The organism is Verrucomicrobium sp. BvORR106, assembly GCF_000739655.1.
Lineage (GTDB): Bacteria > Verrucomicrobiota > Verrucomicrobiia > Verrucomicrobiales > Verrucomicrobiaceae > Verrucomicrobium.
The window spans coordinates 1-55347 of the sequence record NZ_BATR01000016.1 but is presented as its reverse complement, the minus strand read 5'-3'; the positions used below and the strand labels follow the sequence as shown (position 1 = coordinate 55347).

Annotated in this window: 56 protein-coding genes and 2 pseudogenes (1 of these 58 only partly in view); 32 read left to right on the top strand and 26 right to left on the bottom strand. The window is 56.5% G+C overall.

Annotated elements, in window-relative coordinates; translation table 11 throughout:
- Together BV106_RS02755 and BV106_RS39215 are read right to left on the bottom strand one after the other, a co-directional pair.
- A protein-coding gene (locus BV106_RS02755; RefSeq protein WP_038160212.1) for a cysteine desulfurase family protein crosses the window boundary here: on the bottom strand, positions 1-611 show its 5' portion. It extends 517 nt beyond the left edge of the window; 611 of the gene's 1128 nt are visible here — the first part of the coding sequence; its start codon is at positions 609-611; its stop codon lies beyond the left edge, outside the window.
- 155 nt (positions 612-766) lie between these two features.
- Positions 767-1021 carry a helix-turn-helix transcriptional regulator gene (locus tag BV106_RS39215; protein WP_051944860.1) on the bottom strand — a complete coding sequence of 85 codons (255 nt, stop codon included), beginning with the start codon at positions 1019-1021 and terminating at the stop codon, positions 767-769.
- 77 nt (positions 1022-1098) lie between these two features.
- Here BV106_RS39215 and BV106_RS38045 point away from each other — a divergent pair, with 77 nt between their 5' ends.
- From BV106_RS38045 to BV106_RS02710, 9 genes are all read left to right on the top strand, one after another.
- Positions 1099-1302 (top strand): hypothetical protein, encoded by a 204-nt coding sequence (locus BV106_RS38045; RefSeq protein WP_265595276.1) that lies wholly within the window; start codon positions 1099-1101, stop codon positions 1300-1302.
- 57 nt (positions 1303-1359) lie between these two features.
- Positions 1360-2208, top strand: a complete 849-nt coding sequence (locus tag BV106_RS02745; RefSeq protein ID WP_038160112.1) for a hypothetical protein — start codon at positions 1360-1362, stop codon at positions 2206-2208.
- Between the two features lie 33 nt (positions 2209-2241).
- A complete protein-coding gene (locus tag BV106_RS02740) occupies positions 2242-2517 on the top strand; it encodes a hypothetical protein (RefSeq protein WP_038160110.1) in 276 nt (91 codons plus the stop codon).
- An 821-nt stretch (positions 2518-3338) separates the two neighbouring features.
- The gene (locus BV106_RS02735; RefSeq protein ID WP_038160108.1) at positions 3339-4001 is read left to right on the top strand and encodes a hypothetical protein; all 663 of its coding nucleotides are present in this window, start codon (positions 3339-3341) and stop codon (positions 3999-4001) included.
- 474 nt (positions 4002-4475) lie between these two features.
- Entirely contained in the window at positions 4476-5366 is an 891-nt protein-coding gene (locus BV106_RS38040) for a hypothetical protein (protein ID WP_265595275.1), read from the top strand.
- Positions 5363-6034 (top strand): hypothetical protein, encoded by a 672-nt coding sequence (locus tag BV106_RS02725; RefSeq protein WP_265595274.1) that lies wholly within the window; start codon positions 5363-5365, stop codon positions 6032-6034. The genes BV106_RS38040 and BV106_RS02725 overlap by 4 nt, the downstream gene beginning before the upstream one ends.
- A gap of 544 nt (positions 6035-6578) precedes the next feature.
- Positions 6579-7199: a hypothetical protein gene (locus tag BV106_RS38035; RefSeq protein ID WP_265595273.1), complete on the top strand. Its 621-nt coding sequence runs from the start codon at positions 6579-6581 to the stop codon at positions 7197-7199.
- A gap of 73 nt (positions 7200-7272) precedes the next feature.
- Entirely contained in the window at positions 7273-8445 is a 1173-nt protein-coding gene (locus BV106_RS38030) for a glycosyltransferase domain-containing protein (protein WP_265595272.1), read from the top strand.
- Positions 8446-8510: 65 nt separating this feature from the next.
- Positions 8511-10061 (top strand): sulfotransferase, encoded by a 1551-nt coding sequence (locus BV106_RS02710; RefSeq protein ID WP_265595271.1) that lies wholly within the window; start codon positions 8511-8513, stop codon positions 10059-10061.
- Positions 10062-10295: 234 nt separating this feature from the next.
- On the opposite strand, the gene BV106_RS02705 is transcribed toward BV106_RS02710, so the two are convergent.
- From BV106_RS02705 to BV106_RS02695, 4 genes are all read right to left on the bottom strand, one after another.
- Positions 10296-10670 carry a hypothetical protein gene (locus tag BV106_RS02705; protein ID WP_038160095.1) on the bottom strand — a complete coding sequence of 125 codons (375 nt, stop codon included), beginning with the start codon at positions 10668-10670 and terminating at the stop codon, positions 10296-10298.
- A gap of 847 nt (positions 10671-11517) precedes the next feature.
- Entirely contained in the window at positions 11518-12315 is a 798-nt protein-coding gene (locus BV106_RS02700; RefSeq protein ID WP_265595270.1) for a hypothetical protein, read from the bottom strand.
- A gap of 108 nt (positions 12316-12423) precedes the next feature.
- The gene (locus BV106_RS38025; protein ID WP_265595269.1) at positions 12424-12600 is read right to left on the bottom strand and encodes a hypothetical protein; all 177 of its coding nucleotides are present in this window, start codon (positions 12598-12600) and stop codon (positions 12424-12426) included.
- Positions 12601-12698: 98 nt separating this feature from the next.
- The gene (locus BV106_RS02695) at positions 12699-13145 is read right to left on the bottom strand and encodes an Hsp20/alpha crystallin family protein (RefSeq protein WP_038160091.1); all 447 of its coding nucleotides are present in this window, start codon (positions 13143-13145) and stop codon (positions 12699-12701) included.
- 406 nt (positions 13146-13551) lie between these two features.
- Between BV106_RS02695 and BV106_RS38020 the strand changes: the two genes are divergently transcribed.
- Positions 13552-13692 (top strand): hypothetical protein, encoded by a 141-nt coding sequence (locus BV106_RS38020; RefSeq protein ID WP_265593707.1) that lies wholly within the window; start codon positions 13552-13554, stop codon positions 13690-13692.
- Between the two features lie 586 nt (positions 13693-14278).
- Positions 14279-15865, top strand: coding sequence for a PAS domain S-box protein (locus BV106_RS02690; RefSeq protein ID WP_051944858.1), 1587 nt, complete (start codon positions 14279-14281; stop codon positions 15863-15865).
- Positions 15866-15907: 42 nt separating this feature from the next.
- On the opposite strand, the gene BV106_RS02685 is transcribed toward BV106_RS02690, so the two are convergent.
- Positions 15908-17077, bottom strand: coding sequence for a sensor histidine kinase (locus BV106_RS02685; RefSeq protein ID WP_038160089.1), 1170 nt, complete (start codon positions 17075-17077; stop codon positions 15908-15910).
- 192 nt (positions 17078-17269) lie between these two features.
- Between BV106_RS02685 and BV106_RS38015 the strand changes: the two genes are divergently transcribed.
- Complete coding sequence (locus tag BV106_RS38015) at positions 17270-17431, top strand: hypothetical protein (RefSeq protein ID WP_265595268.1); 162 nt, start codon at positions 17270-17272, stop codon at positions 17429-17431.
- Positions 17432-18101: 670 nt separating this feature from the next.
- Here BV106_RS38015 and xth read toward each other — a convergent pair.
- The 9 genes from xth to BV106_RS02630 form a co-directional block, all read right to left on the bottom strand.
- Positions 18102-18878, bottom strand: a complete 777-nt coding sequence (gene xth, locus BV106_RS02675; RefSeq protein ID WP_038160083.1) for an exodeoxyribonuclease III — start codon at positions 18876-18878, stop codon at positions 18102-18104.
- A 575-nt stretch (positions 18879-19453) separates the two neighbouring features.
- A complete protein-coding gene (locus BV106_RS02665; protein WP_038160078.1) occupies positions 19454-20047 on the bottom strand; it encodes a nucleotidyltransferase family protein in 594 nt (197 codons plus the stop codon).
- Positions 20048-20054: 7 nt separating this feature from the next.
- Positions 20055-21002 (bottom strand): XdhC family protein, encoded by a 948-nt coding sequence (locus tag BV106_RS34970; RefSeq protein ID WP_081891476.1) that lies wholly within the window; start codon positions 21000-21002, stop codon positions 20055-20057.
- Entirely contained in the window at positions 20999-23278 is a 2280-nt protein-coding gene (locus BV106_RS02655; protein ID WP_038160069.1) for a xanthine dehydrogenase family protein molybdopterin-binding subunit, read from the bottom strand. Before BV106_RS02655 ends, BV106_RS34970 begins: the two co-directional genes overlap by 4 nt.
- Before the next feature lie 28 nt (positions 23279-23306).
- Positions 23307-24311: a xanthine dehydrogenase family protein subunit M gene (locus BV106_RS02650; protein WP_038160066.1), complete on the bottom strand. Its 1005-nt coding sequence runs from the start codon at positions 24309-24311 to the stop codon at positions 23307-23309.
- Between the two features lie 5 nt (positions 24312-24316).
- On the bottom strand, positions 24317-24868 hold the full coding sequence (locus BV106_RS02645) for a (2Fe-2S)-binding protein (protein WP_265595267.1): 552 nt from the start codon (positions 24866-24868) through the stop codon (positions 24317-24319).
- Between the two features lie 314 nt (positions 24869-25182).
- The gene (locus tag BV106_RS02640; protein WP_038160060.1) at positions 25183-26289 is read right to left on the bottom strand and encodes an aldo/keto reductase; all 1107 of its coding nucleotides are present in this window, start codon (positions 26287-26289) and stop codon (positions 25183-25185) included.
- Between the two features lie 109 nt (positions 26290-26398).
- Positions 26399-26920: a hypothetical protein gene (locus BV106_RS02635; protein WP_038160057.1), complete on the bottom strand. Its 522-nt coding sequence runs from the start codon at positions 26918-26920 to the stop codon at positions 26399-26401.
- 46 nt (positions 26921-26966) lie between these two features.
- Entirely contained in the window at positions 26967-27224 is a 258-nt protein-coding gene (locus BV106_RS02630; RefSeq protein WP_038160054.1) for a GlsB/YeaQ/YmgE family stress response membrane protein, read from the bottom strand.
- A gap of 638 nt (positions 27225-27862) precedes the next feature.
- Between BV106_RS02630 and BV106_RS38010 the strand changes: the two genes are divergently transcribed.
- The 4 genes from BV106_RS38010 (at position 27863) to BV106_RS02605 (ending at position 30332) form a co-directional block, all read left to right on the top strand.
- On the top strand, positions 27863-28036 hold the full coding sequence (locus BV106_RS38010; RefSeq protein WP_265593702.1) for a hypothetical protein: 174 nt from the start codon (positions 27863-27865) through the stop codon (positions 28034-28036).
- 14 nt (positions 28037-28050) lie between these two features.
- Positions 28051-28368 carry a hypothetical protein gene (locus BV106_RS02620; RefSeq protein WP_038160050.1) on the top strand — a complete coding sequence of 106 codons (318 nt, stop codon included), beginning with the start codon at positions 28051-28053 and terminating at the stop codon, positions 28366-28368.
- A 47-nt stretch (positions 28369-28415) separates the two neighbouring features.
- Positions 28416-28781, top strand: a complete 366-nt coding sequence (locus tag BV106_RS02615; RefSeq protein WP_051944853.1) for a YhjD/YihY/BrkB family envelope integrity protein — start codon at positions 28416-28418, stop codon at positions 28779-28781.
- A 936-nt stretch (positions 28782-29717) separates the two neighbouring features.
- Entirely contained in the window at positions 29718-30332 is a 615-nt protein-coding gene (locus BV106_RS02605) for an isochorismatase family cysteine hydrolase (RefSeq protein ID WP_038160048.1), read from the top strand.
- A gap of 660 nt (positions 30333-30992) precedes the next feature.
- On the opposite strand, the gene BV106_RS02600 is transcribed toward BV106_RS02605, so the two are convergent.
- Positions 30993-32528: an FAD-dependent oxidoreductase gene (locus BV106_RS02600; RefSeq protein WP_051944847.1), complete on the bottom strand. Its 1536-nt coding sequence runs from the start codon at positions 32526-32528 to the stop codon at positions 30993-30995.
- Between the two features lie 156 nt (positions 32529-32684).
- Here BV106_RS02600 and BV106_RS02595 point away from each other — a divergent pair, with 156 nt between their 5' ends.
- Both BV106_RS02595 and BV106_RS02590 read left to right on the top strand, forming a co-directional pair.
- Positions 32685-33308: a hypothetical protein gene (locus BV106_RS02595; RefSeq protein WP_038160047.1), complete on the top strand. Its 624-nt coding sequence runs from the start codon at positions 32685-32687 to the stop codon at positions 33306-33308.
- A gap of 169 nt (positions 33309-33477) precedes the next feature.
- Positions 33478-34341, top strand: coding sequence for a glucose 1-dehydrogenase (locus BV106_RS02590; RefSeq protein WP_038160194.1), 864 nt, complete (start codon positions 33478-33480; stop codon positions 34339-34341).
- A gap of 553 nt (positions 34342-34894) precedes the next feature.
- On the opposite strand, the gene BV106_RS02580 is transcribed toward BV106_RS02590, so the two are convergent.
- Both BV106_RS02580 and BV106_RS02575 read right to left on the bottom strand, forming a co-directional pair.
- The gene (locus tag BV106_RS02580) at positions 34895-36424 is read right to left on the bottom strand and encodes a hypothetical protein (RefSeq protein WP_051944845.1); all 1530 of its coding nucleotides are present in this window, start codon (positions 36422-36424) and stop codon (positions 34895-34897) included.
- A 38-nt stretch (positions 36425-36462) separates the two neighbouring features.
- The gene (locus BV106_RS02575) at positions 36463-36789 is read right to left on the bottom strand and encodes a hypothetical protein (RefSeq protein ID WP_265595265.1); all 327 of its coding nucleotides are present in this window, start codon (positions 36787-36789) and stop codon (positions 36463-36465) included.
- A gap of 191 nt (positions 36790-36980) precedes the next feature.
- On the opposite strand from BV106_RS02575, the gene BV106_RS02570 reads away from it, so the two are divergent.
- From BV106_RS02570 to BV106_RS37020, 5 genes are all read left to right on the top strand, one after another.
- A complete protein-coding gene (locus tag BV106_RS02570) occupies positions 36981-37646 on the top strand; it encodes a DUF6766 family protein (RefSeq protein WP_038160040.1) in 666 nt (221 codons plus the stop codon).
- 95 nt (positions 37647-37741) lie between these two features.
- Entirely contained in the window at positions 37742-39571 is a 1830-nt protein-coding gene (locus tag BV106_RS02565; protein WP_051944842.1) for an alpha-amylase family glycosyl hydrolase, read from the top strand.
- A 63-nt stretch (positions 39572-39634) separates the two neighbouring features.
- The gene (locus BV106_RS02560; RefSeq protein ID WP_038160038.1) at positions 39635-40126 is read left to right on the top strand and encodes a ferritin-like domain-containing protein; all 492 of its coding nucleotides are present in this window, start codon (positions 39635-39637) and stop codon (positions 40124-40126) included.
- A gap of 38 nt (positions 40127-40164) precedes the next feature.
- The gene (locus tag BV106_RS02555; RefSeq protein ID WP_038160186.1) at positions 40165-41121 is read left to right on the top strand and encodes a TIGR03885 family FMN-dependent LLM class oxidoreductase; all 957 of its coding nucleotides are present in this window, start codon (positions 40165-40167) and stop codon (positions 41119-41121) included.
- A 211-nt stretch (positions 41122-41332) separates the two neighbouring features.
- A complete protein-coding gene (locus tag BV106_RS37020) occupies positions 41333-41731 on the top strand; it encodes a response regulator (RefSeq protein WP_081891482.1) in 399 nt (132 codons plus the stop codon).
- 46 nt (positions 41732-41777) lie between these two features.
- On the opposite strand, the pseudogene BV106_RS39210 reads toward BV106_RS37020, so the two are convergent.
- A pseudogene (locus BV106_RS39210) lies at positions 41778-41909 on the bottom strand (cyclase); the annotation flags it as partial.
- 242 nt (positions 41910-42151) lie between these two features.
- Between BV106_RS39210 and BV106_RS02545 the strand changes: the two are divergent.
- Positions 42152-43324 carry a zinc-dependent alcohol dehydrogenase gene (locus BV106_RS02545; RefSeq protein WP_038160037.1) on the top strand — a complete coding sequence of 391 codons (1173 nt, stop codon included), beginning with the start codon at positions 42152-42154 and terminating at the stop codon, positions 43322-43324.
- A gap of 103 nt (positions 43325-43427) precedes the next feature.
- Here the strand turns inward: BV106_RS02545 and BV106_RS02540 are convergent, their stop codons facing one another.
- Positions 43428-44150, bottom strand: a complete 723-nt coding sequence (locus BV106_RS02540; protein ID WP_038160036.1) for a hypothetical protein — start codon at positions 44148-44150, stop codon at positions 43428-43430.
- Positions 44151-44452: 302 nt separating this feature from the next.
- Here BV106_RS02540 and BV106_RS02535 point away from each other — a divergent pair, with 302 nt between their 5' ends.
- Complete coding sequence (locus BV106_RS02535; protein ID WP_038160035.1) at positions 44453-44902, top strand: hypothetical protein; 450 nt, start codon at positions 44453-44455, stop codon at positions 44900-44902.
- 41 nt (positions 44903-44943) lie between these two features.
- Here the strand turns inward: BV106_RS02535 and BV106_RS38005 are convergent, their stop codons facing one another.
- The 3 genes from BV106_RS38005 to BV106_RS02520 form a co-directional block, all read right to left on the bottom strand.
- Positions 44944-45084, bottom strand: a complete 141-nt coding sequence (locus BV106_RS38005; protein WP_265595263.1) for a hypothetical protein — start codon at positions 45082-45084, stop codon at positions 44944-44946.
- A gap of 240 nt (positions 45085-45324) precedes the next feature.
- Complete coding sequence (locus BV106_RS02525; protein WP_265595262.1) at positions 45325-45876, bottom strand: hypothetical protein; 552 nt, start codon at positions 45874-45876, stop codon at positions 45325-45327.
- Complete coding sequence (locus tag BV106_RS02520) at positions 45873-46901, bottom strand: site-specific integrase (RefSeq protein WP_265595261.1); 1029 nt, start codon at positions 46899-46901, stop codon at positions 45873-45875. Before BV106_RS02520 ends, BV106_RS02525 begins: the two co-directional genes overlap by 4 nt.
- A gap of 177 nt (positions 46902-47078) precedes the next feature.
- On the opposite strand from BV106_RS02520, the gene BV106_RS37010 reads away from it, so the two are divergent.
- Together BV106_RS37010 and BV106_RS02510 are read left to right on the top strand one after the other, a co-directional pair.
- Positions 47079-47780 (top strand): ATP-binding protein, encoded by a 702-nt coding sequence (locus BV106_RS37010; RefSeq protein WP_265595260.1) that lies wholly within the window; start codon positions 47079-47081, stop codon positions 47778-47780.
- The gene (locus BV106_RS02510) at positions 47698-48462 is read left to right on the top strand and encodes a hypothetical protein (RefSeq protein ID WP_265595259.1); all 765 of its coding nucleotides are present in this window, start codon (positions 47698-47700) and stop codon (positions 48460-48462) included. Before BV106_RS37010 ends, BV106_RS02510 begins: the two co-directional genes overlap by 83 nt.
- A gap of 56 nt (positions 48463-48518) precedes the next feature.
- Here BV106_RS02510 and BV106_RS39205 read toward each other — a convergent pair whose 3' ends face one another.
- Positions 48519-49160: an HNH endonuclease gene (locus BV106_RS39205; RefSeq protein WP_081891471.1), complete on the bottom strand. Its 642-nt coding sequence runs from the start codon at positions 49158-49160 to the stop codon at positions 48519-48521.
- A gap of 438 nt (positions 49161-49598) precedes the next feature.
- On the opposite strand from BV106_RS39205, the gene BV106_RS02500 reads away from it, so the two are divergent.
- Both BV106_RS02500 and BV106_RS02495 read left to right on the top strand, forming a co-directional pair.
- A complete protein-coding gene (locus BV106_RS02500; protein WP_265595258.1) occupies positions 49599-49874 on the top strand; it encodes a hypothetical protein in 276 nt (91 codons plus the stop codon).
- Positions 49875-50028: 154 nt separating this feature from the next.
- Positions 50029-50385 (top strand): hypothetical protein, encoded by a 357-nt coding sequence (locus BV106_RS02495; RefSeq protein WP_038160021.1) that lies wholly within the window; start codon positions 50029-50031, stop codon positions 50383-50385.
- Between the two features lie 1261 nt (positions 50386-51646).
- Here the strand turns inward: BV106_RS02495 and BV106_RS02485 are convergent.
- Complete coding sequence (locus BV106_RS02485; protein ID WP_038160011.1) at positions 51647-52012, bottom strand: hypothetical protein; 366 nt, start codon at positions 52010-52012, stop codon at positions 51647-51649.
- Here BV106_RS02485 and BV106_RS02480 point away from each other — a divergent pair.
- The 3 genes and pseudogenes from BV106_RS02480 to BV106_RS02470 form a co-directional block, all read left to right on the top strand.
- The gene (locus BV106_RS02480) at positions 52011-52928 is read left to right on the top strand and encodes a hypothetical protein (protein ID WP_038160009.1); all 918 of its coding nucleotides are present in this window, start codon (positions 52011-52013) and stop codon (positions 52926-52928) included. The genes BV106_RS02485 and BV106_RS02480 overlap by 2 nt on opposite strands.
- A 471-nt stretch (positions 52929-53399) precedes the next feature.
- On the top strand, positions 53400-54305 hold the full coding sequence (locus BV106_RS02475; protein WP_265595257.1) for a hypothetical protein: 906 nt from the start codon (positions 53400-53402) through the stop codon (positions 54303-54305).
- 492 nt (positions 54306-54797) lie between these two features.
- A pseudogene (locus tag BV106_RS02470) lies at positions 54798-55347 on the top strand (hypothetical protein); the annotation flags it as partial.

Sequence of the window (55347 nt, the reverse complement as noted above, 5' to 3'; positions counted from 1 at the left end):
TTGGGGGCACCGAACTTGTGTCCACTGAGGGAGAGGTAGTTGGCGCCGCATGTCGCAAACTGTACCGGCACCTTGCCGACTGCCTGCACAGCGTCCGTGTGGAATGGTACTCCCGCTTCGACGCAGACTTTAGTAAACTCGCTGATGGGCCACATAACGCCCGTCTCATTGTTCGCCCACATCAGGGACACTAGGGCGGTGTCATCGCGGAGGGCATTGCGGAGCGCGTCCATAGGGAGGCTTCCATCAATGCCTACGGGAAGGCGAGTGACCTCGACGCCGTGATGCTGCTCCAAGTAATCGCAGTAGGCCAATACAGCAGAATGCTCAACGGAGGACGTGATCAGATGGCGTTTTGAGGGCTGCCGCAGCAGCGCCGAATGAATAGCGGTGTTGTTAGCTTCAGTGGCCCCGCTGGTGAAGATGACCTGTTGCGCCTCTGCTCCTAGGTACTCCGCAACGCTGTGACGAGCGGCTTCCACCGCACGCCTAGCTTCCCTTCCTGTAGCATGGATACTTGATGGATTGCCGCAGTGATGGAGCCAGGGCAGCATCGCATCAATCGCCTCAGGAAATGGGAGGGTTGTGGCGTTGTGGTCGAGGTAGATCACAGTGCACTCTAAGATCACTTTAGGAGCTTGCCATCCGATTCTGTGAGATTGGAGTCCGGTTGCTTTAGTGCAAGCAGGTCGACCAGTCGACCGATCAGTCACTCCTCGGGTCTGCCTTGTGCCACGCGACCGGTAACGGTAGGTGAACAAGTGGTTTATGTACCTAGAGCAGAGAACTTCCGCATTATTGTGGCAGCCTCGGCTTCAGGATCGGCCTTTAGCGCTTTGAAAAGCTCGAAGGCTTCTACCAAATCTACGCGTCGTTCACCAAGTTCAATCCGCGCCACCATTCCATGCTCGCGGCCCAAGGCTACAGCCAGGTCTCGCTGCGTCATGCCAGCCTTTTCCCTCAAACTGCGGATGTGATCGCAGAAGATCTTCGAGAGGGTGCTGTGGACGGCTTTTCGCACGCTGTGATTTTGAGAGTAAATGCGCTTGCCTCCAAAATGAGAGCAAGTATCCTGATCTTGAGTTTTACTTCAGGACTATGAAACCCCTCCATCTCCTCCTACTTCTTTTGGCTCTTGGTATTTCCACAGGGCTACTCGTCGCCCGGGTGCCGTCCGAGCCTCCCGTCACCGCTCAGAACCCGGTCCCAGCCTGGGAATGTCGATTCTGCGGCTATTCCACCACGGCCTACTTTCAACCCAAATGCCCGAAGTGCGGCATCGGCATGTCCCGGAAGTTCTGACTTCAGCCCTTATCGATTCCGCCGGTTCTCGCTCTAGTACCTAAATCCCTCACTTCGATGAAAGCCCTCCTGACTGCCCTTTGCGTCGCGGTTTCACTTCTCGGGGCCGCTCCTGTCGCCGTTGCCGACGAGACCCTCCTGTTTTCCGGGACTTGCCGGAATGTCACCCATGGCCTTGATGGACTGCTGAAGCTCTTCATCTTCGAAAAGGCTGACGGCTCGCTACAGGGGTACATGTCCATCAGCGGATGGCTGGTGGGAAGCGGCCCCATCGCCGGCAAGAAAGATGGGAACCGTTACCAGTTCACAACCCGGGATGTCCACTGGGGGCTGTCCATCAACTGGGACGGGACTCAGCGCAATGGGAAGCTGTCCGGAGAGTACTATGCCTCACCCAATGCCAATCTGGGCACCGGCAAGCAGGTAGGGGAGTGGACCGTGACCCTCCAGGACTCGACCAATGACTCGGCAACTCTCACGGAGCAGGCATTCAAGAACCGCTTCTTGCTCATGGTGGAAGCCGATCTCAACGCGGAGGTGCAGCTTGCAGACGGTTCCACTCAGACGGGAGCCCAGGCTCTCTTCTCGTCAGTCCACCCCATTGGGACGGGCGTGAGTGTCTCGGTCAATGATGTCTCTATCGAGTGGAAGGACGGGGCGTCCAAGACTTCTGCGGCGGACATTCACCGCTACACCGTAGACTACACCCTCTATTGGCATGGGATCATCCAGGCCAACGGTCACACCAAACTCAGGCTGACCTACAACAACGCTTTGCAGGCCGTGACGGCCCATGAAGTGATCGAAACGACCGGTACCACGAAGTCGGAAGTAGGGGAGATCGCCTTTGGTATCGGCGTCCTGCTCGGCAAGGCAGCGGTTGAGTCGATGTTGAACTCGAAGTGAGCCGCCCCTCCTGCCAACTCGTTCTTCTGATTCATGTCGGGCAACACTCTCAACTCAAACGGCCAGGCTAGTCTGGGATGTCTCGCGACCGGACTCGCATTCGTGTTGGTCTGGCTTCCTGGGGCAATCCTGTTCTATGCCACCGTGAGCTCCGAAGCGGTCATGTGGTGGTTCATCGGCCGATTCCAGGGTGTGATGGCCCTCGCTGTGGGAGTGGCGGTGGTGCTTGGCTACTTTTGGGGACTGGTAGGGGTTTTCAAGATCGTTAAAGCCGGGCTGCGAGCGGTGCTGGGAGGTGAGATGAAATGAGTTCCACCGCGAAGAGTGCTAAGTGAGAGCCGCACATTTGCGCTGTTACCCTAGCTAGTTTGTCCGGCGTTGTTTGTCAGGCAAGGCGACCAGATGCCAACGACAGGCCGCGCATTTTTGGCTAGAGACTTGCATTTTGCGAGCGCAGTTAGTGTTGAAAATAGGCCCAAGTGTGCCCGCTTCACCCTTCATACTGAACGAGTTATGATGCGATTTGTGCTAGCGTTCTGACGTGAGATTAGAAGTTTAACTTGTTGGTGTTGAGTGGTTTACATGTGAAATCTGCACACGAAGTATGCTCGCTGGTGACTGATATTGGGAAAGAGAGTTTGAGGGGTCCATGTGTCATAGGTCCAAGCTTGGGAGGAAGTGCAAAAACGGCTGCGGGGGCAGGTTCCGGGAATACACCACCCGTAAGTGCAACATGATCTGCCGGACTGTCGGTGCCATGGTGGTCACCCAGTGCTCCGGCATCACTTGTTGCCACTGCTCTGCCGCCACATTGAGTTGGCTGCTTGATGACCCGCCCAACGGTGTAAACCGCGCACACTCCGCCCGGGGGCGCAATCAGTTTACCAATCTCGCACACCGGGCTCTCCCTGGGGGCTGTCCATCAATTGGGACGGAGCCCTGCGAAATGGAAGGCACTCTGGCGAATGCTTCACTTTTCCCAATGCCGAGCTGGATGCGTTTGCTGTGTCCCGCCGAAGATCGCGAGCTTCTTCGGGCACTCAATGTGAGAGGTGAGATTGATCGAACCACTGCTGGCTACTGGGTGTCATTAGTCGCAAAGGTATGGAAACCTCACAACTCCAACTACGATGGCTGTGACGAACGAAAAATTGCTGATGGCCTGCCTCCTGGTGACGGCAAGCTGGGTACAAGCTGCAGACGGCAGGCGTGAGGTATCTGTGCCCATGCCGCTAGACGCGGGATCGTATGCATCTGTCGCAAAGAGTGCCGGAATGATGGTGTTTGTCGAAGCATACAAGACAGAGGCGAGTCCGCTCTTCTTGAGTGAGGACACCATTCGGCTGGGGTATCTCTTGGAGTTGCTTGCAACGAGAGCCAAGATCGATGTTCCCATTGCGGTGGACATAGCATTGCGCGGTGCACGAGTTGACGCTGATCAGAAGTCGGGTGTCCTGACCATTATTCAGTCTTTCCCCATTACGTTTACGAAGGGGGGCGCTATGGAGCAGTCGATTGCAGTGCCTGAATTCCGGGGGAAATTCAAAGAACTCAATGCTTTATTGAAAAGAAAAGGTGTCGACATCGGGATCGTCCTGGAGAGGAGTGCTGAACACATCGCCATCGGCGAAAGTGCCATCAACATCACAGGTTTCACTGGTACGGCTAAAGAGCTTCTTCGGGACTGCTTGCGACAGGCAAATGGCATCCTTGGCTGCATTTGTGTGAGTACTATTGAGGGGCGTAAAGTCGAAGTATTTCCGATTCTCGGCAGTTCAGTGAGAAAACTCTAGTCGGCAATGGCTGGGTGGCCTGGACGATTTGACTCAAGTTGAATGCGGAGCTGCATGTAGTGAAAATATGTTTCTACCTTAGTCCTGAAGCGTGCGTCGCAAGTTCCTTTCGATAGGCTGGCCGTCAGACGTGGGTACGCAAGGATATGACAGAGTTGAAAAAAGTTGTGGAGGCTTGCCGTGAACTCGAGGTGTTAGCACACTCTAAGCAGAGTGGGTAGTGGCTCTGAACAAAGCGAGTAGTGAAGTGACTGATTTTGACGATGAAAAATTAAACTGAAGAGGCATTTTTGTCTTTATTGTTTAAAAGTTTGCTGGCACTATCCAACCGAAATTGCTTTTCCATCCGACCGATAATGCGAGTTGAATCTGAGCTCGATTTTGGATCGGAATTTGAGGGAAATATAGCATCCGCGAAGGTCGCGGTTGAGCTTAACACGGTTGGAAGCTAGAAAATTCACCCCCGTCAATTTTATGCAGGATGACAGTTCAAGCACATCAGGAAATGATGTCTTAATAGAAGGGCCGAGGCGTATTGGCATTACAACGGATTCGAAAAATCGTGAAGTAGAATGGAAAGCTACCTTCACTCCAGCTTCGGGGGTGACCAATGCGGCTCCCGGTATTCCGGTGGGCAGTACTCGAGCGGAAATCGTGGCCGGTTCAATCCAGAAGAATCCCGCCACAGGCGTGATGACTTTCAAAATAAAAGGCAAATCCAAAAGTATCGGTGAAGATGACGTTACAGTTAAGATCGTCACTCCACCGGGATGGCCGCCGGCGCAACGCACCCTAACGGTGACGTTGCCAAAGAAAGTTGGCTCACCAAGGCCAGTTACTACCTACCAGCCCGTGGCAGGAGCCGTGGCGAAAAACCTGTCTTTGAACGCGGGGACGGTGCCAGGCGATCCCGATACACCAGTGGGCAAATGGAACATGGTGAGCGCTGTCTCTGGAACTCTGAGTGTTCAAATTATGGATCATTTGGACAAGCCGTTGGAGGGGTATGATGGAGAGACTGTTTACGAAACGAAGGGCAATGCGACAGGGTGGAGTCCATTTTACTCTTTGAATGTTCAGATCGCCAATAAGGGGATCTACACCGATTCAGTAGGCATTCGGTACTTCACCAGGCCAGCAGGGACGCCAAATCCGACCACCGTCGAACAAGACGCAATCGATTGGACAAATGCTGCTACTACTGGCCCCAACAGCGCCACTGTAGAAAGCAAGTCCATCGGGCTTCTGCCAAGCAATGATCAAGATTTGAAAGCTCTGATTGATCCTGCCAGCGATCGAGGAATTGACGGGGGATCGCGGAGCCAGATCATCGAGGGCGGAGTTCTAAAATATGTCTGGCCATGAATACTTACAGTTTTTCTCGTTTTATTCTGTGCATGGTGACGGCTGTCACTGTGGTTAGAGGCCAAGAGATTGCTCTTGAGAATGTTTCGTCTGCCTATGAGACGATTGCAAAAAAGTCCCGGTACCAAATAGTGGTCGAGACATCACTAGAAGCCAATTCTGAAAATGCCCGGGTATCGGCGGATACGGACAGGCTTCGATTCCTTGCGGAGCTTTGCAGCGGAAACAATACGCCACCCAATGTGGTTGCCGCCTTGTCAGGCGCAATCAAATTGGGAACAGTGTCCGAATACATAAAGGATGAAACCATTGTGATCGTCGACAGGGCACCTGGTTCGTTAAAGGGAGATCTTCCGTTTGATCAGATTGTGGATCTGCCAAAGTTCAGCGGGACAATGAAGCAACTCTGTGTCGAACTGAAAAAGCAGAATGTAGACCTTTCTGCTGGATTTGGAGAGCTTGGCAGCAATGACAGGGCACTCTACCCAGATGAGCATCACTTGGATCTTCCTCCTTTCAAGGGCACGCTCAGAGATTTGCTGATCAAGTGCTCGCGGACTGGTGCCAAAACTTATGGATATTACGCACTGTACTTCCCTAAGAACAAGAGCATAGCAGTAAACTGGATAGTGCCTAGCACGCGTGTGGCGCCTGATGCCGCCAAATGAGTGAGGAATTTCGAGGAGAAAGCAAGTTCTCCAAGATCGCCAAAAGGAAGAAAGTTCACATGATGCCAATTGGTGCTTAGAGAATATGGTTCATCTCACTCACCATTTTGAGCGCATCTGCGTTCTCAACCTTAGGGACCGGCCGGATCGGAGACAGCGTCTGAAGACTCATTTGGAGTCATATGGCGTACGAGAAAGCGAAGTTGAGTGGGCGCGGGCTTATTCGGGACATGCAGTGCCACATCCTTCATGGTGGAATGCAGGAAAAGGAGCATGGGGATGCTTTTTGTCCCATTCCCGCGTCCTGGCAGAGGCACTCGAAGACGAAGTGGACAGTGTGCTTATCTTGGAGGATGACGTGGTTTTCCGTGACGATATAGTTGAGTTGCTTGAGGCATTCATGAGACAGCTTCCCGATGACTGGGGACAGCTATACCTTGGCGGGCAACACTGGCGCGAACCCAAGCCAGTTGCCAGTTGCCCGTTTGTGCACAAGGCGACTGGAGTATATCGAACGCATGCGTACGCAGTCCACCGTCGTGCCATGAAGGAAGTGTTTGAGCATATTTGGAATGTGGACGACTATCGTGACGGCCGCAGCGGGTGGCATATCGACCATCAATTCGGACTGGGGCACTCCCGTGAATTGTGGCAGGCCTACTCGCCAATCTATTGGCTTGCGGGCCAGGAGGCCGAATGGAGCAACATTAGTGGTGCGACAAATCCTAGACTTTGGTGGCATCCTGTCTCTTGGGCGAAGCGTTTGCCATTCATCTGGATCTCAAGCGCCTGCCCTGTTGATCTGGAATTTGCGGAGCAACCAATTCTTGTCGGTGATCTTGGCCAGGTATGCGCTGCGAGCGTGGATGCCGGCGAAGATGACATAAGCCAGAGGCTGACGAAGATTGCGAAACTTGCGTTGTCGCAAGAAAAGCTGCCAGCACTACGCTGGAACAGCATCTCATGTGCTCAGCTCGCTAAACGCTGGAGCGGCCCTGTCATCGAGTGGAGTCCTCAAAGCATCAAAGCAACGTGGCAGTCTGCCTACCAAGGTATAGTGGCGGAGATGAGGGAGGCCGCAAGGTTGAGGCCGACGTCATTCCCCGTTAGATCTGGTGCAATGCAGCGTGATAAAGAGGGGCTTCTCCGCGCTGAAAGGATCTGATGACGCAGGGGGTGCAGTTTCAAACAGGAGTAGTTGCCGCGACAGTATCTATAGGGTTCATCGGAGATAACGTATGGAGGAAGCGGTGGAAATTCTCGAAGCTGATACGGAATGGGGCAGTGTCGGAAGAGGTGGGAGTCTCGGATATCGATGCTCAATTTCTCACAATCGTATTGTATGTCCGGGCACGGTCGATGAGGCGTGGACAATATCCGCCCATGCCAACTCGAGGCTTGTCATCGAGTTGAAGGTGGCTGCTACGATTCGAGGCTTCATGTCGGGTACCAGCACTTGGGAGCCTGGCAACCCTACGCTGTTCGCTCTTAATCATGGGACCCTTGGAGTTCTTTATGGGCCAATGGAATGCACTTCGGAGCTGCTCTTGCCCCCTGGAAGATATGTACTTCAGTGCCTCATCCGCAAACAACCTCACAGCAGGCATTCAGCCTGGGAAATCAAACCACAAGCGCGCGTGCCAGGCCCCAAACTGGGAATTCTCACGGTTGGCAGATACCCTTTGGTAGACCTGCCATGGAAACTGAAGAACTTCACGAGGTCCGCATTTCGTTGCAATCTGATTCCAACAGTACTTGGGGCAGGAAAAAAGCCGCAAAGCTGGGTCCATGACAAGATCATCGACGTGCTGGAAGTACTCGACAGCCTGGAAAAGACAGTGACTCATGTTTTGTTTTCTGACGGCAGTGACAGCGTGCTGCTGAACGGTGAAGATCATCTTCTTGCTGAATTTGAGAAGTTGCGCACGCCATTTGCAATCTCGATGGAGAGAGGCTGCTGGCCTGTGCATGATCCGGAATGGAGAGAAAGTTTTCCAGACGTTCTGGACAACAGGCGCTGGCCCAATGCGGGTGGGTGGATGGGTACCTGTGAGGGTGTGCGGGCTGTCTTGACAGAATGCATGATCCTCTATGAGCAAGCCACCCGTGGAGGTTTGCAGGGGAGGTTGAGCAAGTGGCAGCAGCATGCGGCCTATGCGCATGATGACCAATGGATCTTCCAGCTTGCCTATCAGAACAAGAGGGTCCCAATCATGGGGGACATAGAGCAAAGGATCTTCACGAATGTGGGTACTGCCTCCAGGCTCCTGAGCGGGAATCCCGACTATGAGTTTGAAGCCGGCAAGTTGAGATCCATCGCCAGCGATTCGTATCCATCCGTGATTCACTTCAGTGGAGGAGCCTGGCGAGACTGTCAGGACCAGTGGATGGCAAAGCTCGGACTAGTCTAAAACAATCAAGCACAATGCATCTGTACGGAGTCTTCAGTTCGTGGAGTTCAAACATTGGGGATGACGTGCAGACCTTTGCGGTGGAGCAAATGGTGGGGAAACTCGACGGCTATTTGGATCGAGAACGGATTTCTCATCAATCCGCATCGGGAATATTGATTGCGAACGGTTGGTGGAAACACAGAGCCTGGGATTTTCCGCCCAAGCCTGGCCTTGTGACAGCTTATGTAGGCGCCCATTTTGCGCTGAGTGAAAGCGCAATACGAGGATTCAAGGATCATTTTGTTGAATCGGCGCCAGTCGGTTGCCGTGATCTTGCAACGCTGGAGTTGATGAAGTCGGTTGGAGTGCCCTGCTATTTGAGCAATTGTTTGACGCTTGGATTGAAGCGCTGGCTAGCGCAGGTTGAAAATGGGCCGGTGCTGGCGGTTGATGTTCCAAAGGGAACAAAGCTTCCCGAGGGCTGCCAGTTGCTGTCTCACCATGGACCCATGAGCAGCCATCCAGTCCATATGAGACCGCTCACGATTTCTCGATTGGAGGCGTATCAAGCTGCGAGTTTGGTGGTGACTAGCCGCTTGCACGTCGCACTGCCGTGTCTCGCGTTCGGAACGCCCCTGATGTTCGTAGTTCCCCAACCCGACGATCCAAGGCTGGGGTGTTTAAAGGAGTTGATTCCTTTTATTGATGTTTCTGAAGGACTACCGGATCAGGGGATTCGCTTGAGTGTGCAAACACGAGATGAGTTGCGCAAAGCTGCTTCCAGTCATCTTTCGTTTGCGGTGAAGGAGGCGGAAGCGCGATTCGCGAAGCTAGGGAGTCGTTCGAGGTTGGCTCGCTCGAACACCACGAAGTGTGACACTTTCCACTCTCCGAGGATTTTTGGCGTCGGGCCAGCCAAGAGTGGAACCCATTCACTTGCGGCTATGTTCGGCAATCCAGTCAGGTCCGAACACGAGTCCAGAGCCGACAAATTGATCCCACTGATCTTGAAGAAATTGACAGGAGAATACGATGCCGGACAACTAAAGCGGTTCCTGCTCAAGACAACCCAGGTACGACTGCTGGATGTCGATTCGTCTCAATTGAATTTCTTTGTTCTAGAGGAACTATTGGAGTCTTTCTCCGGAGCTCGCTTCGTTCTCACCATGAGGGACTGCTACTCATGGCTTGATTCCTTTATCAACGACAGCTTGCGGCGTGATGTCAATGCCAACTGGTTGCGACTCAGGGAGGCGCGATTTAGGCCGGATCTTTTCCCTCTTGAAGGAAATGATGATGAGTTGCTTGCAAACTATGGGCTGTATTCGCTGCGCGGTTATTTGACGTATTGGGAACATCATTACCGGCACGTGTTGGAGACAGTTCCCGCAGACAAACTGTTGGTGGTGAGGACCAGTGATTTGACCGACAGGGCAATGGAGATCGCCGACTTTGCTGAGTTGCCACGCTGGGCCGTGAAATTGGAAGAATGCCACCAATTCAAAAACCCCACGAAGCATGGCGTACTTGCCAAGCTATCGAGAGAGCACGTTGATGCAGTTGTGACCGAATGCTGCCCCTCAATGAAGGCCTATTTTCCGGAGATTGCTTCGATGAAGGATGTAAAGTTGTGAAAGCGCCTCCGGGCGGCTGGACTTAACACACAGTCACACCAGAATGCGGTTGTCGGATATCAACCTCCTACAGACCGTGACGACCCATGAGGTTCTTGAGACGCCCGTCACGCCGAAGTCGGAGGTAGGGGAGAGCGCCTTCGGTATCGGCGTCCCATTTGGGAAGGTGGCCGTCGATTCGATATTGAACTCGAAGTGAGATCGTCACCCCATTTTGAGATTGGCGGTAGGAGTTTAATACCTTGGCATCACTCCGCTAGGAAAGCCCCTTCTGGGCAGCTGACTTTGAAATTTGTCTGCTTCTACATTCTGATTGAGGAGCTTCGTCTCCACCCAATAGGGAGTAATTTCAGAGTAGCGAGGAATGACGGACATCATCTGCGCCATTTGGGGAGGAAACTCCACTTCATGGGAAATGGCGGGTTCAGCTTCAGCATAGCGATGCCGAAGGAGATGTTCCAGGTAGGTGATCCGCATCAAGCGCATGAGATTGGCTTGGTTCTCGAGAACGCGTTGGGATTGGGTCTCCATCTGTTTCATTCCCCCATCCATCAGCTCAATGGCTGATGGCAGGGCCATGAGATACTCCTGCAAATCGGGATCTGTCACAACGGTAGTCTGGAAGTGATCGATGTGATGTTTCCTCGGTTCGTATACCGCTGCGAAGCTTCGCGACCGGAGAGCCTGGTATTTCAACTGGTCATTGATGTTGGCAACCTGTAAGCGTGACGCCCAGTGCCTTATGAGCTCGCTGGCATCATAGATGTCGAGGTTCGAAAGGCTATGACGTCTATGAGTACGACGTCATTGGTTTTGAAACTGGACGGGCTGGGGCGTGTGCGCACCCCGGTGACACGACGAGAGGAATTGCTCGCGGAGTTCGCCCGCAGCGGCCTGAGCGGGGCACGCTTTGCGACCCTGGCTGGCGTGAACTATCAAACCTTCATGAGCTGGGTGCACAAGCAAAACCGCCGCTCGGGCAGAACAGTGTCAGCCCGGCCTTGTGCCGGCGGATGCTGGGGCAAAAGCGTACGAACCGCGCGAAGCTCCACCTTCCTGCATAGGCCCTCTGGTAGTGTACTGCATCGCGGAGCACATGACGCACAAGAAGTACGAGTTAGGAACCCAAGCCCCGTGGCCATGACCTTGAAGACCGAAGGAATGTCGCAAAAGCAGTTCGTGCCTCGGGATGCGCGAATTTTCTCGGACCGTTTTCGCTGTGAGCCATATTTACAACACTTTGAGATGCCCTTTTTGCCACAGGCGCTTGGCTTGGCATGGAGCCGCTGAAGTGGGGCAGTGGTCTTGCGTCAGTCCTGAGTTGCGGCGGGGGTTTTATCAGCCGGACACGAAAGTGCGAGGACGAACACTGTGCAAACTCCGCCAAGTACGACGGATGCGTGTTTAAAAGGCCGTCCGATAAAGCCTGTTTGGCTTTCCGGGCAAAGAATCGCCGTCATGACGTTGTTGACTCCGGGTTTCTGTTGGTCGAACTCCCTTTAATCTCACTGTCCTCCTCGTCTGAGACACCTTCCGCTTCCATGACCAAAGACGTCCCCTTTTCGCGGGAAGCTTGCCGGTTCTCGTTTGATAGTTTTAAGTGCCAGAGGATGCCCTCTGCTAGTTCGACCGGAATCCCCTCCTTCCCATACTCGGATATAACTGCATCTGTCAGTGCAGGAATTTGCTCGCTCCCGTGGACAATCATGTGATTGGTCAAGAGCCGGAAAATTGAATTGGATTGTTCTGCAGCGGGTATGGAGGCCCAAGCGCGCGCTTCTCCGATGCTTCCAAGCTCGTGCTCAGTTGGAGGGAGAATGCCGACGTTGGCTTCCCGCAAAAACTCTCCAATGGGTGCACGAGCCAGCTTCTTTCTGACTTCGGATTTCGAATCGCCGGAGAGGCTTTCCCAAACGCGGCTTTCGCCAATTCGCTCCAGGGCCTCGGCGGTAGGAGGCGGACTATTGTTGAATGCCTCATACGCTGCATTTTTTATCCTGTTTGCACTGGCGGCTATGGCCAGGGCGGCAGACGCATGGTCGTCGCCGTTTGTTCTGGCACTCAATGCTTCCGAGCATAGTTCAAGGAATACCAGAGTTCCTTCAATGGCTCTCTGCATCGCAGACTGAGGTTGGTTTTCGGGTGCGGGAGAGGATGAAGTTGTCACAATCCCCGCGGCGACCAGGTTTGCCGCAAGGCCTGCGAATTCCACTGGGGAAATTCCCGCCCTGATAACACAATTTTCAGTTGTCATGCGCATAGAGTTTGTATGTATGCGAGCGGATGGTTCTGCGCCGCAGCTCCAGGGTTCTCTCCGCGTATTTACCGAGCCACCGGGCAGGGGGGAGACACTCCCGCACCTTCATGCTGTCCTGCTCCCGGCTTCGTCTTTTGGAAACTCCATTCGTTGGTTGTCTGAGCTTCCTTTGAACTCACGCAAAAGAGCGGAGAATACAATGTGGCCCACAATCACCGGCGAGAAGATTATTGTTGCCGCCAACATCACAATTCCGATGATCGGCTTTGGCACGGATTTCATAAGATGGTCAGAATTGGTTTGCCAGTAGGTTTCCAAGTGTTATGCGCGCTCCGCTTCCAGCGCTCGCGGCGGCTGGAAGCGGTCGCAGAGCAAATGGCTCAGTTGACTTTCACTTCGATTTGACGAGGAAGTGCTTTTTCATGTTTGGACACGGTGATGTGCAGCACTCCCTCACTGAATGCGGCACTCACCCTGCCCGGATCCGCGTCTTCAGGGAGGGCGAAAGTTCGGAAGAACGGTCCGTAAGGCCTTTCAAGTCGATGGATCTTCCGACCGTCCTTTTCTTCTTTGGGTTTCCGTTCGCCACTGACGGTGAGCCTCCCGTTCTCCAGAGTAATCTTCACGTCTTCCTTGCGCACCTGCGGCAGTTCGGTGGTGATCAGGTATTCTGAGGGGTCTTCCACGATGTCCACAAGTGGGGCCCACGGTGGGCTTTCCATATCAGGGCCTCCGTTGTTGGCCATGCTTGGAGCGAGGGCGTTGAAGACTCGATTCTGAAGGTTTTCGATCTCCCGAAGAGGGTTCCATCGCATAACTGCATTCATGTCGGTAGCTGAATTAGGTTAGCGGGCTTAGTGGATTACAGACCGCGGCCCGCACCGCGTCTCTGTCTATGCGTTTTGCGCACGAAATGTCCCCAACAGAATTCATGCCAGTGTTGAGCATTTGCAACCACCTCGTTTTGTGGGCTTTATGCATATGGGATGGAGGTGGCTCGGAGTGAAAAATTGTCTCAATCTTGAAACTTTGACTCAATTCGCTTGGGTCATTTTTGCGCGAAGTCTCTCGGGCCGATCTCGGGCCTACCAACGAGACAGGCCAAGGTGCAGGCCTGGGGTTATCAACCACTTTGGCGATCGTGAAAAACCACGCAGATTTCCCAAAGTCTATAGCGAAAGAGGCTTGGGGAACCGGTTCCAGGTTTGCCTTCCCGTCCAAACGCATGCCGAGATGCCGCTGAGTGAAAACTTCACGGCGGATCTGCCAAGGGGAAATGGCGAGCTCGTCCTGGTGGTGGACGATGAAGTCTCGGTTCGGGAGATCACTCATCAGACCCTTGAGGCATTCGACAACAAGGCTACACTCGCATGAGCTGGAGCCGAGGGCCGCCGCCACCTATGCTCTGCATCGCCAAGAGATAGATGTCGTGCTCACTGACATGATGATGCCTCTGATGGACGGGCCAACGATGATTCAGGTGCTTGTGCGCATCAATCCAAAAGTAAAAGTGCTTGCTGCCAGCGGTCTCAACGCTGACGGCGTGGTAGCACGTGAGTCAAACGCAGGGCTCGCATTTTCTGCCCAAGTGGTACATCGCGGGAGCGCTGCTTCGAGCGCTCCGGCAGATTATCTATGGCACTTCCTCCGAATAGGAGGGCTGGCTTAAGTCCCGCGCAGCACTTGGGCGAGAACTGCATTCCGCGAACCCTCTTTGCCCGCTCTCACGCTGTGCTGATCAGGTGTTTTGGTGAGCGGCAAGAATCAATGGAAGTGGAACGGCGGAACTTTTCTGATGGGATCCGCTGGCATGGTTTGACGTGTGCTGCGTTTGCGCAAGCCACGCCCAAGCCCGTTGATGCATCCAGCACTATGTTCTCGCGCGATCTTGCAATGAACGCTCGCTCGTAGGTTGGATTGCACTTGCAACGGGTTCGTCAGCAACCCCAAGTGGATTTTTATGAGCGACAATACTGGGTTATTTATTAAGGGGTTTGGCAGCCCGGAGCACCTGCTACAGGCGATCGTGGACTCATCCGACGATGCCATTGTTTCAAAGGACCTCAACGGTATTGTGACCAGCTGGAACCGGGGGGCGGAACGCATTTTCGGTTATTCTGCCCCTGAAATCATTGGCAAACACATCTCATTGCTGATTCCTAAAGAGAGGCTGGAAGAAGAGCCCCTGATACTCGAACAGCTACGCCGCGGTGAGCGTGTGGACCATTTCGAAACCCAACGCGTCCGCAAGGATGGAGAGATCCGCGAAATCTCCCTCACAATTTCACCCGTTAGAGATAGCACGGGCCGGATTGTTGGTGCGTCCAAGATTGCACGAGACATTACAGCCCAGAAAAAGGCGGCGCTAGCCATTGCTGAAGCAAACGAGCAGACGGAGCGTCAAGGCCGGATGAAAGATGAGTTCCTTGCCACACTGTCCCATGAACTGCGAACCCCTTTGCAATCGATCTTGGGGTGGGTGCAGCTCCTGCTTGCAGGCGATATGGATGAGGTGGAGGTGAGAGAGGGGTTAAATGTGATCAAGCGAAACGCTCAATCCCAGCAGCGAATCATTGAAGATCTTCTGGATATGAACCGGATCCTCTCAGGCAAGGTCCGTCTTGAGGTGGAGCGTGTCGAGCTTGGCCCCATTCTGGAGGCTGCCATGGAAACCGTGAAGCCCGCCGCTGATGCGAAAAACATCCGCATGCATGCTGTTCTTGATGGGCTCCCGAAACTGGTACACGGAGATCCCCAACGCCTCCATCAGGTATTTTGGAATTTGCTCAACAATGCCATAAAGTTCACACCCCGGGCGGGGCGAATTGAGATCCTGCTTCAAAGAGTGAATTCACATTTTGAAACCGCGGTCTCTGATAACGGCGTGGGTATCACGGAGGACTTTCTCCCTTATGTTTTTGACAGGTTTCGTCAGGCGGACGCTTCTTCCACCAGGACCCACGGTGGCTTGGGCCTGGGATTGGCTATCGTAAAACACCTGGTTGAGCTTCATGGCGGAACGGTAGTTGCTAAGAGCGCCGGGCCAGGACGAGGGTCAACCTTCGCGGTCATGCTGCCGATTGCCGCCCTGAAGGAGGGCGAAGGCACGCATGGTCGCGCTCCAGCCCCATCAACAGAGATTCCCCAAAGGTCGTTGCCTCAGCTCTCAGGACTCTCCGTGCTAGTGGTTGAGGACGACGAGGACTCTCGGCATCTTCTCGCGCGGACTCTGAAAAACGCGGGAGCAACGGTGACAACGGCGTGCTCGGCAGATGAAGCGCTTCTGAAGTTCGGGACCTCGGCAACCGATGTGATAGTCAGCGATATCGGCATGCCCGAGAAGGACGGCTATACGTTTATTGAAGCCATCCGTTCCAAGTCTGCTAAAGACGGGGGGAAGGTGCCAGCGGTGGCACTAACCGCATATAGCCGCGTGGAAGACCGAGTCAGAGCACTCTGTGCAGGATTCCAAATCCTCTTGCCCAAGCCCGCGGACTCGTCAGAGCTTGTGGTTACCGTTGCAGCGTTGGCCAAGCAGTTCAAGTGACTTGCCGAAGATCTACCGTTCCTCACCATGCGCGGCGGGGAGTTATTGGGCACGGAGGTCTAGCACTCCGTGAATTCGGGGAAGTACTACCCTGAAAACACTGCCTCGGTTCGTTTCAGATTCGAGTGAAATAGATCCCTTGAGCAAATCTACAAGCCCCGAAACAATGGACAACCCCAGGCCCGATCCGCGAAGTGGCGATGCTGAGGCTACCTGGTAATACTCAGAAAAGATATGTTGGCGGTCCGCCTCAGAAATGCCCAAGCCGGTATCTTCCACAACAATGGCCCAGTCGTTGGTGCTAACGCCCTCGAAGCGGAGATGAACCTCTCCGGTAGGGGTGTACTTGATGGCGTTGGACACGAGATTCTCCGCGATCTGCCTTACACGGAGCTCGTCTGTGTAAATTGTGCCGAGTTCGCCTATGATGGAGGATCTAAAAATTACTCCATTGGCCTCCGCCACCGGGCGGTGTGCAGCTTCGAGGAGCTTGAGAAGCGACCGAGGATCGAACCACGCGGGTTTGGCTACGTTCTGACGTGAAAAGATGAGAGACAGATCAAGCAGGTCGTCAAGAACCTGCTTCATGTGACCGCAGTTGCGGTCGAGGTTTCCCCTCATAAACTCGATCGACTCCGGGTCGTCGCTCGACAGAAGCGCGGATGCCAGACCTACGGAGTTTAGCAAATTGCGAAGCTCATGCGACACAGTGCGGATGAGACGAAGTCGGGCCTCATTCGAGAGCCGGACAGTAGTCTCGCTTTCTTCGGCATACTTTTCGACCGAACGACATTCCAGTTCGTTCAGAAAAGAGTCTGCCGAGCTGCATGCGAGAGAAAATACATCCAGTTCGTTTGGTTTGCCACGTGCAAACTCCCTGACGTTGTCAAACAATACCCTGCGGAGCCTGTAGATTTCCCAAACGAGTTCTTTGTAACTGTATCCTTGGCCCCATCTCTCAGCACCGTGTTTCACGGCATTCCACTTTGCACCGATTCCAGTTTCTTCGTCCCCTGAGCGTAGAACCTGAATGAAGTCCTCCAGAAGCAGGGGAATATGATCTTCAAGGAGATGATCAGAGAGACGGTCCGCGGTCGTGAGGCGGGGGTCTTTCTTAACCTCGTCCACCCACGACCGGACAATGTCACCCGTCCTTTCGGCTAAGAAGGCACCGAGCTGAGAGCGTAGTTGGACTGCATCTATGATCTCCATGCTGTTTATGCGCAGGATCGGGGGCTACTGCCTATATGGCTGTTTCGCAATGTTCTGGCGCCCACGGAGGCGGGGCGTGAGAGGACCTGCTCCTGATACATGTGACATGTTTTATACCAGCAGGACTCGTAGGCTGACGGCTTACTTGGCCATTTGATAGTCAGGTATGGTTCCGGTCTAGTGAGCAGAGATATGAAACGATGCGTCGAAGTCTCCCACGAACAGCATGGCGTACGGGGCAACAACATCTGGCTCAACCCCCGCGAGGAGGCCGCCGGGGTGGCAGGCGCAGGGGGCTTCGGGAGACACCTGGAATGGAGTGATCTCCATTTGGGCGTGTTCGCAGCCCGTTGAGAGGAAAAAATCAGACGTTTGGTCTGTGTGAGGGGCGTTGCCGGATGTCGGGCCGGAGGACCAGGTGGTCTGGTGGATAGCTCCCCTCCCATAGGGGCCTGTGGTTTAGCTGGAGCGAATTCCGGAACATTTCAGCACCTGGAAGCCACGCCACCGCCTGGAGGAGCAACCAGTGGGCCTGCCTGCATGAAAGGCTTACCCCGTTGCCTGCTGGGATGCGCCACTTTCCCAGAAGTGTTCCCGGCATTCCGATTCAAATCTTGGACAAAGCTCGTCGGACCTCACGCTTTCGATTATCGTGTACATCCAGAGCTCTGGCCAACATGCCGCTGAGGGGTAGGGACACTACAAGGAATTCCAAACCCCACAAAGAACCGATAGCCGTCACCAGAAGGGCTATCAGCGACAGCCTCACTGCTCGCTTCGTATTCAAAGGCGCTTCGAAGAAGAGGTCGCGCATGTACATTGCTCCACTAAACTCCAAGCCGGGAGATTTTCAAGGTGGCTGAGCCAGCTCTCACCGCCGCACTACCTCACACACGGAATTAAACCTGGGTCAGATCTCTCCGCAGGACATGACACGGCGGTGAGCTTGACGATCATCGAGAACTGCCGCCGCGGCGAATAGTCCGGATCTATTAGCACGAGAGCCTGAGCAGGGTAAATTGGATCACCGCTCCTTTAGCTGCATCCAGACCGGAGCATGATCGCTGGTTTTTTCCCAGCCGCGGACATGCTTGTCGACTCCCGCCTTCTTCAGACGATTCTCCAGATGACGGTTTAGCAGGAAATGGTCAATGCGCAGGCCCGCGTTCCGAGCATAGGCATTGCGAAAATAGTCCCAGAATGTGTAAATTCTCTCCTGTGGGTGGAGCTTTCGAATGGCATCAGTCCATCCCAGATCGGTAAGACGTTTGAACGCCCTGCGGACCTCAGGACGAAAGAGTGCGTCCTCCTGCCAGCTCTCAGGCTTGTACACATCGATGTCCGCTGGCATGACGTTGAAATCGCCGATGAGCATCACAGGTACATCGTATTTGAGGAGCGCTTTGGAGTGGGTGATGAGCCGTTTGAACCAGGCGAGCTTGTAGTCAAATTTCGGTCCCGGTGCGGGGTTTCCGTTGGGGAGGTAAAGGCATCCAATGACCATGTTGCTGACAATGCCTTCGATGTAGCGGCTGTGACTGTCTTGGGGATCCCCAGGTAACTGTCGCCGCACCTCTTGAATCTTACCGACGCGCGACAGAATGGCGACGCCGTTCCAACTCTTCTGGCCATGCCAGATCGCCTCATAGCCGGCTCTTTGAATGGGCGGGAGGGGGAACTTTTCATGGGGTGCCTTCAGTTCTTGCAGGCAAACAATATCCGGCTCCGCCTCCTTGAGCCAGCGGAGGAGGACGGGGAGCCGACCGTTGATGCCATTCACATTGTAGCTGGCGATCTTCATGAAAGAGATGGCTGGATGCACTACCAGTCCTGTGACTACCAAGGCACCCCAGCTATGATCGGCACTGGTCCACTTCCTGAATGTGGGGAATACATTCCCATGAGACCCCACTCAGAGGGCGGGTAATTGGGAGGAAATGAGGCCGTTCCGCCTTTGAACCACTTCAACCACACGGCACGCGTGGCGAAGCGTCAGAATTACGGCTTGAGATCAGGGGTAGGCCCAACTAAGAGGTAAAATGGCCCGATCACCTTCATCGAATTTAGACAATCTCAGGAAAGCCATCGCTCTAGCCGAACAGATCCAGCAGCTTGAAGGCGATCTGGCAAGAATTCTCGATGGGTCCAGCCTTGCCGCCGAGCCCATCAAGCGTCGCGGTAGGCCGCCAAAGGTGACTGGGGTAAGGGAGGAGAAGCCGAAGCCAACGAGGAAGCGGGTAATGTCTGAGGCGGGCCGGCGACGGATCATCGAAGCCCAAAAGAGAAGATGGGCCGCCAGGAGAAAAGTCAGCTGACAGCAGGTCTGCCATTTGGCCTCTAGAGCTTAGTGCGTCTGAAGGACGCTCAAGTACCTACTCAACGATGATTAAGGGCAGCGACATCCTGTTCTGTATCCACGTCGAAAGCTGCTTCGGGGCACGGAACGAAACCCAACTCCTCAGCAGGTCGCTGACGAATGATCGCTTTTGCGCCGTCGTGACCCTTTAGTAGACGAAGCTGAGCAAAATGTTGTGCGGTAAACAGAACAGGTGGATCAACGATCCTGTTATCGCCATGTCGTGAGGCCACAATGGAACATCCGGCGTCGTGTGGATGGCGGACTAGAGCCCGGAGCATGCACGCCGTGATGGCTGGCTGATCACAGAGTGTAATGATCACAGCATCATGCTCTGCCTCCCGGACGCACTGCATCCCAGTTGCGATGGAGGTGCCCATGCCTTCATCCCATTGGAGATTGAGGACCATAGTGATCGGGAGGCCGAGCAGTGCCTCGCGACACTCAGGCTCCCCAGAGCCCAGAACGACAATCACCGGGCCAAGCGCGGCAGCGAGAGCCGTTTGCGCTGCATGGCGTAGGAGGGTGCCATCCCTATAGCGGAGCAGCTGTTTGGGCCTGCCAAGACGGCTGGAGCTGCCTGCAGCAAGGAGAAGAATGGCTGTGGCGGGCATGGAGACCTCAGGCAGCTTCGCTTTTCGTGAACGCCGTGTCCGCAAGATGAATGGGAATGGCGCGGTCGCGCAAGTGACCACCGTGACGCTGGGCGAGGACGGCGGCCACTTCGGATACAATGGAGAGTGCAATCTCCTCTGGGGATTCACTCCCTAAATCGAGGCCCGCTGGTGCATGCAACGAGGCCAGGCTGTCGGCGAAGCTTGCGCCAAGGCTGAGCAATTCGCCAATGAGCTGTTGATGGCGCCTGCGAGGGCCGAGCAAGCCCACATAAGGCAATTGAAAGGGAACGAGCCGATGGAGAACCGCAAGGTCCCGGCCGAAGTTGTGCGTCATGACCAGGGCGACGGTCTGGGCATCGGGCGTGAAATCTTCTGCGAGATCGGTGGCGTGGGTGAATTGCAGTGTCAGCCAGCCCAGTGTCTGGGCGAGGTGCAGCAGAGGCGATATCTCTGGGCCCGCCCCAAAGAGCAGCAAGCGTACGGGGAGCGGCACGCAGTGTAGAAACGTGCCGTTGCGCTCGGGAACCAGCTCATCGGGAGCGAGCAACGTGGTGCCCAGTTCCTCCCCTTCGTAGCGGGAGCTGAGACGACAGAGGCCTCGATGATCCACTCGATGGCCGAGTTCTGTCAGGAGATTGCCCCTCTCTGCAGCGGGGGGGATGAACTCCACCAGGATGCGCACCGCACCATCGCATCCATACAGGCGGCGGGTATCAAACTCAATTACCCGTGCTGCGGCGCCATCAATGAGCTCCAGGCCGTGCCGCGCGATTTCCTCCTCCAAGCAGCCGCCGCTCAGCACCCCCAGTGTGGTGCCTTGCTCATCCACCAGCATGCGCGCCCCCGGCTTGCGATAGGTGGATCCTCGGGTTTCCACCAGGGTGGCCAGTGCCCATGCCTGCCCGGGGCACTCGCGCACCCGCTCAATGATCTGTCGGAGTTCTTTCATCATGCCTGAGCGGGTGCTCCCAACAGATCTTCAATGGTCACCGGCAGTTTGCGCGCGCGAAAACCCGTGGCGTGGTGAATGGCACTCGTGATAGCGGCGGAGATGCCCGCGAGTCCGATCTCACCGATGCCGCGTGCTCCGAATTCATTCAAGTGGAGGTCGGGGTAGTCGAGGAAAATGACGTCCAGTTTCGGCACATCGGCATTCACCGCCATGATGTAGTCCGCGAGGTTCGAGTTAATGGGGGCGCCGGTGCCGTGCTCGTACTGCGTCTGTTCAAAGAGGGTCATTCCGACGCCCATCACAACGGCCCCTTCGATCTGGTTGCGACCGGCAAGCGGGTTCACAATCCTGCCGGCATCGATGACGGTGAGCACGCGGTTGATCCTGAGGCGCACCGTTTCCGGCTGCCAGGTGACTTCCACAAAATGCGCCCCAAAGGAGTGCGAGGAAAACTGAGGCTTGGGATCCAAGAAATTACCATCAGACGAACCCTGGCCTGAAACGCCCCGCATCTTCGCTTTCTTCAGGATTTCGCCAAAGGGCACGCCCTCTCCGCCGCCCTTGGCCTGCACCTTCCCGTCCTGAAAGGCCAGGCCATCCGGCTTGCTTCCCGCAAACGGGGAACCGGGTGCCTTGGCCGCCACGCCGAGGAGGGATTCGGCCGCCTTTCCCGCCGCAGCCATCACGGCGGGGATGACCGAGGCCGTGGCCATGGAGCCGCCGGAGACCGGTCCCTCCGGCAGGTTGCTGTCCCCCAGGATGACCTCGATCTTCTCAACCGGGATCTGCAGCTTCTCTGCCGTGATCTGGGCCAGCACGGTGTAGGTGCCGGTGCCGATGTCCTGGGTGGCGGTGCTGACGGCGGCAGTGCCATCATCGCGCAGCTCCACACGGGCTGTGCACCCGAAGCGCTTGGCTATCCAGGTGCAGCTCGCCATGCCCCAGCCGAGCGTCAGACCGTCCTGTTTCATTGAACCCACGGCTGGTGTGCGCCGTGCCCAGCCGAACTTCTCCGCACCCGTCGTCAGGCACTCGCGGAGATGCCGGGAGGAGAAGGGCAGCTTGGTGCCCTCGTCGATCTCCGGTTCGTTGGCGAGCCGGAGCTGCACCGGGTCCATCTTCAGCAGATCCGCCAGTTCATTCATCGCAGACTCTGTGGCATAGAGGCCGGGAACGGCACCAGGCCCGCGCATGGAGGTGGGGGTGCCCACATTCCGTCGCGCCAGGGCGGAGGTCACCCGCAGGTTCGGCACGCTGTACATGTGTGGCGTGCCTTCTCCGCAGCTCTCCTCGTAGTCATCGAGCATGGAGGTGTGATTGACATACTCGTGCCGTAGGGAGGTCAGCTTTCCCTCCTGCGTGGCGCTGAGCCTCACGCGCTGCTGGATGAGCGGCCGGTGCCCCACGCACTGGAACATGGAGCGGCGGTTGATCACCAGCTTCACCGGCAGGTTGAGCTGGCGCGCCGCCGCCGCAGCCAGGGCGCAGTGGGTCCACGGCCACAGCTTGCCTCCGAACCCGGAGCCGAGGAACTTGGAAATAACGCGCATGTTCTCCTTCGGCACGCCCAGCATCTGGGCCAGGACGTTGCGCGCATTTACCACGGCCTGGGTGGTGTCATACAAGGTGAAGCCGGTGCCATCCCACACAGCCACCGTGGCGTGGAGCTCGATGGGGTTGTGCGTTTCTGCCGGGAGGAGGTAGGTGGCATCCAGGGTCACTGCGGCCTTTTCAAAGGCGGGCTCCGGATCTCCGCGCTCGCTTTGCACCTTGGGGGATTCCAGATGCTCGGGCTTGGACCCGCCCTTCTTGCGAACCCCGGCGAGACGTTCTACCCCGAGCTCGCGCTCGACATTGGGCTCCTCCCGCCGGTAAGTCACCTTCACCGCATCTGCGGCAGCGCCCGCCTGCTCAAAGGTGTCTGCCACTGCGAGCGCCACATACTGGCCGTAGTAGCGGATGACATCGTCCTCAAAGGGCGGACGCGTCTCATCGATCATGGACAAGTCACCAAAGCTAACCGACACGCGGAAGAGCTTGCCGATGTTCCCCTGGTGATAGATGGCGCGGACACCGGGCATCTTCTCAGCCGTCGCGGTGTCGATCTTCTCAATCTTCCCGTTCGCGATGGTGGCGGACACCGGCACCGCATAGAGCATGCCGGGGAAGTGGTGGTCAGAGCTGTACATCGCCCGGCCGGTGACCTTGAGCGGGCCGTCCACTCTGGGCCGGGCCTTGCCGACGATCTTGGGGGAGGTGAGGGGTTCAGCAGCCATGGCGTGGTTCTCCAAATCATCGAGTGGATCAGGCAGGTTGAGCGGCGAGTTTCAGCGCGTGAATGAGGCAGCGCTTTGCCAGCTCGATCTTGAAGGCGTTCTCGCTCTGCGGGCGTGCGCCCTGCACGGCCATCTCCGCTGCCCGCTGGTAGGTCGTCTCCGTGGCAGGCTGCTCCTCCAGCGCAGCTTCCACCTCCCTGGTGCGCCAGGGTTTCACACCTATGCCGCCCATCGCCACCCGCGCCCGGGTGATCCTGCCCCCGGCCACCGTGAGCACCACGGCGGCGGAGGCCAGGGCGAACTCGTACGACGCACGGTCGCGCAGCTTCAGGTACAGCGATTTGTTTCCTGGTACCGGGGGCGGCAGGGTGACATGCGTGATGAGATCGCCGGGCTGGATCACCGTTTCCTGATGCGGGGTCTCCCCAGGCAGCAGGTGAAACTCGGCAAAGGGAATGGCGCGGACGCCCTTGGGGCCCGTGACATGGATGACGGCCTCCAGCGCGGCCATGGCCACGCACATGTCTGAGGGGTTGTTCGCAATGCAGTGCTCGCTGGTGCCGAGGATGGCCAGATTGCGGTTGTGCCCGTGGATCGCCGCACAGCCGGTGCCGGGCTCACGCTTGTTGCACGGCATGGCGGTATCGCGGAAATAGATGCAACGTGTGCGTTGCAGGAGATTGCCCGCGGTGGTGGCGCGATTCCGCAACTGCGCGGAGGCCCCCTGCAGAATCGCCTGTGAAAGCACAGGATAGTCCCGCAGCACGGCGGGATGATTGGCGAGCGCGGAGTTCCGCACCGTGGCACCAATCTTCAGGCAGCCATCGGGCAGGCTTTCGATTTGATCGAGCGGGAGCCGGTTGATATCGACGACCTTGTCCGGGCCTTCGACATTCAGCTTCATCAGATCCACCAGCGTGGTGCCGCCCGCGAGAAAGCGGACGCTGGCTCCCTGCTGGGCGGTGGGTGACTCAGCCTGCGCGGCGATGGCCACGGCAGAGTCCGGCGGACGGATGAAAGCGAAGGATTTCATGCGCATCAAGCGCTCGGGGCGCGGGCGGGATCGGCATGTTGCCGGGTTTTCTGGATGGCTTCGACAATGTTCGGGTAGGCCCCGCAGCGGCAGATGTTACCGCTCATGGCCTCCTTCACATCGGCGTCAGCAGGACCACAGGATTCTTTCATCAGCGCGACGGCGGACATGATTTGGCCGGAGGTGCAGTATCCGCACTGGTAGCCATCGCAGGAGAGAAATGCGGCCTGCATGGGGTGCAGGCGGCCGGGTTCACCCAGACCTTCTATGGTGGAGATCTGGTCCCCCTCCACCGAGAGCGCAAGACAGAGGCAGGCGTTGGCGCGTTCGCCATTCACATGCACCGTGCACGCACCGCACTGGCCATGATCGCATCCTTTCTTAGTGCCCGTGAGATGCAGCGTCTCACGGAGGGTATCCAGCAGGGTGCTGCGTGGATCGATCTGCACCGTGTGCTTCTTGCCGTTCACCGTGAGATTGACCTCCATAAACCCTTCGGGGGGATTTCCAGCGGCAGGTTTCACTTCGGCGGCCTCTGCGAGTGGGGAAGTCAACATCACGGAACTCGCGGCAATGCCTGACGTTCCAAAGTGTGAGATGAAATCCCGACGCGAAAATTTGCTAGCACCCTCAGGGTGTTCATTCCTCGCTTGAGGACTGGGCTCCTTGTCCGCTTTCATGGCAGGCTCCTTGAGACCATGATACGGTGCCTGTGAGGCGTGTGCGTGTATGACGAATCTGAATTGCACATATTGTCGCCTCATCGAGTTTTCTAGAGGCGTGGTTGGGATAGTTATTGCGAGAGAGTCGCACCAGCGGTCTCGGACAACGTTGGTGATGCTGCCCGCGTCACTTCCTTTTGTCGTTGCGTCTATTGCTTGATACTAGGCGTGGGTGCGGTCTTGGCAATGAGCCCTTCATTCTTCAGTTCTGTCCAAAACGCGGCAGGGATCTGCGCTTTCATCGAGGTCGCGTTCTCTGTCACTTGCTGGGCGCTGCGTGCCCCGGGGATGGTGGCGGATACGGTGGGTGGAGCGGCCGTAAACTGCAGGGCAGCGGTGCGCAGGTCGGTACCATGTTTGTTGGCAAGGGTGCTGATGCGGGCACGTTTCTCCTTGAAGCTCTCGGGCATCTTTCCGCTATAGTCATAGCGATCCAAGCCAGCCAGGAAGCCCGCGTTTAACGGTGCTCCCACTACGATGGAAACTCCGCGGTCATCACAGGCAGGGAAAAGCCGATTTAGGGCATCCTCGTGATGCATCAGCGAGTATTGTGTGGCGGAGAGGAAGATGTCGGGATCGGCCACCTTCAGCGTTGCCAGCGCGGGCTCGATCGTGTTGACGCCCAAGCCCCATGCTTTGATGAGACCCTCCTCGCGCATCTTGGTTAATGCAGGCATCGCGCCTTTCGCGGCGATGTTGAATTGCTCTGTCCAGCGTTCTCCCAGATCGCCATTGTCAGGAGATAGGTCGTGAATGAAGACGATGTCGATGCTCTCTACGCCGAGCCGTTGCAGACTGTCCTCGATGGAACGGCGGACTCCGTCGGCGGTGTAGTCATAGGTGTGGACGAACGGGGAGGGTTCCTTCCACAACAACTTGTCGCGTGGCTTCCCGGCTTTCAGCAGGCGGCCCACCTTGGTCGATATCACGTAGTCTTCACGCTTTTGGTTGTGCAGGAAGTGGCCGAAGCGGCGTTCGCTCAGGCCGAGACCATACCATGGGGAGGTGTCGAAGTAGCGCACGCCACTGGCCCATGCTGCTGCCAAAGTTTCTTCTGCTTGCGAGTCAGAGGTGGGCTTGAATCCGTTGCCAATCGCGACCCCACCAAGGCCAAAACGATGGGGTGGCCGATAATGTGTGCTCTGGGTGGACGCAGCGCCAGAGGCTGCTTGAGCACTGGCTGTGGCCACCATGGCAGCGGAGCCGAGGGCCGTGGCGGCAAGGAAATTACGTCGGGTGGTGTTCTGTGATTTCATGATGGGGATCAGTGCCTCGGAGAGGGTTTATCTCGGTCATCCGGCTATACGCTCTGAAAAAGATGAAAACCCGCAGTGCAAACTGCGGGTTTTGTAGTGCGAGTGTGACTTATTTGCCGTCACGATCTGCATCACCTGGCAGGGCCCGTTCCACTCTGTCCCAGGCGGCTCGTGAGGCGTGTCTGGCTTTGTCCCAGGCGAGCCGGGACTTTCCTTTCACGGAGTCCCAGTTTCGTTCGAGATCGGTCTCCGCCTCGTTGTATGACGTATACTTGCCCGAGCGATAGCTTTCGTATCCGGTCCGGTAAGCTGGTCCCAGATCATCGTAGGTGGCATCGGCGTCCACATAGTCCTGACTGCGGTAGTTCTCGGTCCAGTAGGCGTCTTCAACAGTGGGATCCACCGCTTCTGCGACCCCTTTGCCTGCGAGGCCACCTGCCACGGCGCCGATCACGCCACCCACGGCCACGCCCACCGGGCCCGCGGCTGAGCCAATGGCAGCGCCGGCTGCCGCACCTCCTGCCGCTCCGACGCCCGTGCCGATGGGATGGGCGCCAGGCTCACCCGTGATGGGATCTTCGTTGCGGTCGCGGTCGAACTGATTCTGGCTTTGTGATTGTGAAGTGCTCATAGGATTTTTTTCCAGTAGATGGTTAGTTCTGATTTTTCCTCCGGGGCTACGCAACCCGGCTGCGGCCGGTAATCAGCCGGTAGATGATCAACAGGAGAATAGAACCGATTACGGAGGCGATGAACCCCACGGGTTCCCCTTCATTGTACCAGCCGAGCGAGCGGCCCAGGAAGCCAGCGACGAGTGCGCCCACGACACCGATCACCATGGTGACAAAGATGCCGCCGGGATCTTTTCCAGGCATCAGGAGCTTGGCGACTGCTCCGACGATAAGGCCGATGATCAACATCCAGATGAATGACATATTTTTGAGTGTTTGAATTTGGGCTGGATTGGGTCCAGTGCCATGAGATCGGGGTGTTATGGTGCCCCGCGCCTACATTATTTTTTACGCGGGATGAATCTGGAGTAGGCTCATTGAACCGCCATTGTGTTTCGGTGGCGCAGTTTCGAATCGTCGCCCACGGGGGTTGGTTGCAGATCAGGCAGAGAGGGGGGGCACACGAAGCACGCCGTTCTCAAGAATCTTCGCCCTCAATCCGCCGCGGAACTGCGCTTTCATAAAGGTTTCAGTCCCGGGGGCTACGGCGCGGTCCATCCAATGACAGGGTTTGCACTCCTGGCTTCCCTCGAAGAGGACTCCTTGAAAGATAAAGCGTCTGCCAAGGCAGGCCCGGAGATCGAGTCCTTCAACAATCAGGTTTCGCCGGAAGACGGAGGCTGGCAACTTGGGGAGCTTGAAGAGGTCCCGTATCTCCTGCAGGGTGCACCTGCCTGCCACAGGTGAATGAGTATCGGCACCATGGTTTGGCCTGATGGCCAGTTCAGGGAATGCGCGGAGGGCTTGCAGCGAGGGGGGGGCGATGCAATGGTCATGGAGTGGTCCGTTGACCTGATGGTAACTCCATACGCCCGCCGTGAATCGATGTGCGAACTCTGAGTATGAACTCGAAACGTCACCTCATTGAACCCCACAGCGGCGACAAGCGGTATGTGCGCCGGAACTCGCAAGGACAGTTCTCCGAATCAGACGACGTGGGCCGGTCCCTGTCGTCGGACCGCCGGCGAAAGGCCCGGACAAAAGCGGACAAGGGCCAGGGAGACAAAGGTGACTGATGAGGCACATTCCCATGAACCCCTTTGTCGTTCCAAGCAGGGAAGTGGAGGCTGTTCAACTGATGCTCGCCGAGGTGGCACCGGATACCGGAGTGCTGCTTAAGGATGCCCGGACATCGGTCTCGATTGAATCGCCCGCAGACGGGCCGCCTTCCGACGTCTTGCTGAAGTGCTCCGATCAGTTTCTGGAGGTAGTCTGGATGGCGCTGAAAGACCATTCCGCAGATGTCTCTCCCGAAGCTTCCTACAACGGGATCTTGGTCGCGGACCTTGTGGAGTGTGTGGAGACCTGGATGAGCAAATGGAGTGATTCGAATCATGCCACGCCCTGAGAGTGAAACAGGGTCGTGGGAACTCTGAGCGAGGCTGCGCACAATGTATGGACACCATCCCATCCACCATGGCTCCGGCGGGAATAAAAGGCTGGGCCGGGCTGTTGAAAGCCACGGTCAACGACTGGAGTAAAGACAACGCCCTGCGCCTGAGTGCGGCCCTGGCTTACTACTCCGTGTTCTCCATCGCCCCTTTGCTCATCATCGCCCTGGCGATCGCGGGACTGGTGCTGGACGATGAAGCGGCGACGGGCGAGCTCTACAGGACCATTGAGGGATACGTGGGGAAGCAGGCCGCGGCAGGTGTGCAAACCATGGTGGAGAGTGCCTCCAAGCCCTCGAGTGGGGTGGTGGCTGCGCTCGTGGGAGCGGCCACCCTGCTGATGGGTGCCTCCGGGGTACTTGGTCAGTGAAAGATGCTCTTAACACCATCTGGGATGTCACCGGATGAAGGAGAGCAGATCTTAAATCACCGTCGGGAGAGCGTAAAGAGAGGTATGCCTCAGGTGCGGGCAGAGGATTCTGCGAAACCCAAGGTAGGCATGGTCTCCTATTTGGCCGGAGTGGCCCCTCAAAACGGCGACTCCGTTTTTCATTCAGTCTGTGCTGAAGTTCGCTGAGCAGCATCTCATGCCCCGCCCGATAGACGAAGCCCCAGGTCCCAACGTGGGAAATCGAAACCGTCCGCTACTCTGAATCAGCCTGATGGGCAGATCCGGGATATTGCGGCGAAAAGCCAAGTGGGAAGGATCGTCGCGAGGGATCAGGATGGGCGCGTTGGTTTGTTGTTTGTGTCTCACGGATGCTGCGGGCCGCGTCGTATAGAAGTGCGACGTGGGTGCGATTTTTTGCTGAAGCCACTCCGCTCCATTTGTAGCCGCCAAGCCTGATTGTTGGAGCAGTGCAGACCTTGAGAAGGGAATATTTCCTGCTTCCCAAGATGGTCGCCCACCTGTTGCACGCTCTGGAACATGCTGAGTGTCATGCCGGCTTTGATCGGGAACATCTTTCTGGCCTCACCCATCGTGAGATGGAGGTGTTCCAATGGCCATCGAGAGGATATGCCACGAAGCAAATAGCGGAGCGACTCGGGCTTGGCATCAAGACTATGGAGACCCACCGTGCCAACATCATGACGAGGCTGGATCTCCGCTCGGCTGAGGAGCTTGTTAACTTCGCTGTGGAAGGGCGGGAGCGAGTCTTGGCCTCTTGAGGCCTGCCCAGGTGGAGGGTCGTCTCAGCGCACCGAGTGCTCGTTTGCACCAACGCTCCTGCCCGGGCAGCTCCGATTTCGTGGAAGAGGGTGGCGTGAGAGCACGATCCCGCGCACTCCTCGATTTTTCCTTCCTATGAAGACCACCCGGGCCGAGGCTCACCTCACTTCCAGAAAGGCGCGAGGCTGGGCGCTTGTGCTCATCGATGTGATCAATGACATGGCCTTTCCCGGAGGGCGGAGCTTGGTGAAAACTGCGCTGCCGGCGGCCAAACACATTGCTTTGCTGAAAGCTAGGGCGCTAAAGAAAAAAGTGCCTGTGATCTATGTGAACGACAATTTTGGCATGTGGCAGTCAGACTTCCGGCGGCAGGTGGAGCATTGCCAGCGCAAGTCCGCTCCGGGAGCGTCGATTGTCCGTCTTCTCACCCCGGGGGACCACGACTATTTTGTGCTCAAGCCCAAGCACTCTGGCTTTTACTCCACTACCTTGCACGTCTTGCTGGTGCATCTGGGCGTAACGCGGCTCGTGCTCACAGGATTTGCAGCGAATCTCTGTGTTCTTTACACTGCCAATGACGCCTACATGAGGGACTATAAAATAGTGGTGCCACCGGACTGCGTGGCCTCTGAGAAGCGCTCTGACACCCGTCTGGCGTTGGAACACATGAAACGGTTTCTGAAAGCAGAGCTGGTTCCTGGTGAAAAAGTGGAATTTTCATCGCGCAGAGGGCGGCGAGCCAGCATATGACGTCACATGCGTAGCACTCGGGGCGTCTTAACCTCGCTGGAGACCTGTGAGTGTCACTGGGGGATGTGGTGACGAGTCCATCTGAAATTCAGTATGAACAGCTTCGGCTCTATCCCGGGTCTGGCATTCCTCCCCAAAGTTGACTTCGTGGCGTCGAAACACGCGGCATTCTTGCTGATTGGTAAAGCTGATTTTTCCACCCCTGGTTTCCATGTGTTCGGCTTCTACAATTTGCATTCCCTCTGTTGCGCTGGATGAAAGTAGAGTGGCTGGCAGCTGACGAAGACTTCTTGCGTGGCAGGATCTCGGAGCCGCGGCGAGGGTGACCGTGTCTCGCAAGTTGTCTGATCACGTTATCCAGTGTCAGAGCGGATGGACTTCATGGCGGTCTGTGGATCGGTCTGAAGAGATGACAAGTGATACTTCCGCCTTCAGGACTACCGGGCCATGAAGCCCAAAGGTGATTAGTAAAGGTTCAGTATGACATCGACTTTGATCTACGAATAGTCAGGATCGTGCCGGATCGGTATCAGAGTACAGAGAGCAGGGGTACCCATGTGGTAGGAAAAATGGCGAGCCATCCCGCTCTCCAGAGCTCTGGTGGACGAAGAAAAAACGCCACGACCTTTCCCGGTGGCGCTCGCCCGGGCAAAACCAGCGCTAGTGGGTCTGGCCTGTGTCGCTGGCTGCGATTGCGTCCAAACCCTTTTCTGCGGGCCCTGCCAGAAGGCTGCCGTCTTTGTGAAACCGCGACCCGTGGCAGGGGCAGTCCCACGTCTGGTCTGCAGCATTCCAGCCCACAATACAGCCAAGGTGCGGACAGACGGCGGATACAGTGTGCACTTGCCCTTGTTGATCGCAGCACATGGCGATTCGTTTGCCACCCCGGCGAGAAACTTTGCCTTCTCCTTTGCCCATTGGTTGGTTGGATGAGCCTCCAATGGAGGCAGCGAAGCCCTTCAGCAGATAGTAGGGGTAGTCCGCATTCTCTTTGAGATAGTCCCATGCGCCGGAGAGTTTCTTACGTGCAGGGGAGAAGAGATCCGCCCAGGGGTTCTTGGTTTCCGTGATGGCGTCATGAATGATGGCCCCAGCCAGTGTGCCAAAGGTGTAGCCGTTCCCGGAAAAGCCGGTGGCCACATACTGATGTTCATCCACGGTCCCTATGTAGGGCAATCCGTCGGGCGTCTCGATGACTTGGCCGGACCACCGATAGGTTGACACGGCATCGGGCATCCATCGCGACAGGGTATCCTCAAGGCGGCGGTAGCAGGCGTCCGTGTCCAATTTCTGGCCCGTCTTGTGATCTTGACCTCCCAGCACAACCACGTCCGCTTCTGCTCCCTTATCCACACGTACGTAGTTAAAGGGATCCGCCGTATCAGACCAGATGAATTCAGGAAATGCGCCTGAGGGGATCGTGGCGGCGATCGCATAGGTGGAGTAAGCGTACAACTTGGTCTGGAAGAACAGTGCCCCCAGCGTTCCCGTGTTTCCTTGAAGAGGCATGTGGGTGGCAATCACCACCTTGTCGTAGCGAATGGTATGGCCGTTGGTCAGTACCGCCTTCCGGGGATCCTCTTTAAAGGACGCCACTTCCGTATGTTCATAGATTCCCACTCCCAGCGCCGCGGCCTGGTGGGCTAGAGCCCGGAGATACTTCACGGGATGAAACTTCATCTGGTTGCCCATCCGGATGCCGCAATTCCCTGTGACGGGGACCCGTTCCTCAAAGGAGGCTTCGAATCCATGTTCGATCATCATGGTGGCTTCATCCCGCAATGTCTTCCTCTCGTCATCTCTGGAGGCATCCTCGGCGAGCGCCAGAAAGCCCGGAACCACCCGGAATTCGCAGGATAGGCGATATTCCTGCACTAGATCATGAATGATCTGCATGGCATGGGCCCCCGCATCCCATGACGCCAGCGCGTGATCCTTTCCTACCCTGGTCACCAACTCAGAGAGCCGGGTGTCTGTCATGTAGGTGAGATGCGCAGTGGTGTGACCACTGTCACCGCTGCCGATGGTTTGACGTTCCACCACGGCAATGTGCAGTCCCGACTTGGCGAGAAGAAGCGCCGTAGTCAGGCCAGTGACTCCTCCGCCGATCACCAGCACGTCCACTTCCTTGTCGCCGTCTAAAGGGGTGGCATGCGTGCGGGGAGGGAGGGACAGCCAGTAGGATTTGGTTTTCATGAGGAGGGGGCAATGGGGGGTGCAGATGTGTTCACTCACTGGATCGTGGAAGGGCAAGACACGGAGGGAGCCGTAAGTGGCCCGATGCTGGGTTAAGGGGCAGCCGCAGTGAGATGATGGGTTCCGATTCCCTTTTCGGCAGAAGGCCGTTACCAAATGAACATTGTCAGATTCACGGAGGTGGTGAAAGATGCAGGCAAGCCGGAGGTGTATCTCCCATGGAAGACCCCCTCCAGGGACGCGGCCCTGCGCAAGCTCGTCGCCCAGCATCGCGTGATGACGCTCATGCAACCCCGCACGGGCACCAAGAAAGATTGGGGTGAGGTGGGCTTGGGCAAGAACCTCGATGGGCAAATCCTGGTGTTTCCGAAGAGTCTGAAGAATGTCGCGGGGAAGCGAGTGGTGGGAATCGACTACCGCTTGCTGAAAGAGTTGCCTCTGGCCCCCCGCCGACGCCTCAAAAAGGTGGCCCCCGCATTGGTGAAAACTCGACAGGTCCAATCTTTCAAGACCGTCACCGAACGGAAGGGGAGTGAGGAACTGCTGCCGCAAAATATCATTCACCTGCCTCCCCAGGCGAGGTCTGCCAAAAAGGAAACTAAGGCCGAATCACCCAGAGTCCGCAAGAAGGTGGCATCAGAGCCTGCGAAGAGAAAGAAGGTAGCACCCATGCAGGATACCCTGCTGCGGAGAAAGGCGAGGACGGCCCTATCTGCATGGAAAAACGGCAATCAACTCCCCGCTTACGGGCTGATCCAGCAACTGGCTGAGAAGACGTAGGCCCTGGTGTCTGAAGTGACCGGGTTTCTGCGTTTCCATTCCATGAGCCCGCCTGAACCGGCCATCAGGCAGTCTTGTTCTCCACGACTATCAAGCCCTGGTACGATCCAGGAATGGCGCGCTTTTGCACACTGATTCCACCCTCGAACCCTTCTCTCTTATGGCGCAGATGCAACAGGATGAAAAGCCGCTTCGCCCCGCGCAGCATCAAGATCAACAACCCGGTGTGGAGTCTGAAATGAAGCCCTTTCCGAAGGCCGACCCCGTAGCAGAAGCCTGTGTGCCAAAACTTCACCACAAGGTCGCCATCATCACGGGAGGGGATAGCGGGATCGGACGGGCTGTGGCGCTCGCCTTCGCGGCAGAGGGGGCCAGTCTGGTGATCAGCTACCTGAATGAGGAAAAAGATGCCCAGACTACTGCAGAGAAGGTACGTGAACTGGGGCAACGAGTCCATCTCATGGCGGGCGATATCGGCGATGAGCACGTGTGCCAACGCTTGGTGGAAGAGACCCTCAACCATTATGGGCACCTGGACATTGTGGTGAACAACGCGGGTGAACAGCATCCCCAGAAGTCCCTTGCCGACATCAGCACTGAGCAGTTGCAGCGCACCTTTCGCACCAACATCTTTTCCATGTTTCATCTGTGCAAAGCCGCGTTGCCGCATCTGAAGTCTGGCGCAGCCATTATCAACACGACTTCAGTCACGGCATACCGGGGCAGCCCGACGCTGCTGGACTATTCTGCCACCAAAGGGGCCATTGTGACCTTCACCAGATCTCTGGCGCATGCCTTGGTCAAACAAGGCATCCGGGTGAACGCGGTGGCTCCGGGGCCGATCTGGACACCCCTCATCCCTTCGACCTTTGAGGCGGAGAAGGTAGCATCCTTTGGCTCCGATGTCCCTCTGGGAAGGGCAGGGGAGCCCAATGAGGTGGCGCCGTGCTATGTCTTTCTCGCATCAAAAGACTCATCCTACATGACCGGGCAAGTGCTTCACCCCAATGGCGGAGAAATCGTAAATGGATGAGGGGGTGCGAATACGTTTTGGGTGCGAACCACTACTTCGCCACTTGTTGGCGACGAGGTGGAGCAGCCTCACCCAATCGCTGACATTCACCTTTGGAGCTGAAGCCCATCTGGAGCCGGAAGTAAAACGCGTGAACAATTCGAAAGGTTGGAAAAGGAACAAACTCCTAATTCGCCTCAGCGGGCAACGTCGTCTCCAGGGACACCTCCTCCCAACAGCAGACTGTCTTCTTGTCATACACGGACTCGGATCCATCGAGTGCCATCAAGACCAAGGATCGTGGGGTTTCGCACACTCTTTCACCGAAGCATCTGATCCTCGTGCCGTCAACGTACGTCAATTCAAACGCCTTCATCGGGGCATTTTAGCAAAACAGTTGTGAGGGGCAATTCTTATAGTTGATCAGTCTGACGACTCTGTGTTGCTTCAGAGACACTCAATACGTTTAACTCCGGATGCAGGCAACTTGCTGGATGCAATATCTTCGGTTGCTGAACAATCAGATTGAAGCCTGTTTAGCCGCTCAACAATGGACGGGCCGGAAGCCTCCCTGTTATAGCGCCTTCATAAACGCGGAAAGGTCTGCTTTCTCACTCGAGTTTAACTTTAGCTGTAGCACAAGATTAAAGAACTCCACCGTGTCCTCTAGAGTCAGGCAGCGGCCATCATGCAGATAAGGTGGGCTGTCCTTGATTCCGCGAAGAGTAAAGGTCTTGATGGGGCCAAGGGCAGGGCTGTCGGTAAACCGTTCAACCATGAGATCATGGTATTGATGATCCAGGTAGGAGGGAGGCGTGTGGCAGGTGGCGCATTTGGCCTTGCCAAAAAACAAGTCTTCACCACGTGACTCACTCTCTGTGGCCTTGGAACGATCCAACCTACCCGTGGCGGGGTCCAGCTTCGGAGCGGGCGGGAAGTCGAACATGTTTTGCATCTGCGCCATGTGACTCACCTGGACTCGATCCAGAATCATCGCCCCCTTTTTGAAAGCATGGATGGGGTCCCCATTAAAGTAAGCGGTGCGCTGCTCAAACTCGGTGAAGTCTTCAACGGAACGGAGACTCCTCTTGGAGCCATGGACCTGCTGGTTGAACAGGCCTCGCAGACTGACGGTATCAAGTCGGGGCCTTCTCTGCTGAGGCCGGATGTCTGGGCTGAGGTGAAACTGGGCCGTGGTATGTCCGTTCACATGGCAGTCCAGACAGGTTACCCCCAAGCTGGGTTGCTCTGTCTTGCGGTCATCGGTGGGATTGAACTCTTCTTGAGGAAGTGGCGTCAGCAAGAGGCGGAGGCCATCCAGTTGCACGGGGGTGAGCAAGTCTTTGAAGAGCTTGTAGTAGTTGTTGATGGAGACCACCTCTCCCCGTGACACATCTCCCAGTTCCGGTCGGTTCTGCAGGAAGATGGCGGGAGGAAACTCCGGCAGAAACGCATCCGGCAGATCGAAATCCACGTCAAACCGCTGCAATCGTGGAAAAATGACTGTCTGCATGGCCGGGAACACCTGCCCGCCTGCCACATGCTTCGGGTGGGGCAGGGCGGGGTAAGGGAACGTCCCTGCCTTCCGGATGTCCCCGGGTGCAGCCTCGTTCAATTTGTCCCAACTCACTCCCTCAGCCAGGCGGGCGGTGGGGCCCAGGGGCACAGGTTTGCCCCGGGACATCTTGGCGACAGGATCGAACTTGGGATTCAAGTCATATCTCTTGGCCAGAAGCTTCGCCTGAGCTTCCATCACCGCAGACTTGGCTGCTTTGTCAGCCTGCATGATCTCGCCAAAGGTCTGCTGGGGAACTTTTGCATTCAGAGGGTCTCTGTAAAAGTCGAATCCCAGAATTTGCCCCCCATCAGGTTGCGTCGCGATGGCGGAGGAAGCAGGCGCTGCTTTGTCCGCCTTGAATTTGTCATCGGCATCGTGAGCGGTTTTCTTCTGCTCCACTCTTGTCTTGTCTGCCTGACGGGGCGTCTGTGCGTCCTCAACAGCATCCGGAGGATGAGAGTCAGTCTTTTTCTGAGCCCAGATGACGGCCGGCAGGGCGAGGGTAATGAAGGTCACAAAGGTGGCCTGGACCAAAAGGGTTTTCATGAGCTTTCAAGATGTAGGTTATTTTATGCAGATGGGTTCTAGGAATCTTCCGTGGGAATGCCCAGAGGGTCGATCACTTTTTGACCGGGGCTCTGGCCATGATCCCCGCACATGCCTGTGGCGAGACAGCTTGTCAGTGCGGCACTGAAGCCGGGACGGTCTCGGGACTCCAGCACGCATCGCAACCTGCGGAGCCAGAGAGCGGCGATCTTGTCGGGGTCGGCCTTGTCCTCCTCGCGAAGGGTGTCTACATCGTAGCTCTCCTGATAGACGGGGAGCCCCCCGACTTCGACACTGAACTTGATGATCACGGGAGTGTCGCTCGAAACAGGTTCCGTGGCGGTGAAGAGTCCTACGTCAGGCATGGTGATGGGATGGGGCGAAATGGTTTCTGAGACGGCTGGAGCCGCCGTCATATCACACCAGGATCGCGAAATGCTGCTCAGAGGGTGGACCGTAGTGCTCCACGATGCCTCAATCAGGGAGTTCAGCTAACAGGCTGCTGCTTCCGAAGAATGGTTGCAGCCGCTGTGACTACTTTGGGCGAACTGCTGGCATGAAGCGCTTTCTCAAGGAAAACGGTCTGTCGCTTGCTCTGTTCCTGCTCTTCGCCGCGACCTTGGCTGCAGGTCAGGTGTTGACGGGTTACCGCGAGTCAAACAAAGACAAAGTTCGTCACGGAGAGAGCGCCGAATCGATGGGTGAGTATTTGACGGGATCTCATTTTCTGGAGGCTACATCGGAAAACTGGGAGTCCGAATTCCTGCAAATGGCCGTCTATGTGTTTGTCACCGTCTTCCTGTTTCAAAAGGGGTCTTCTGAGTCCAAGGACCCAGACAGGGTGGAGGAAGTGGATCGGGATCCCCGGCTTTCCAAACACAAGGCCAATGCGCCCTGGCCGGTGCGGCAGGGCGGATGGATCCTGAAAGTGTATGAGCACTCCCTTACGCTCGCATTCGTGGTGCTGTTCCTGTTTTGCTTCGCCCTGCACGCGGTAAGCGGGTGCGCGAACTACAATGAGGAACTCAGCCAGCATGGGGAGCCTGAGATGCGGGTGGCGGAGTATCTGCGCAGCAGCAGGTTTTGGTTTGAATCCTTCCAGAACTGGCAAAGCGAGTTCCTCGCCATCCTCAGCATGGTCTGCCTGAGCATCTATCTGAGGCAACGTGGTTCTCCCGAGTCCAAGCCGGTGGATGCGCCGCACTCGGACACCGGGGAGTGAGGGCCAAGGTCTCTGGTGGATGCGATCAGAACACGCAGGCTTCTGACGGGAAAGGGCCTGCCCCATTGGGGACCACGCGAAGGTAAACTCTTATTATGAACACGCCGGAACTTGACGCAGCGCAGCTAACGCCACTCACCCCGGAGGAAATTGATTTTCGTGGGGAGGTGATTTATTTCATCGTCGTTGACCGCTTCTACGACGGGAATCCCAGTAATTTAGCTGGTAATCACGAGCTCAACGATCCCTCCCACCAAGACTGGGACAAGTATTGGGGTGGGGATCTTCAGGGGGTGCTCGACAAGCTGGACTACCTTCAGAAAACGGGCGTGACGGCCATCTGGCTCACCCCGCTCTTTGAGCAGGTGGAAGCCTTGGAGTGCGGGAAGCTCCGCGCGCCCATTCACGGTTATTGGACCCGTGACTTTAAACGCATCAATGCCCGCTGGCTCAATGATCCCGACGAATGCTCCCTCTTCCAATGCAAACACACCCTTTTTGACCGCCTGCTGGCAGAACTGCACGAAAGAGGGATGAAGTTCGTGCTCGACATCGTCTGCAATCACAGTTCACCATCAACGACGGAAGGGAAAGGCAAGCTATATGATGACGGCAGGCTTGTTGCCGATCACGAAAATGACGTGGATCATTGGTACCATCACTATGGGGATGTGACGGACTGGCAGGACGAATGGCAGATTCAAAACAAAGATGTCGCGGGGCTGGCGACCTTCAACGAGAACAACATCCGGTATCGCCGCTACATCAAGGAGGCGATCAAACTATGGCTCAGCCGCGGAGTGGATGCGCTGAGGATCGATACTGTCAAACACATGCCGCTGTGGTTCTGGCAGGAGTTCGTCACCGACATGCACACGTTCAAGCCCGATGTCTTCGTGTTTGGTGAGTGGATTGACAGCCATCCGGACAATGCGATGGCCATGGAGTATGCCAACGAGGATGGAATGTGCCTGCTGGATTTCGCCCTGTGCCACGCGATTCGAGACTGTTTGGGAAAGCGCAATGAAGAGGGTTTTCACCTGGTGCAGGAGATACTGGGCATGGATGAACGCTACCGCAGCGCCACGGAGCTGGTCACTTTCATCGAGAATCATGACATGCCCAGGTTCCAGTCCTTGAATCCTGAACGAGAGTGGCTCCATCTGGCGCTTGTGCTCCTGCTGACGGTGAGAGGCATTCCCTGCTTGTACTACGGATGCGAGCAATATCTCTACTCGAACTTGGAGGGGGGTGGTGACCCGTACAATCGACCCATGATGAAAGACTGGGAGGACACGGAGGCCCGACGGATCACCCGGATACTCGGTGCAGAACGCAAGTCCAACTCTGCGGTGCAATGGGGAGGTGTATGGCCGAAACTCGTTGAAAGGGATGTGTACGTGTTCCTTCGTCGTTACCGCGATTCCAGGTGCATGGTAGTCCTCAATCGTGGAGTGGCTCGCGATCTTTTCCTGCACGATCTGGAGATGCCTGACGGCTCGTATGAATGTATCCTCACGGGGAAGAAGCTGGTGGTGGACGGGGGACGCGCAAAGCTTCACGTGAACAGTCTGGAAGCGCTGGTCTTCACAATAAGGGGCAAGCCGTTCAAAGCCCGCGTGATGGTCAATGTCCAGGTAGACGGTATCCTCACGAAGCCTGGAGACCGGGTGGGCATCGTGGGAGACTGTTCTGAATTAGGGGAGTGGGACTTGCAGCACATTCAGTACCTTGAATGCGTCAACAACAACACATGGTTCGGCGAGATTGCTTTTGAGGAGTCCTGTGGGAGGCCCCTTGCCTACAAATACGTCGTACTGAATTCGGACAACCTTGATGACGCCAAGCGGGAGCACCGCTCCCCACGTCGCCGTACCGTGCCGGAAACAGGTGCCGCGAAATGGCGGGACCGCTGGCAGATGTGACCGGGCGTAACTGCCTTGGATAATCTACATCCGGCAAATGAAGTGACTCCGAATCTGCCACGTATGAAACTAGAAACCCTTACAGATCTCTATATTCACCAGTTAAAGGACCTCTACAGCGCGGAGAAGCAGCTGATCAAGGCCTTGCCCAAAATGGCCAAGGCGTCGACCAATGAAAAGCTGCGCGCCGGATTCGAACTTCACCTGGAGGAAACTCGGGAGCATGCTGTGCGTCTGGAGAAGCTCCTGGCCAGTCACAAACAAACTACCCGGGGACCAAAGTGCAAAGCCATGGAGGGTCTCATTGAGGAAGGCAAGGAGCTGATTGAAGAGGAAGCCGATCCAGAGATCCTGGATGTCGGACTCATCGGGGCTGCTCAGAAGGTGGAGCACTACGAAATCGCAGGGTACGGCACGGCCCGGTCGCTGGCAGAAATCATTGGCGATAAAGAAGGACAGAAGATCCTACAGAAAACGCTGGATGAAGAAGGCGCGACCGACAAGAAACTGACGGATCTTGCCTTGTCGGAAATCAACGTGTCCGCAGCTGCCTGATCCGATCCGCACGTGTGAGCACCACCCCTCAGAGCGACCTGGAGATCAGTTATCATGCTTCGCATGAGCAATTTGCCCCCAGCGCGCTCCTGAGGTGGGTGCAGAAGGCGGAGAAGGCAGGATTCAACGGGTTCTTCAGTTCGGACCATTTTCATCCTTGGAGCGAGGCTCAGGGGCAGGCCGGTTTCTCCTGGGCTTGGATGGGAGCTGCGTTGCAGGCGACTTCTCTGCCCGGTGCGATGATCTGTTGCCCCGGCTATCGATATCATCCCGCTGTTGTCGCCCAAGCCGCCGCGACGCTTTCTGAAATGTACGAAGGGCGCTATTGGCTGGCGATAGGCAGCGGAGAGGCTCTTAATGAAAAGATCACCGGGCAGCCGTGGCCCCTAAAAGACATCCGCAATGCAAGGCTAAAGGAATGCGCGGACATCATTCGCGCTCTTTGGGCGGGCGATACGGTCACGCATCGAGGCTTGGTTACGGTGGAAGAGGCGAAGCTCTATACGCTGCCGCGGCAGACGCCACTTCTCATCGGGGCCGCCATCACCGAAGCCACTGCTGAATGGATGGGCTCGTGGGCCGATGGACTCATTACGGTCTCTAAGCCGCCCGAGGAATTGCGGAAGATGGTCGAGGCCTTTCATCGAGGAGGTGGCGCAGGCAAACCCCTTTACCTCAAAAGCGGCCTTTCCTATGCGCCGACGAAGCAGGAGGCGCGTCTTAATGCCCATCAGCAATGGCGGAGTGTGGCATTTCAGAACAATGTCCTGGCAGAACTTCGCACCCCAGCGGAATTCGACGCCATCGGCAAACATGTGCGTCCTGAGGACATGGACGATATGATCCGGATTTCAGACAGCCTGGAGCAACACAGGGAGTGGATTCAGAATGACATCGATGCTGGATTCACCAAGATCGTGCTACACAACATTGGCAGGAACCAGGAGGAGTTTATCGATGTGTTTGGTGAAAAGGTACTCCCCGCCTTTCTGTAGTGGGATGATCGAGGGGACTGCGGCGCCATCGACCTTCGGAAGCGGAATATAGATTTCAAACTCGTTCATGGAAGGCATGATGTCTGGTACAAGAGGCACCGATTGTTGCGGTTGGAGGAAGAGGGCTTCTTCGCAACCTGCTGAAGGATTGCTCCTTCTGGCCCTCAATTGGGGGAATTGTCCGGATTCGTGAGCAATCTAGTCTCAACACATGGATGAACATTTTCCATCGAGGCGCCTCCAGATTTTAGTGGTGGAAGATCATGCTGACATTCGGGGCGTGCTCGATCGATATCTTAACAGGATGGGGCACAGGGTAGCCGTCGCATGTGATCTGCAGGATGCTCGAACCAACCTTGAAAAGTGTCGCTGGGATGTTCTTATTTGTGACAGGAACCTGCCAGATGGTCATGGGTGGGATCTTTTGAGAGAGATGGCTGAGGCACAGGCTCCGGTGTACGCTGTGGCCATGAGTGCTGCCGCGACGAAACAGGATGAAGCAGACGCCTCTGCAGCCGGCTTTGCGCAGCACTTGAGAAAGCCGTTTGATCTACGGGAGTTGGATAAGGTGGTGCGAGAGGCCCTGCTCCGACACCCGGAGGAGTCCTGAATGCCGCGAATAGGGCCACTCCGCTGTTCTCCGCACCGCTGGTGCTGCGCCAGGCAATTACCTGGTCCGGTACTTGTTCGTAGATTTCTGCCTCCCAGATTTTGGTCTTGCCGACAATCTCCGCTTCCCACTGCAACAGCTTGTCATTGATCTGCCGCACCGACTTCACGCCCTCCATGAAGTGGGGAAAGTCTTCGAACTGGGTCCACTGATTGTACACGGTGCGCAGGGATCGGCCTATCTCGATGTTTCTGGTAATGGTCTCCATATTGATTGGGGATTGAATGTCAGGAGACTATTCTCCTCTGTCGTGAGAATCGTGGGGTGGACGAGTTTGGACCGTAAGTTATCCGGATGAGGTGCCTATCGGGCGGGCAATGAATTCGGGCCGCTTGGAGAAGCGTCGGCGATCACGAGGATATGAAGGCACTTTGTTGGCATGGAAAGTCGGATGTACGGGTGGATTCAGTTCCAGACCCAAAAATTATCGATCCTACTGACGCGATCATTAAGATAACAGCCACGGCCATTTGCGGTTCAGATCTGCATTTGTTCGATGGTTTCATGCCTACCATGGAGGCTGGAGACATCCTTGGGCATGAGCCCATGGGCGTGGTGGTCGAGGTGGGGGCCGCGGTGAAGAAGCTTCGTCCAGGCGATCGAGTGGTGGTGCCTTTCACCATCTCCTGTGGGAGCTGCTTCTTCTGCAGCAAAGGCCTCTACTCCTGTTGCGACACCTCTAATCCCAATGCGGAAATCGCCCGCAAGGCAATGGGGCAATCTCCCGCGGGGCTCTTTGGCTATTCGCATATGTTGGGGGGCTTTGCCGGTGGTCAGGCGGAGTACTTGCGTGTGCCCTATGCAGATGTGGGGCCGGTGAAGATTGAGTCCGACCTTCCGGACGACAAGGTGCTCTTCCTCTCGGACATCTTCCCCACAGGTTACATGGCTGCGGAGAATGCAGAGATTGAGCCCGGTGATACCGTTGCGGTTTGGGGCTGTGGTCCAGTCGGTCAATTTGTCATTCAGAGTTGCTGGATCATGGGGGCGGGCCGCGTGATTGCCATCGACCGGGTGCCTGAGCGACTCGCGATGGCGGCGACTCACGGCAAGGCGGAAACGCTCAATTTCGACAACGATGACATTTACGAACGTCTTATGAGCATGACCGACGGACGGGGACCGGACCGCTGCATTGATGCCGTGGGCACCGAAGCGCATGGTACGGGCAGCTTCGATGCAATTCTCGACAAGGCCAAAGCGGCAGTCATGCTGGGCACGGACCGACCTCACGTGCTTCGACAGGCCATCCGATGCTGTCGGAAGGCGGGCACCATCTCCATCCCTGGTGTCTATGTAGGGCTGCTGGACAAAATCCCCTTCGGGGCCGCAGTGAATAAAGGGCTGACGTTCAAGATGGGACAGACTCACGTCCAGCGCTATCTCCGCCCCTTGCTCTCCCGCATTGAAAATGGGGAGATCGACCCCTCCTTTGTGATCACTCACCGTCTGCCGCTGGAGAAGGCACCGGATGCCTACAAGATGTTCCGGGACAAGCAGGATGGCTGCGTAAAGGTTGTGCTGAGTCCATGATTTCGGGGGCAACACGGACTAGGTTTTGACTTTAGATGCGCGGAGCCTCATAAAATATAGGAGTGAGCAGGGAGGGGATCGAACCCCCGATCATTCCAAAGTATCAAAGGAGTTCAACTTGCTGGACCACTTCGGCCAGCGACTGAAAGGTGTTGCGGTCCACGGTTTCCGACAAGGCGCACAGCTTGATGAGGTCTGGCAGAACAATGCCGCGGGCCATGCGGATGACCTCGGGCGGCGAGCAGGCCGGGTCCAGGAGGACCACCGCCTGCACAGGGCACACACACGACAGCGTCGCAGCCAAACGAGCCGGATCATTATCGAGCCAGCGCTCCAGCTGGCGGTAGGTCCATTCCGGATCAGCACCATCAAACGCATGCAGCATGAACACGTTCGGCTCCACTGGAAGGTCCGTACCTTCAGCTTGATGGGTTCCCACCTCCTCCCAAAGACCTGTACCATGCACACGGGACATCGTCCGCATGACCAGGTCGTGGTGGTACTGCCACATCTTGTTCTCGTCCGCAGCGAAGCGGTTGATGATCGACTCCCAGCGACGGCACAGCATCGTGAGGGAAGTCGCCGCCACCGCACACACTTCACGGATCTGGGAAAGGCCCATCCCCTGCATCGTGTAGGTGTCGACGGGGCGGATGGTTCCAGCCCGGAACCGACGGTAAAACATCCTGGCTGAGGCCATGTCCCAGGCAAATCCGTTGCCGAGGATCTTGCGGAATTCCTCCGCGAACTGGGAGTTGAGGACCCACTGGAACGCAGCACGAGTATCGTCGCCCCAGTTTCGGGAGGGGCGCAGAGACTCTGGCAACGAGTGGGAAATGACAGGTGAAATGTCCGAAGGGCAGGCGCAGCATCCAGTTCAGTGTCAACGTTATCCAAATCAACTGAATCGGAAATGACCGGGGAAATGTCGCAGAGAATGTCCTCCGTCTGATCCCCCATACCGTTATCGGGATCTCCCGGGAGCACCGTCAAAGAGTCCTGATCATTCGATACCGGTAAACTGCCCACCGGATCTGCTGCCTCCGGCATCGTTTCCAACTCTTCTCCCGGTGAGAAGCTTTCCTGGTCCCCTCTCCGGCACGGAGAGGGTAAGGGTGTGGTTACGTTATGATATACAATACATTTGTCGTGATGCTCCCCGTCTTGACGGATTTCGACAACACGGGAAACGGCTTCGGAATCAGCTGTTTTGGCAAAGACGAACGGGATGGCGGTCACCCACCACTTCTGCCCGGCCATCTTGGTGCCGCCATCGGTCGTACGGTGCTCCGTCTTTACGTAACCTGTTGCCTTGAGCGCCAGCAGGGCGTCCCGTACTCGGTAGTCAGAAATTTTGGCCGCGCGGCGGAGATACCCCCGGTTCCACTGGAAATCACTGCTGCGGTTCAGCAGTACGGCCAGCAGCTTGCAGGAGAAAGGGTCGAGAGAAGAGACGGCGTCACTGGGCAGGACCACATAGCCTTTGCCCTGCTCAAGGGCCATGGCGGGCGTAAGGTGGTTGATGCGCTTCTCTCGCTTCGAGCGAGGCGGTCGGCGGGGCATCGAGGCAGCAGGTGAGGCCTTCATGGGTGAAGTTGCAGTGTTCGTGTCTAGAAGCCTCAAAGTCCCTCGCTGCGCTTCTCACTGCCGGGCGTCTGGGCCTCAATGAAGTCGCGAACGGACTGCACATTCACAAGACGTGTGCCCTTGAGCTGATGCTTTTTCCGTAGCGACACGCTGCGAATGTCGCCTGAGGACATGAGAGCCCAAAGCGTACCTCGCTTGATTCCAAAGAGACGGGTGATGTCTGTGGGCCTTGCCCACTCTGGGAGGGCGTCGGTGGAGAGTTTAGAGTTGTCTTGAACCGTGTTCACAAATCACGGTAGCAAACTGACTTCCCGTTAGGTTGTCGTTGGACGCAGTCGATATTTCGTTGTGGAGCCGTTGCTGGAGTCGTCTGTTCCCGTTCTTTGCGCGTTGAGGGGGAGAGATTCTTGTCGTCAAAGTTTATTTTTGTTCACCTTGGTCTTTTTCTTTTCCTCTCGTTTGGCAGCCATCTCCCGACCCCATTTGCTCTTCGTTGCTTCCTGGACTTCGAGTCGTTCGACCTCCCGCCATACTGCCCACGACCAGAATTGGTTGACTGTCACCCGCTGGGAGGCCTTTTCCCCATTCTTGCGGACGAGTGCTGCTAGCAGCTTCATGGAATTGGGCTCATCCTCTTCGTAGAGGGTCTTTGCCGCCTCCCTAAAGGTCAACGTTTTGCCGGTGCTCGGGTAGATGTACCGGTCGTCTGCAGCCTTCTTCGCTTGGATGTACCAGTCTTCGTAGACCACAGCGGGAAAGTTGACCTCCGCTTCTTTGGCTGCGTAGATGGCCATAGCTGAGGCCCGCCATAGGGAAAGCGCTTTCTCCGCAGCGGCATTCACGTCTAGAGCGTCGGATTTACCCAACAACTGGGCAGCTAACAATGCGAGCTCGCCAACAGCGGGGTACCCGGTGTCTAGCTGTGGTCGCGGTTTCTCAACCATCCGGGAGGTACTTTTCTTCATGGATTGAGGTCTGGGAGGCTGCTGAGGGCTTTTCGTTTGGAGGGACTGTCCACGTGGGTGTAGTGGGCGGAGATCTCTGCCGAGTCGTGCCCGATGATGTCTTGAACGATGGCTGGCGACACGCCGGCGTTTTTCATCAGGCTCGTAGCGGTGTGGCGAAGGGAGTGGAATGACAACGGGGCGATTTCATGTCGTCCGGATCGACCCTGTTTCTGAGCTTCGTGGCTGGTAATCTGCCGCAAACCTGCCGCGGCCAGAATGTCGCCGAACTGACGCGAAAGGGCGGCAGCCTGGCCGGTGGCGACCTTTACGTGGCTGGCTGCTCGGGGGTGGATGAAGGCGTCCGCCTCGCCAGCCGTGAGTGAGGCAATATGCCGCTGAAGGGGCTCAGCCAAAGGGATGATGACGACCCTGCCGGTTTTGGCAGTCTGGAGACGGATTTCCCCTTGAAGGAGATCCAGATTTGCCCACCGAAGGCGAGCTAGGTCCGCGATGCGTTGACCAGTGTAGATCCCGAACAACACCATTGAGCGCCATTCGTCATCTGCCACTGACAGGACAGCTTGCAGCTCTGAAATGGTAAAGGGCCGCCTTTTGACTCTCTCTTCGGCCGACTTGAGCGGACGAACATCCCGAACGGGATTCTCGGGCAGGTAGCCATCCCGGCGGGCGTCTTCGAACATGGAGCGCAACAGTTTGACGGCTTGGTTCGCCGTGGTGACGCTGAGCCTCTGGGCCACGTCGTCTCTGTATTTCACGAACGAGCTTTGGGCCAGTTGCCCGATGGCGTCGTCGCCTCCTTTCCCCAGCCACCTCAAGAAATCGCGAACCCGGGCACTGTAGTTGGAGTAGCTGGCGGGCTTCACTTCCCCCTTCCGGCGGGCCAGCCAGCCCTCCAGGAAGGTCCGGGTGGTCGAAGATGGGAGGTCTTCCCCGTGAGCGCTTTTGTAAATGTCAGAGATGACTTGATGCGCCTGCTTGGCCTTGGCCTTCTGTTTGGCCAGCACCTCCCACTCGTCGGCCATGGTCTGAGCGACCTTGCGACGGGTTTCTTTGGTGGACCGCTGAACCCTCCGACCGTCCGGGAGAATGAAGCAGGCGAACCAGAATGGGGAGCGTTCCTTTCTACGTAGGGATGCCATAAATAGTGGCAAACCGGCTCAGGAAACTCCTATTTCAAAGCGGAGACGACAAAGTGGAACTTGCAGATAAGAAATCCAGCTCATGAATCGGCACTTCGATCGCTGCCATCCGACGAACGATTTCCTCTTTCGAACTGGTTCAAGCAACAACTCTTGGAAGGCTCGTTCCAATTGACATTAAACAGCGAGTCGATGCGCAAGGCTTGTCCTCCGCTAAAGAAAGGGGGCTTCCTTCCGGACGGTTCTAATCTACCTCATGTTGTTGCCAGTCTCTCGCGAGATATGACTGGGATGGGGGCATGGTTAGAGCATTTGCGCACAATCCTACCTCTGAAGAGGGTAGACGTAGTTGAAAGTCCAGATACAAAATTTAGCCATCTAGTCGCTCATTTCGATAATGGAGCGGCGGTGCCATCGTGGCATTTATCAGACGGCACATTGCGGATGTTTGCTCTTACTCTGTTGCCATATCTCAAAGAGAATAGTTCAGTTTTCTTTATTGAGGAGCCAGAAAACGGAATTCATCCGCAAGCAGTTGAGGCGGTTTTTCTCTCGCTCAATTCTGTATATGATGGTCAAGTGCTGGTGGCCACTCATTCACCGATTTTCGTCGGACTGTGTGAGCCGCATCACCTGCTTTGTTTCTCTAAGACCGAACAAGGGGAGACGGATGTCCTTAATGGAAGTCAACACCCCAAACTCCAGGACTGGAAAAAGGGTCTTCCACTTGCTCGGTTGTATGCTGCCGGGATCCTTAGCTAGCATAAATATGGAGGCCAAAATCGCCATCTTAGTTCCCGACGGAGCCTACCCTCTTGTGATTGAGAAGATCCTTAGGGAGCGGCGCGCAAGCTTGAGGCTGAGAGCTGTCGACTACGAAATTGTTAAAGATGCGTTTCGAGACAGCAGTAAAGAAGTGGTAGACCTACTTCGACCTTACCAAAGATCTTGCAGTCACGTCCTCCTTGTAAGGGATTTTCACGGCAGTGGGTGGGAAGACAGGGGTAAGGCAAACCTTGAAAAATACCTTCATAATGAGCTGATAGAAAGTGGATGGGAAGAGGCGAAATCTTGCGTACTAATAGTTGATCCTGAGATTGAAGCGTGGATTCGATTTGAATCTACGCATCTTCAAGCGCTTGTGCGCGAAAGAGCTCGCAAGTGCAAGGATCGCGTCGATCTATTTTTTCCAAGCGCTGTTGAGTCTGCGATTGATAGCTTTGGAGGGCGGAACGAGCTTGGTAAGCCAAAGCATCCAAAGGAGGCGCTCGAAACGCTACTGAAAGAATTTGGAATTCAACGTTCGAACTCAATCTACGAGAGGTTGGTCGAAAAGGAGAGTCTTCACGGCTGCAAAGTCGAGTCATTTCTTCAGTTCATCCAAACTTTGCAGAGATGGTTTCCTTTGAATAATGGCGGTGAATACCTCTTCGCATGCGAGTAATCGGCGATTGTGGATCGGCGCATTATGTTTGAATCTAGTTTTCCCCAATTGGCATTTTATGCCTCGCTGAAGTTTGATGCATGCAAAGGGGTGACGGAAAGCTTCATCTTGTTCTCGACCATCTGAAAAAGTTGGTCTGCTATTGTGTCCGCACGAGTGCCTAAGTGGCACTCTCTGTGACAATTGGGGCATAGAGCTACAGTGTTGTTGATCGTATCTTGGCCGCCTTCTGCGAGCGTTACGATATGATGGACCTCTAGATAAGGACTTCCCTCTGGAGTTAAAAAGGGGGCAGGTGCGCCACATCGTTCGCAATGTCCTGCAGATCTTCGCAAAACGTAAGCATGAACCCAAGGGTCTCGGCTAAACTGCACAACCTCGCGCTCAATGCGTGAAGGCTGGAGTTGGCCCAATGGGGGTGGGAGTTCAATTATCTTTAGTGCGGTTTTGACCAGGTTTTCAAACTCAATTGGGTCTGAAGTTGGCCTCAAACCAAGAAGCTCAAACTCAAAAGGAGCGTGCCTAAAACAGATTTTGCAAGCATGAGTAGATGGGGCGTCTCTGAATATACGCCGTTGTAAAGCCCAAGATAGCAGATGTGTCAGGCTGCTTGAACAAACCTTGAGCCAGTCAGGTGTGGGGAACGAGCGATGAGAAAGGGTGACTCGGCAGTTGGAACGGTGAAAAACAACATGCATTGAGGCTGTAATTCCATTTCTCGGAAAGTTAAGAACAAAACAGTCTGGATGTGAATAGAGCCACTGACGGTAGGTGTGCTCATCTGACTTGCTGTCAAAAGTGCGGATGGTTGCTTGGTTCACGGTTTTGGAGTCAATGATAGTGATTACAAAGCTCCGGTGTGGTGTTACGCGAGTCCCTTATTGTGAGTTTGCCACGAAAAACGCATTTTACTGCTATGCAAATTCATTGTTGTGTATGCATTCGGATAGTAAGAGGCGAGTGTGCCCAAGTGCAAATTGCGCGTTTACTTGCAATAACCGCGTGCTGATATCTGGTGCTTACAGCAGTTTGGAAGCACTTTTTGATCGATTGACCGGAACGTGTAAACCATTTTTGAGATCGAAAGCGTAGGTATGGATGATAGAGACGCATTTATCGATTTGGGATGCGTTGTCATGGTGGATGCAGAAGCCGTTTTTTGTGGCCTGTTGTGGCGGGTGGCTGGGGGAGAAGACCGGGGGGCAGTACGAGAAGAAACACCAGTACCTGTACTGCTCAGGTTTCAAGGTAGCGACTCGGTCCTCGTCGTGGAGCAGAAAGGGCATGAAGAGGAGGCGAGGGTGTACCTGGCCTCCCAGCGGCTGAATCATCCGCAGAACGCAGCGCAGTTTCTGGAGTCGCTGCCGGGAGGATTGTACCGGTCCGGCACGGTCAGGCTGGAGATGCGTTGATTTCGTGCATTTCGTTCTTTTCGTACTTCGTACGGAGAAACTATCGGTGTTGAGGATGAATGATTTATGACTTTCTGGGTTTGGAGGGGTCCGAACTTCTCTTTTTTGGCGGAGAGTGGCGTTACATTATCTCGTCTGCTACCTAACCCGCCTCATGACAAGTGCGATCCATCTTGGCCTTTACCTTTCAGGATTCTTCTCCGGGGTGCTTTGCTGCGTCCTCTTTAATGCCGTGAAGAGCGGGGTGCTGAGACATTCGGATTTCCTGATTGAGGAGCGATTGGTGGAGATCGAGGCGGCGAAAAAGTTGGTGGCGGAGGGGTGGTCGGTGGGAATGGACCGGAGTGCGATCCTTTATAACGTGATCTTGATCCCACCGGGCGTGGACGGGCCTTTTGTCGCCAGCTGGTTGGAGGAGGGTCTGCTGCTCAACAACCTTCGCTTGAGTTCGAGGCAAGCGCGTCGGCTGTTTCCGGGTGCTTCGATTCGCCTCTCGGCCAGTGGCATCTGAGTCCGGCTGAATTTCATCACAGAGGGCCGCGAATGTTGGTCCGCGACGGATTGGGCGTCAGGAACAAATCGACCGACGTTCGCGGCAAGATGCCGCGAACAGCACGCAGGATGCGTGCGCTCCCCAATGACCGCTCTGCGGGGCGTGTTGCGTCACTCGCGCAGGCTGAAGCCGGGACTCCGTCCAGCTTCGGGTCCAACGTCTTGACGCACTGCCCACTGACGTACTGACGTACTGACGTACTGACGTACTGACGTACTGACGCATTGGCCGCCAGGCCTCAGTTCGTCGATTTCGTGCATTTCGTTCTTTTCGTACTTCGTACGGAGAATTTATCAGTTTTGAGGATGAGGTGGTTATGACTTTTGGCCTTTTGGAGGGGGCAAGAGGGCCTGGGTCTGGTGAGGGGATCGCTTTTGGGCTTATGGGATCTTACGGACTCGCGATTCGGCCCTACTGCTCACTAAGGTGCGAGTTTTAAATTAAAGCGCGAGTTTAATTTAAAGTTGCGACTTTGATTTAAGGAAGCACTTTCACACAGATGGAGGGTCCTCGGAAATTTGAAGTCAATCTGCCGTATGACGATGGCAGCCAATTCTTGGTGGATGCTGTCTCAGCCGATGGGAAGTCCATTTTCGAGGTGAAAATAGGGCTGCGAGATCTGCGGAGTTTTGCCCTGGCGGTGGTGGAGGTGGCGCATTTGGCGGACCGGAATCAGGATAGGATAGAACGGTGCTTTCTGATCCTGGAGGCTCCCTTGGTCGGGGACGCGCGACTGATTCAGGAGTGGCAGGCGATTTGCAGCCTTGTGAGGCCAGATCTGGCCTCAAAGCTTAGTTTGGTGGTGAGGAGATCCGAGCATCGAATAGAGGTCGCGGGGAACCCTCCAAGCAATGAGGACGAGAAGATCATTGATCAAGTGGTTGAGAGAGCCCTTCTCAGACAGGACAGATCCCAGGCTAGGAGACGACACAAGGAGTCTTTTTACGAAGTGTTTCAAGTGCTTCTCGTCCATTGGTTCCGCAGGAGTGGTCCTCTAACATTGAAGGAGCTTTGCCAGCAGACTGGATTCTCTTATCCAACTGTCGCGAGTGCGTTGGAGCGTTTGGAATCCTCGTTGCGCAGACACTCCGACCGGCGGGTGGAGTTGGATACATTTCCTCGCGATGAATGGTTCAGGTTGGTTGCCCAATCCGAGAAGGCCCGCGCAACCCAAGGATATGCTGACCGCTCCGGCAGACCTCGTCCTCCTGAGGTGCTCCTAGGCCGTCTCCGCGAGCTCCATCGTCATGACATCGCCGTCGGCGGAGTACTTGGAGCGCGACGGTATGTCCCCGGACTGGATCTGGTCGGCACACCCCGGTTGGATCTCGTGATCCACTCGAGTCGAGAGGGCGAGGTGACTGAGTTCTTGCGCCGCCTGGATCCTGCCCTGGTGCCAGCGGAACGGGGCGAGCCCTGTCGGGTCGTCCTTCATACCTTGTCCCGCCCAGTCTCGTTCTTCACCGAATCCGAAAATGGCCTCTGTTGGGCGGATGAGGTCGAATGTCTGCTGGATCTCCATGAAGCCCGTCTGGAGTCCCAAGCCCTGGAGTTCCTCACCCGGTTGCCCCCCCATCATCGTCATGAGTCACGTCTCCCCCTCCCGTGTTTTTGCAGAAGTGGCCCGCGCCGTTCCGGAGGCCTGCCGCAACAACATCGTGGTGATCGGCAGTCTTGCTGCCGGCTATCACTACTTCAGGAAAGATCCCACCAAGGCTGTCCGCACCAAAGATGTGGATTGTGTCCTTGAACCGTTCCATGCCGCAGTCGGAGCGGGGCAGAGTATTGCCCGTCAACTGCTGGACGCGGGCTGGCAGCGAAGGGTGACAGGCGACCACCAGAAACCTGGCAGCGTCAAGACACCCGTGGAAGAGTTGCCCGCCGTACGGCTGTATCCTCCGGATGTTGAACCCGATTCAGAGGAAGCTTGGTTCATCGAACTGTTGACGGTGCCAGAATCTGCTGATGTCTCTGGCAGAGTGTGGACCCGGCTGCCGTTGGCCGAGGGCCACTTCGGTCTGCCTACGTTTCGCTTTCTTTCCGTCACAACATTTCGCCCGCTTAAAGCTGGGCCTTTGGGAATTCGGTATGCTCGACCTGAGATGATGGTGCTAGCCAATCTATTGGAGCATCCGAAGATTAAGCCGGAACGCATGAGCGCAGCCATCGTCGGCCGGGAGATCAAGCGCAGCAACAAGGATCTCGGACGGGTGCTTGCCATTGCCAGGCTGGCGGACTTGGACGACTATCGTCCATGGGCAGAGGCGTGGCGAAAAGCGCTGCAAGCTTGTTTCCCAACGGAATGGTCGGTGCTTGCAAAGAGTGTGGGGAACGGAATGCGCGAACTCATGGCCAGCAAGACTGATTTCGAGGAAGCCCATCACACGTGCCTCAATGGTCTCCTTTCGTCGGACCCTCCTACAGTTGACGGGCTTCGTGCTGCTGGAGAACGCGTGCTGGGGGATGCGATTGAGTACCTTGAATCGAATGCGGACAGGTGAGCGGTAACAGGTCCAGTCAAGCCCCCGGTACTCGTAGTCACACCGGCCTCGTCAGGCCTCGATTTCGTGCATTTCGTTCTTTTCGTACTTCGTACGGGAAATTCACCAGTGTTGAGGATGAGGGGGTTGTGACTTTCGGGGTTTTGGAGGGGTGGAAAGGGCGGTTTTGCTTGGCTTTGGGGATGGGCTGGGTCAGAGCCCGCTGCGCGGGAGACGCCAGACTAGAAGACACAAGACACAAGACCTGAGCTGGCGCGTGGGAGGAGACCAGGAGAAATTGGGTATCAGGGGCAGAGGGAACGAAGTTCATGGCTTGGGAAGGGCGGTTTTACTTGGCTTTAGGAGTGGGCTGGGGCTGGTTAGGGGATCGTTTTTGGGCTTATGGGATCCTCATCGCCATCGTCATCGCCAGCTTCATCGTCATCTCTGCCTGCTACGACCCGGATCCGGTCGGAGAGCGGGGCGTGGATCTTGCCTTGGCCTTGGGGGGTGGGGGAAGGCCAGGGGATGGGAAACGCCGACAGCGAAACGGAGAGCCAGCGAGAGATGCGCGCGGTACGGGGGCGGATGGCGCAGATCGTGTGGCGTTTGCGGCGGCTCTGCCGGGAGGAGGAGAAGGGGCGGAGCCGGGAGCTTGGGCTCTCGGCCCCGTGGGTGCTGGCGGTGGCGCGGGCGCGGCTGCAGCAGGGGCTGGCGGATTGCGAGATGCTGGACGGGCTGGTGCAGGAACGCCTGGCACGCGGAGAAGACGAAGGCGAAGGTGAAGGAGGTCGGGAGCCCTGGCCGCGGTACGTGGCGGGGTATTGCTGGTGCCCGTCTGATGCTGCTGCTGAGGCCGAGTCCGAGGCCGAGGATGCGGCTTCTGCGGCGGCTTCTTCACAGTCGCTGACGGGGCTGGTGCAGCATGTGCATCGGCTGACCCTCCGGGAGTGCCAGGTGGTCTCGCAGGTGGGGCGCTCTGCCCGGGCGGCGGCGCGGGAGGGGGATGCAGAGAAGGCGATGGACAAGCGGCTGCTGCACCGGGTGCGGGAGCGGTTGCGCGATGGGTTCCCGCCAGAGAACGTGCTGGCCTACTACGCCAGTGACATCCAGGCGCGGCATGAGGCCGGGCGGGTGCAGTTTGCGATCGATCTGGGGCGGGAGCTGGAGCAGGCCCTGCGCAAGCCAGAGCGCTACCAGCGCAGCACGTCAGACTGGCTGCTCCGCCTCTGGCTGCCCCTGCGGCTCTGGGAATGCCCGGCCAACGGCGAGACGGCGTACCATCGCCTCACCCAGGCGGCCCGGCTCATGGGGCAGGTGCCCGTGGGGTTCCCGGCGTTTCTCACGGCGTGGAGGAACGGGAGGGCCCGCTTCGCGGGCAAACCAGTGCGTCAGTAGGTCAGTGGGCAGTGCGTCAAGGCGTTGGGCCCGCGCCAGTAGCGAGTTCAGGCCTCAGCCTGTGCGAGTCAACAAAGCAAGCCAAGCGAAGCAGGGAGACACAAGACGCAAGACCCTGAGCAGAGCTTCTCTATGCTCATACAAAGGCACGAAGGCACAAAGGAGGGCTGCTGATGTGGCTGGCGAGGCTCTGTTCGTAGTACAAACTTCAGTTTGCCCACGCGGTGATGGACGGCCTAAGGCAAACTGAAATTTGACCGCTTGGTTTGGGCGTCTTCCGCGGCCCGCGCAGGCTGAAGCCTGTACTCCGTACAGCTTCGGTTTCAACACCTTGACGCACTGCCCACTGACGGACTGACGCACTGGTTCCCGGGTAGCAACGCGTCCGATTTCCAACAAACGATTCAACTTGTTTCTTCAATCCAGTTACCCCGGCAACCGCACAAAGGGCGGGGGATGACGGGATGAGGAGCTTGGCGCACTGTCCTGCGCATGCACAGACAGGATGGGGAAGGGGAATGGGCCGCCGACAGGGCGATGGACAGACGGGCGACGGCGTTGGAACGGGCGGGGTTGTACTTGAGCAAGATGCCGGTGGCGGTGTCGGGCCAGAGCGGGCATGCCACCACCTTCAGGGCGGCATCGGCGCTGGTGTGGGGGTTTGATCTGGATCCGGAGGAGGCCCTGCCGCTGCTGATGCATTGGAACCAGGGCTGCCAGCCACCGTGGACGGAGCGTGATCTGCGCCACAAGCTGCGCAGCGCCAAGTCCACGCCGCACCCGAATCGCGAGCGGGGTCACTTGCTCTACCAGGAACGTGAGCGCGAGCCTCATCGTGATCGGCCCCGTCGCGCTGGGCGCACTGACGCTGGCCAGAGAAAGGGCCAGCCTTTCGTCTCTCCTGGAGAGAGCAGGGTGGAGGAGAAGGAGAGAGGGACGGGAGGAGGTGGTGGTGAAGCCCTATGGCAGGGTTCGAGGAAATATGACAACGGACCCCGGCGGAGTGAGGAGGAGCCGGAGGAAAGGAGGGTCCGGCTGCGTG

What these genes read in the sequence shown, in the direction of transcription:
- BV106_RS38045 (WP_265595276.1), top strand. Translation starts at nt 1,099, where the DNA reads ATGAAACCCCTCCATCTCCTCCTACTTCTTTTGGCTCTTGGTATTTCC.
- BV106_RS02745 (WP_038160112.1), top strand. Translation starts at nt 1,360, where the DNA reads ATGAAAGCCCTCCTGACTGCCCTTTGCGTCGCGGTTTCACTTCTCGGG.
- BV106_RS02740 (WP_038160110.1), top strand. Translation starts at nt 2,242, where the DNA reads ATGTCGGGCAACACTCTCAACTCAAACGGCCAGGCTAGTCTGGGATGT.
- BV106_RS02735 (WP_038160108.1), top strand. Translation starts at nt 3,339, where the DNA reads ATGGCTGTGACGAACGAAAAATTGCTGATGGCCTGCCTCCTGGTGACG.
- BV106_RS38040 (WP_265595275.1), top strand. Translation starts at nt 4,476, where the DNA reads ATGCAGGATGACAGTTCAAGCACATCAGGAAATGATGTCTTAATAGAA.
- BV106_RS02725 (WP_265595274.1), top strand. Translation starts at nt 5,363, where the DNA reads ATGAATACTTACAGTTTTTCTCGTTTTATTCTGTGCATGGTGACGGCT.
- BV106_RS38035 (WP_265595273.1), top strand. Translation starts at nt 6,579, where the DNA reads ATGAAGGAAGTGTTTGAGCATATTTGGAATGTGGACGACTATCGTGAC.
- BV106_RS38030 (WP_265595272.1), top strand. Translation starts at nt 7,273, where the DNA reads ATGGAGGAAGCGGTGGAAATTCTCGAAGCTGATACGGAATGGGGCAGT.
- BV106_RS02700 (WP_265595270.1), bottom strand. Translation starts at nt 12,315, where the DNA reads ATGACAACTGAAAATTGTGTTATCAGGGCGGGAATTTCCCCAGTGGAA.
- BV106_RS38025 (WP_265595269.1), bottom strand. Translation starts at nt 12,600, where the DNA reads ATGAAATCCGTGCCAAAGCCGATCATCGGAATTGTGATGTTGGCGGCA.
- BV106_RS02695 (WP_038160091.1), bottom strand. Translation starts at nt 13,145, where the DNA reads ATGAATGCAGTTATGCGATGGAACCCTCTTCGGGAGATCGAAAACCTT.
- BV106_RS38020 (WP_265593707.1), top strand. Translation starts at nt 13,552, where the DNA reads ATGCCGCTGAGTGAAAACTTCACGGCGGATCTGCCAAGGGGAAATGGC.
- BV106_RS02690 (WP_051944858.1), top strand. Translation starts at nt 14,279, where the DNA reads ATGAGCGACAATACTGGGTTATTTATTAAGGGGTTTGGCAGCCCGGAG.
- BV106_RS02685 (WP_038160089.1), bottom strand. Translation starts at nt 17,077, where the DNA reads ATGGAGATCATAGATGCAGTCCAACTACGCTCTCAGCTCGGTGCCTTC.
- BV106_RS38015 (WP_265595268.1), top strand. Translation starts at nt 17,270, where the DNA reads ATGAAACGATGCGTCGAAGTCTCCCACGAACAGCATGGCGTACGGGGC.
- xth (WP_038160083.1), bottom strand. Translation starts at nt 18,878, where the DNA reads ATGAAGATCGCCAGCTACAATGTGAATGGCATCAACGGTCGGCTCCCC.
- BV106_RS02665 (WP_038160078.1), bottom strand. Translation starts at nt 20,047, where the DNA reads ATGCCCGCCACAGCCATTCTTCTCCTTGCTGCAGGCAGCTCCAGCCGT.
- BV106_RS34970 (WP_081891476.1), bottom strand. Translation starts at nt 21,002, where the DNA reads ATGATGAAAGAACTCCGACAGATCATTGAGCGGGTGCGCGAGTGCCCC.
- BV106_RS02655 (WP_038160069.1), bottom strand. Translation starts at nt 23,278, where the DNA reads ATGGCTGCTGAACCCCTCACCTCCCCCAAGATCGTCGGCAAGGCCCGG.
- BV106_RS02650 (WP_038160066.1), bottom strand. Translation starts at nt 24,311, where the DNA reads ATGAAATCCTTCGCTTTCATCCGTCCGCCGGACTCTGCCGTGGCCATC.
- BV106_RS02645 (WP_265595267.1), bottom strand. Translation starts at nt 24,868, where the DNA reads ATGTTGACTTCCCCACTCGCAGAGGCCGCCGAAGTGAAACCTGCCGCT.
- BV106_RS02640 (WP_038160060.1), bottom strand. Translation starts at nt 26,289, where the DNA reads ATGAAATCACAGAACACCACCCGACGTAATTTCCTTGCCGCCACGGCC.
- BV106_RS02635 (WP_038160057.1), bottom strand. Translation starts at nt 26,920, where the DNA reads ATGAGCACTTCACAATCACAAAGCCAGAATCAGTTCGACCGCGACCGC.
- BV106_RS02630 (WP_038160054.1), bottom strand. Translation starts at nt 27,224, where the DNA reads ATGTCATTCATCTGGATGTTGATCATCGGCCTTATCGTCGGAGCAGTC.
- BV106_RS38010 (WP_265593702.1), top strand. Translation starts at nt 27,863, where the DNA reads ATGAACTCGAAACGTCACCTCATTGAACCCCACAGCGGCGACAAGCGG.
- BV106_RS02620 (WP_038160050.1), top strand. Translation starts at nt 28,051, where the DNA reads ATGAACCCCTTTGTCGTTCCAAGCAGGGAAGTGGAGGCTGTTCAACTG.
- BV106_RS02615 (WP_051944853.1), top strand. Translation starts at nt 28,416, where the DNA reads ATGGACACCATCCCATCCACCATGGCTCCGGCGGGAATAAAAGGCTGG.
- BV106_RS02605 (WP_038160048.1), top strand. Translation starts at nt 29,718, where the DNA reads ATGAAGACCACCCGGGCCGAGGCTCACCTCACTTCCAGAAAGGCGCGA.
- BV106_RS02600 (WP_051944847.1), bottom strand. Translation starts at nt 32,528, where the DNA reads ATGAAAACCAAATCCTACTGGCTGTCCCTCCCTCCCCGCACGCATGCC.
- BV106_RS02595 (WP_038160047.1), top strand. Translation starts at nt 32,685, where the DNA reads ATGAACATTGTCAGATTCACGGAGGTGGTGAAAGATGCAGGCAAGCCG.
- BV106_RS02590 (WP_038160194.1), top strand. Translation starts at nt 33,478, where the DNA reads ATGCAACAGGATGAAAAGCCGCTTCGCCCCGCGCAGCATCAAGATCAA.
- BV106_RS02580 (WP_051944845.1), bottom strand. Translation starts at nt 36,424, where the DNA reads ATGAAAACCCTTTTGGTCCAGGCCACCTTTGTGACCTTCATTACCCTC.
- BV106_RS02575 (WP_265595265.1), bottom strand. Translation starts at nt 36,789, where the DNA reads ATGCCTGACGTAGGACTCTTCACCGCCACGGAACCTGTTTCGAGCGAC.
- BV106_RS02570 (WP_038160040.1), top strand. Translation starts at nt 36,981, where the DNA reads ATGAAGCGCTTTCTCAAGGAAAACGGTCTGTCGCTTGCTCTGTTCCTG.
- BV106_RS02565 (WP_051944842.1), top strand. Translation starts at nt 37,742, where the DNA reads ATGAACACGCCGGAACTTGACGCAGCGCAGCTAACGCCACTCACCCCG.
- BV106_RS02560 (WP_038160038.1), top strand. Translation starts at nt 39,635, where the DNA reads ATGAAACTAGAAACCCTTACAGATCTCTATATTCACCAGTTAAAGGAC.
- BV106_RS37020 (WP_081891482.1), top strand. Translation starts at nt 41,333, where the DNA reads ATGGATGAACATTTTCCATCGAGGCGCCTCCAGATTTTAGTGGTGGAA.
- BV106_RS02545 (WP_038160037.1), top strand. Translation starts at nt 42,152, where the DNA reads ATGAAGGCACTTTGTTGGCATGGAAAGTCGGATGTACGGGTGGATTCA.
- BV106_RS02535 (WP_038160035.1), top strand. Translation starts at nt 44,453, where the DNA reads ATGATATACAATACATTTGTCGTGATGCTCCCCGTCTTGACGGATTTC.
- BV106_RS38005 (WP_265595263.1), bottom strand. Translation starts at nt 45,084, where the DNA reads ATGTCCTCAGGCGACATTCGCAGCGTGTCGCTACGGAAAAAGCATCAG.
- BV106_RS02525 (WP_265595262.1), bottom strand. Translation starts at nt 45,876, where the DNA reads ATGAAGAAAAGTACCTCCCGGATGGTTGAGAAACCGCGACCACAGCTA.
- BV106_RS02520 (WP_265595261.1), bottom strand. Translation starts at nt 46,901, where the DNA reads ATGGCCGACGAGTGGGAGGTGCTGGCCAAACAGAAGGCCAAGGCCAAG.
- BV106_RS02510 (WP_265595259.1), top strand. Translation starts at nt 47,698, where the DNA reads ATGGAAGTCAACACCCCAAACTCCAGGACTGGAAAAAGGGTCTTCCAC.
- BV106_RS39205 (WP_081891471.1), bottom strand. Translation starts at nt 49,160, where the DNA reads ATGCATGTTGTTTTTCACCGTTCCAACTGCCGAGTCACCCTTTCTCAT.
- BV106_RS02500 (WP_265595258.1), top strand. Translation starts at nt 49,599, where the DNA reads ATGGTGGATGCAGAAGCCGTTTTTTGTGGCCTGTTGTGGCGGGTGGCT.
- BV106_RS02495 (WP_038160021.1), top strand. Translation starts at nt 50,029, where the DNA reads ATGACAAGTGCGATCCATCTTGGCCTTTACCTTTCAGGATTCTTCTCC.
- BV106_RS02480 (WP_038160009.1), top strand. Translation starts at nt 52,011, where the DNA reads ATGAGTCACGTCTCCCCCTCCCGTGTTTTTGCAGAAGTGGCCCGCGCC.
- BV106_RS02485 (WP_038160011.1), bottom strand. Translation starts at nt 52,012, where the DNA reads ATGACGATGATGGGGGGGCAACCGGGTGAGGAACTCCAGGGCTTGGGA.